The sequence below is a fragment of the Legionella nagasakiensis genome (assembly GCF_900639915.1).
Lineage (GTDB): Bacteria > Pseudomonadota > Gammaproteobacteria > Legionellales > Legionellaceae > Legionella_A > Legionella_A nagasakiensis.
This window is the reverse complement of the sequence record NZ_CAAAID010000003.1, coordinates 57,672-115,342: the sequence shown is the minus strand read 5'-3', so window position 1 is coordinate 115,342 and position 57,671 is coordinate 57,672. Positions and strand designations below refer to the sequence as shown.

Below are 57,671 nucleotides of genomic sequence, written 5' to 3'. Positions count from 1 at the left end.
CTAACACAAGCTTCTCAATCACTTGGGCACAAGCAAGCATATTTCCTTGCGTGTATTGATGAATTAAAGCCGGTATTTGAGGTTCATAGTGAAGTGTGTAGTTATTAAGCTGGAAAGCAATCCAGCTTTGTAACGCGGCGGCGGTCAATGGGAATACTTGTACTATCATGACGTTATCATAAGCAGTTAACCATTTTAATTGTTTCGTAGGAACTTGTGGTGCTCTCAGGATAATTAAGCAGCGAGGATTGATATTTGATACGTAATGTTTTAGTGCTTCTTTACCCGCTTTTTCAATGGTTTTTTTATCCAGATAGACATTAAGAAGCGTCTGCTTGGCAAAAAGAGAATAACTATTCGCTTCTTCCAGCAGCAAAGTCCAGTCGGACATTGTGTTGATATGAAGCGTCTTCTCATCCGTTTCAGTGTGTTTTTGCCATGCTTTTTTAATCTGTAGTGCTGCATCATTGAGTAAGTAAGAATCGTGTCCAATTAAAATATTGACAGCATGCAGATTGTTTTTTAAAGCAGTTGATAATGCTTGATATTTAATGAGCATATTAACGATGTTTTACGGTGCATTGACTGGTTTTACCATGTAGAAATTGCCATTCTGTACACAAAGACAGTGCAGTTTTGCAGGCATCCCTACCTGTTGCGTTCCATGACCGCCCATTATTGTCAGTGACTAAACAACGATTTTCAATTAATGAGAGAGGACCTTGTTCACAATACGATTGGGCTGTTTTGCAATGAGATTGAGCGGATTTGCTTTTACATTGCATTTCTGCAGCTTGCATTGCCTGTTGTAAGGTATCGCCTAAGCCTTGATAGCTGCGTTCTTTAGAATCAAAAGCAAAACATTGCCATTGTCCAGGAGGGATGGCGGCAGAAATGGACGTGGTAGCCAGACACATGAGCAAGCTTATATATTTCATTTCTATGTTTCCTTAATAAGAATGATACTTTTACTTTTAGATGACTGAGAGAGCATAGCCACCAGCTAAGCTTTATACGTGTTGTAAGCTCACTCGACTTTGGTCATGCACTTTCATTCTTGATAGCGGCTTAATCGATATAGCATTTGCAAAGTTGCATCACGGCGCATTTCCTTTTTAATAATAGCTTCTTCTTCATCCGAGCCTAATATTCTGTCACTATTCACCGTTAGTTGTCGAGTAATAACGAGCTGATTTGATGGGATAATTACTTTGCCTTTTGCTCTTTGCAGTTTAAATTGTACTGTGTAGATTAGCTGATATTGACGAGGAGTCGTACTGGAGCTAACACTGGTAATTTGCTGCTGAAAGGACTCATTCTGCAGGAATAACCAATAGTTTGCCAAAGAAGGATCGGAACTCACATACACATGATAAGCCTGTAATTGTTCTTCTAAAACGTGTTCTAATTCCTGGTGACCGCTTTGATTAATAATCGCAACGCGATCGAGCCAACTTGGCATATCAACTGCGCCACGCAGGTGAAATCCACAGCCTGTTAATAAAAGCATACAAGATAGATAGCCCCATTTCACAAATAACTTCATCAGTTGACCACAAGATTGATGAGCTGGCGATGGGGAACAACAATTGTCTTATTAATGGATTTTCCATCAAGAAAAGAAGAAACATTAGCTTTTGCCAATTCAATTAATGACTCTTCTGAAGCATCAATGGGCGCTGTAAATTGCCCCCTGAGTTTGCCATTAATTTGTACAATAAATTCAACTTCATCTGTTTTTAATGCACTTTTATCAACTTTAGGCCATGGGGCGTCAATAATGATTTTTTCAAACCCTAATTGTTGCCAGAGATGATGACAGATATGAGGGGTAACAGGTGCTAGAAGTCGAAGAAGAATGCTCATACCAGAGTGCAGAAAATATTTATCTTCTTCTGTTTCAACTTTATAAGAAGACAGTTCATTGAATAACTTCATACAACCTGAAACGACGGTATTGAACTGATGTCGCTCATAGTCCTGATTAATTTGAGCTAAAATTTGATGAACCATTAAACGTGATTTTCGCAGGCGGTTGTCACAATTCAGCCAATTGATAGTATTATTTCCGTCTAAAATTAATTCGTTAATTTCTATCATCAGTTGGTGGTATTGATACGCAAAAGCCCAAAGACGCTTTAAAAATCGATGTGACCCTTCTACGCCAGAATCGGACCATTCTAAAGATTGCTCAGGGGGAGCAGCGAACATCACAAATAAACGTGCAGTGTCTGCTCCATAAGTTTCAATCAAACGATTGGGATCAACAATATTTCCTAGAGATTTTGACATTTTATGCCCGTCTCGCAGAACCATTCCCTGACTTAATAACGCTTTAAAAGGTTCATCCGAATTAACCAAACCTTCATCACGCATTAACTTGTGAAAAAAGCGCGCATAAAGCAAATGCATGACCGCGTGTTCAATGCCGCCAATGTATTGATCAACTGGTGTCCAGTATTTCGCTCGGTCATCCAGCATTGCATTTTCTTGTCCTTTGCAGGCAAAACGGGCGTAATACCATGAAGATTCAACAAATGTATCAAATGTATCCGTTTCTCGCAAAGCATCTTGTCCGCATTTTGGGCAGCTGGTATGAATGAATTCGCTGCATTGCGCTAAGGGTGATCCATTTCCAGTAAATTCAATATTTTCAGGCAAGACAACTGGCAATTGGTCTTCTGGCACAGGTACGACACCACATATATCGCAATTGATCATGGGAATAGGAGTACCCCAATAACGTTGTCGTGATACACCCCAGTCACGAAGACGATAATTTACTTTTTCTCTGCCTGCTTCATACTTTTCCAACCATGCAGTGATGATTGTTTTAGCTTCTGACGAAGATAATCCGTTGAATTCACCAGAGTTGATTAAAATGCCTTCTTCGGTGAATGCTGAATTTTTTAAATTATGTGCCCGCACGCCTTCCGGCTGAATCACTTCCTGCATAGGCAGTTTGTATTTAGCTGCAAATTCCCAATCACGCTGATCATGAGCAGGTACAGCCATAACAGCACCAGAACCATATTGCATAAGAACAAAATTAGCTATCCATATGGGAATTTCTTTTCCGCTTATTGGATGAATTGCTATCATGCCACTATTTATACCGCGTTTTTCCATGGTGGCAATTTCTGCCTCGGCCATGCGGACTCCTTGGCAGCTATCAAGAAATTCTTGCACTTCTTTGTTCTGTAAGGCGGCTTGTTTAGCAAGAGGGTGATCAGGTGCTACGGCCAAATAGGTGGCACCCATGATGGTGTCTGGACGCGTAGTATAAATTTTAAGTCGTTTTGGGTAGTCAGGAACTTTAAAATAAATTTCAGTGCCTTCAGAACGTCCAATCCAGTTTCGCTGCATTTGCCTGACTTGCGCAGGCCATTGTTCCAAAGTATCAAGATCATTTAATAATTCATCGGCGTAAGCGGTAATTTTTATGAACCATTGTGAAATTTCTTTGTGTTCTACCAAGGCGCCGGAACGCCATCCGCGGCCTTCAACAACTTGCTCATTAGCCAAAACCGTTTGATCAACAGGATCCCAGTTTACAATGGCATTTTTTTTATAAACCAGTCCTTTTTCGTAGAGTTTAATGAAAAACCATTGTTCCCAGCGGTAATAATCGGGATCACACGTGGCGATTTCCCGTTTCCAGTCATAAGCATTTCCTAATTTCAAAAATTGCTCTTTCATTGCGGCAATGTTTTGTTTTGTCCAAACAGCTGGATGAATCCCATGCTTGATTGCCGCATTTTCAGCAGGTAAACCAAATGCATCCCATCCTATGGGTTGCAAAACATTTTTACCAAGCGCTCGCTGGTAGCGAGAAATAACATCACCAATTGTATAGTTTCGTACGTGTCCCATATGGAGAGAACCACTAGGGTAAGGAAACATGGACAAGCAGTAAAATTTTTCTTTATTCAAATCTTCGGTAACATGAAACAATTGTTTTTTAAGCCAAAACTGTTGAACCTGTTCTTCAATTTCTTGGGGTTTATAACTGTTATCCATAGTTTGTAAGTCAAAATTCAAAGTAAGTTGGTAAGAATAGCGTCTCTTGTGCTTTGCAGCAATAGCAGATTCACTATGAATTATATTCATCATGGTGGATTGGAATAAAATTATTCAAAAAAATATGGTTTTACTTATATCGTCGTTGATAAACTATACTCATTAAATATCTAAGAATGCATTCAAAATGACGTAATTTGTATTTTACATTATCATTTAATAAACCATGTTTTTTCTATTTCCATTTGTTAGCTTGGGTTTTGGTATATAAGACTGGATCTGTTTAAAACTTGATAGATGTTTAAACAGGAGAAAATTCGAATGCTATCTCTCCTAAGAAAATTAGATGTATTATTCTTTTTCAGCTACTTTGTTTTTTTAAGTACAGCAACCAATGCAAAAACGCTTCGAATAGGCGTGGTTGATTTTCCTCCTTATTCTTATTACGTTCCTAATGAGCAAAAGCCTATAGGTATTGCTATTGAATTATGGGAAGAAATCGCTAGGAATTTGAAAATAAAGGATTATCAATACATCCGCTTGAATGCAAACTTTAATAAGCATATTCGCGAGTTAAAAGAAGGGAAGTACGATATTATTGCAACTCCTTTTTATATTACCAAGGGACGTGAAGAAGCAGTTGACTTTAGTAGAGCACTTTTTGTCGGCACAAGCACTGTGTTACTCAAAAAAGAAAAGCCACATTATTTGAGCTCAATAAAATATTTTTTTGCTAGCACATTTATTTTATTCGCCATACTTTACACTTTTTTGTTTTTTATCTACTCCCATTGGTTATGGTATTTAGAGCGCGGGAAAACACTACCTCATAACTATAAAGAATTTATTGATGCTGTCATGTGGAGACGTTTGATTTTTGGAATGTTGCAAAATATGCCTAAAAAATGGAGCGCCAGAATTCTGGAATTACTATGGAAAACAAGTGGGTATATTTTATTTAGCTTACTAATATCCTATGGGGGAGCATCTATTATCATATTCACAACTCATTTATACGAGGTACAGACAATAGATGAACTTCGTAATAAAAAAATTGCCGCAATTAAAGGTTCAGAATTATTACAAAATGCTAGAAAGCATAATTTAAATCCCATTCTTATTAATAGTTTTGAAGAAGGACTGAAATTAATAGAACAAGATAAAATTGATGGAGTCTTTATGGATAAAGCCCAAGCTCAATATTTTATTTATAAAAAAAATCTTAACAACCTATATATTCCCCCCATTTTAATAGGTCAAAATCTTGCCGCTTTTCCAGTACAGCCAAATTATCCACTATTAGATTTGATTGACCAAACAATTTTAAATATACAAGACTCAGGTTTTACAACATTTATCTGCCATAAATATTTGGGGTCACAAAGCAGGATTTGTATAGGAAACTAAAGTGAATATAAACTGATCATATTATTTTAATTTTAATCTATAAAAAAAGAGTTTTTTCAAATGTAAATTAAATGTAATAGGTACAGATATAATTTACGATTTAATTTTATTACTAAATAAAGCCATACAAAAAATGAATAAACTTAAAAGTAATATAGGACTATCTCCTAAATACACCCAAAGCGATGTTCCAGATAAAGGTTGTATGGTTGCCTCAAGAGTCCCAGCCGTGAAGGCAGGCAGTGAGGCGAGAATATCACCATTTGCATGAATGATGGAAGATAAACCATCATTATTGGCAACGACTTGAAACCTTGCCGTTTGAATAGATAATGCTTGCGCCATTTGTAATTGTTGATATATTGCAAAGGAATGACCGAACCAACCGTCATCACTAATGGACACAATCCACTCAGCTTTTGGCAATTGCTTACGTAATAGTTGAGGGTAAGCCAATTCATAACATATTAATGTGGCAATCGGATGGTTCTGTATTTCAATAAGCGGTTGATTTTTTTTCCCATGATTCATATTGGCTGTTGGCAAGGACAACCACTCCATTAATTGTTGAAATGGACGAGGGATAAATTCGCCGAAAGGGACAAGATGCTGTTTTAAATAATTACCCTTGGCTTGACCAAGAGAAATCATGGCATTGTAGAATTGAGTTTCATCTGTGTCGGTTGGCTGGAGAGCCCCCAGTAATAAGGCACTGCCGTTTTTTTGTGCTTTATCATCAAGCTCATCAAGAAAATCACTAATATAGCTGGCTGGAACAGGAATGGCCGATTCAGGCATGACGATGAGTTGATTTTTCCCAATTAATTGTTCAGCAGCTGTTTGATATTGTTGCAGCAATTGCCAGAATAATGATTCATCCCACTTATCTCGCATCGATAAATTGGCTTGAATGATTCCAACAGAGATTGGTGAACTGCTGATTTTTCCCCATTCTTTACCGTTCAGGAGAGAGGGACATAAAAGTAAAAGAGCAAAAGCAATAAACCATGCATATTGTTTATTTCGTGGAGAAAGTGTTCCAGCAGTCAGAAAAGTGGCCGATAGGCAGGCAAAAAAACTGGCGCCGTAAATGCCAATAACGGGTAATAAATATTTAAGTGGCGTGTCTATTTGTCCGAAGCCCAGTAATAACCAGGGAAATCCTCCCATAAATGTGGCGCGTAAAAATTCCCCAAGGCACCAAAGTGCGCTGAACAGAAGACAAGAGAAAATAAGTGAATGTCCCCCTGCAAGTTTTTTATATAAGAATGCCACCAATGCTGGATACAGAGATAAATAAGCAATAAAAAACAACGTGATCGCTGCGGAACCTAAAGAATGAACATGACCATATTCATGGATGCTGATGTAAACCCATGAAACACCCAAGCCGGTCGCGCCTAAACCAAATACAAAGCCGACATAGAAGGACTGTTTTAAGGATGAACGATGAAGCAAACCAAAGAAAGCAGCAATGCCTAAAATTGCAAGTCCGGGAAGATGAAAAGGGGCAAAACCTAAGGGAATGAGTAATCCGGCCAAAAAGGCAGGGAGTAGATGGACACGCCAATTAGAAGTGATGCGGATCTGCGTCAACCAATGGGTCGCGGTCATCTGATTCATTCTTAATGGATAAAAATACAAATGCTGCTGACAATAGATGAGTTACTGACGAAGGTCAAGTGTGTTAACAAGCTCTAAGAACCTATGAAACAATATTGTTTCATAGTATTGTGGAGAGCGGGAAAAATGATAGAAGACATGCTCTTTAAATTGACTTTAAAATTATAGTTTAGGGCATGTACGATGACAACTTACTATGGAAGGAGGCATCTTGTATGTATAACGTAATGATTACAGGAGCAGGGAAAATTGGCACTTTGATCGCTTGCATGCTGGCTGACAGTAATGATTATCAAGTTCATCTGGCTGATCTTGAGTTTAACGGCACGGATGTTACTCGTTTATTACAAGTTATGCCGCAAATTAAAACGGTCGCGCTCGATGTTCGAGAAGAAACATCCATAAAATCCTACATCCAAAAACACGAGATAATTGCTGTTATTTCCAGCCTGCCTTATTTTTTAAATACGCATGTGGCTAACGTTGCTAAAGAAACTAAAACGCACTATTTTGATTTAACGGAAGATACTTCAGTGACCCATACGGTTAAAGCCATTGCGGCAGATGCAAGTACTGCTTTTGTGCCTCAATGTGGTTTGGCCCCCGGATTTATCAGCATTGCCGCGAACAGTTTGATGCAAGAGTTTGAACATTGTCATCATGCTAAGCTTCGTGTTGGTGCATTGCCTCAACGCGCAAGTAATGCACTTCATTATTCTTTAACCTGGTCTACAGACGGTGTGATTAATGAATACGGTAACCCGTGTTATGGTATTGAAGCAAGTAAGCCGGCCGTATTAGCTCCATTGGAAGGTTTGGAATCGATACAGATTGATGGTTGTGAATACGAAGCATTTAATACGTCAGGTGGGGTGGGCAGTCTTGGCGAACTGTATGCTGGTAAAATTCAAAGTCTTAATTATAAAACCATGCGCTATCCTGGTCATTGCACGAAAATGCGATTTTTAATGAATGACCTGAAATTAAATGAAGATCGAGACACATTAAAACGCATTTTGGAAAAGGCAATACCTAAAACCTATCAGGATATTGTGATTGTGTATGTCACCGTGGAAGGCATTAAAGAAGGTGAATTAACTGAAAAAAGTTATGTAAAAAAAGTATATCCAAAAACAATACGTGGCTTGGAATGGTCGGCCATTCAAATTAGCACTGCTTCAGGCGTTTGTGCTGTCGTCGATTTGGTATTAGGCCAAGCCAACGAGCATCATGGAATTATTTTACAGGAAAATTTTCGCTTGGCGGATATATTGGCAAATCGGTTTGGCCAGCACTATGCCTAGGCCGATTCGTATGGTTTTATGACGTAATTCCTTGATAGATTTTAAGAGCAATGCACATCAGGAGCACATCACGATGGATTTTTTATCACATCTTAATATTCAAGCAATTAATGCTGGAGCATATTGCAGCCATGCATGGGAAAGTAAAATCGGTCAGACTCGTTTTCAATCTATTAATCCAAGTAACGGCGAAATCATTGCCGAAGTGGCCAGCTGTACTATGGAAGACTATCAGCATGTTGTAGAGGGTGCTCAACAAGCATTTCTTGCCTGGCGCAACGTTCCTGCTCCTAAACGTGGTGAAATCATACGACAAATAGGTCAAGCGTTACGGGAGCATAAAGATTGGTTAGGAAGCTTGGTTTCCTTGGAAATGGGAAAATCGAAACAAGAAGGAGATGGTGAAGTACAGGAAATGATTGATATAGCCGATTTTGCGGTTGGCCAGTCCCGCATGTTGTATGGGAAAACCATGCATTCAGAACGGGAAAATCATCGTATGTATGAACAATGGCATCCTTATGGTATTGTTGGCGTGATTTCCGCATTTAATTTTCCTGTGGCTGTATGGTCATGGAATGCTTTTATCGCCGCTGTTTGTGGTAATGTAACCATTTGGAAACCTTCTGCAAAAACGCCACTGTGTGCCATCGCGACTCATTACATTTGCTGTCAGGTACTGAAAAAAAATGATTGCCCTGATATTTTTTCACTGATTATCCCGGAATCCCATGAGGTGGCCGAGACACTGGTGAATGATGGTCGAATCCCTTTGATTTCATTTACAGGATCAACGTCTGTAGGTCGGAAAGTGGCGATCAATGTTGCAGAACGCTTAGGTAGAACCATACTTGAGTTGGGCGGAAATAATGCCATTATTTTAGATGAATCGGCTGATCTTGAACGAGCAATCCCGTCGATTGTATTTGGTGCTGTGGGAACTGCGGGACAACGTTGTACGTCAACACGTCGTTTGTTTGTACAAGATGCAATTTATCAAAATGTTGTCAAGCGATTGCAACATGCTTATCAGCAAATTACGATAGGTGATCCACTTGATAGCAAAAATCTAATGGGACCTTTGATTGACAGGCAGGCCGTTAAGCAGTTCAAGTGTGCCATTGAGCGTATCGTTGCTGAAGGTGGACAGGTATTGTTTGGAGGTCAAGCATTGACGCGCGCAGGCTATTTTGTGCAACCAACGTTGGTCACTGACTTAAATAACAGCAGTAAAATCGTCCAGGAAGAAACGTTTGCCCCAATTCTTTATATCATGCCATTTAAGTCAATCGATGAGGCTATTTGTATGCAAAATGATGTTCCCCAAGGGTTGTCCTCCGCCTTTTTTACACAAAATCTGAAACATGCAGAACAGTTTTTAAGTGCGTGCGGTAGTGATTGTGGCATTGCCAATATTAATATCGGTACCTCAGGTGCCGAAATTGGCGGTGCTTTCGGTGGGGAAAAAGAAACCGGTGGTGGTCGTGAATCTGGTTCGGATGCGTGGAAGGGTTATATGCGTCGGCAAACGAATACGATCAATTGGGGAGACTCGTTGCCATTGGCGCAGGGAATAAAATTTGAGATCTAATAAAAAGTAAAAAGGAAGTCATTATGCAAGAACCATTTATTATAAAAAAAGTTGCGGTTCTCGGCGCTGGAGTTATGGGCGCACAAATAGCTGCTCATTGTGTGAATGCGGGGTTTTCGACCCTCTTGTTTGATTTGTCTGCAAAAGAAGAAGGGCGTCACAATAACATTGTAGAGAAGGCCATCGCTCATTTAGCAAAATTAAGACCGTCTCCTTTAGCGACCTCCCACACAGCCTCTTTACTACAAGCAAGAAACTATGAAGATCATTTAGCGGATTTAAGCGAGTGTGATTTGATTATTGAAGCGATTGCCGAGCGCTTAGATTGGAAAGAAGCATTATATCAACGCATATCTCCAGTTTTAAATGACCAATCAATTCTTGTGAGTAATACTTCGGGGTTGAGTGTTAATGCATTAAGTCAATCTCTCACAGAGCATCAGAAGAAACGTTTTTGTGGCGTGCATTTTTTTAATCCGCCTCGTTACATGCATTTGGCTGAATTGATTGCAACGGAAACAACGGATGAGAATTTATTAAATCATCTTGAAACCTGGTTAACTCGTTATTTAGGGAAAGGCGTAGTACGTGCTAAAGACACCCCTAATTTTATTGCAAACCGCATTGGTGTTTTTTCACTGCTTTCAGCCATGCATCATGCCGTAGAAATGGGGTTAGGATTGGATGAAGTCGATGCATTGACGGGTGTTTTATTGGGACGTCCAAAATCAGCAACGTTTCGTACTATGGATGTGGTGGGACTTGATACTATGGCGCATGTTGTTCATACCATGCAGCAACAATTGACTGATGATCCTTGGTATCCTCTTTTTAAGTTACCTGATTGGTTGAGCAATTTAATTAATAAGGGGTATTTAGGGCAAAAATCAGGACAAGGTATTTATCGTAAAAATGGTAAATCCATTGAAGTGTATGATGTCAAACAAGATCAATATCAGGCTATTAGCGGAGCAGTACATCATGACATTAAAGAAATGATGCATTTGCCCGCGCAAGAGCGTTTGCAGAAACTGTTTCATTCCAATAACAAGCAGGCGCGCTTTTTAACGGCTTGTTTTCGTGATCTGTTTCATTATTGTGCTTATCACATAGAAACAATTGCCAACACAGTACGTGATGTTGATTTGGCGATTCGTTGGGGATTTGGCTGGAAGCGTGGACCTTTTGAAACTTGGCAAGAAGCAGGTGTGGTTGATATGAAACAATATATTGAACAGGCCATAGAGTCTGGTCATGCGTTGAGTGATGCTCGATTACCATCCTGGTTAGGACAATTAAAAGATTTTTATACGAAAGAAGGTGCGTTTTCTCCAGCGAATAAATTTTTTACAGGCGGTAGTCAGTTGCCTGTTTATAAGCGTCAATTTTTCCCCGACCATGTCATCAACGAACCTCGCTTTCATACAGAAACTGTGTATGAAAATGACGGAGTACGCTTATGGCATCTTCAGGACAATGTTGCAGTGGTCAGTTTTAAGAGCAAGGCTAATACCATTGGACAAGCTGTACTGGATGGTTTAAGTGAAGCCTTGACGATTGCTGAAAGACAATATGAAGGATTAATCCTGTACCAACATGATGAAACTAATTTTAGTTCAGGTGCAGATTTGCGTGGGGTTGCCGAATTAATTCATATAAATCGAATGGATGCACTGGAGAAGATGATCGAGCAATTTCAACAACTTGCCATGCGATTGAAGTATACATCCATTCCTACAGTTGCCGCATTGAGAGGAAGGGCATTGGGTGGTGGCTGTGAATTGATGATGCACTGTGACCGAGTGATAGCTGGGTTTGAATCTTATCCAGGATTGGTAGAAGCTGGAGTCGGCCTTATTCCTGCCGGGGGAGGTTGCAAAGAAATGGCAATGGCTGCTGCCATGAAAGCAGCGGATGCGGATTTAATGATTTTTATAAAACCCTATTTTGAACAAATTGCAACTGGCTACGTTGCAAGCAGTGCTCCTGACGCCTTACAACGTGGATATCTGCAAAATAAAGATGCTTGGGTGATGCATAAAAATGAAGTGTTGTACGCGGCTTTGGCTGAAATTAAAGCAATGCAAGCTCAAAATTATACAGCTCCTTTATCCGCTCGTTTTAAGGTGGCTGGCCGAGAAGGGCATGCACGTTTACAGGTTGGGTTGGTCAATTGGCTTGAAGGTGGATTTATATCGCAACACGATTATTTCCTGGCAGATCAGCTGGCAGCTGTATTATGTGGAGGAGACATCAATCAAGGCGAATGGGTGGATGAGGCTTGGGTATTAAATCTGGAAAAGCAGGTGTTTATGACTCTGGCTGGCATGGAAAAAACGCAAGCCAGAATCAGCCATGTATTGGAAACTGGCAAGCCACTACGTAATTGAGAGGGAGATTTATTTATGACAAATGTATATGTGGTTGATGTGTTACGTACACCCGTTGGGAAAGCGCCACGCGGCGTATTTAAGGATACGCTACCGGATGATTTATTGACGCATACAATAAAAAGCCTCATGCAGCGTCATGACGATGTGGACTGGCAAAAAATAGGAGATGTGGTAATCGGTTGTGCAATGCCGGAAGCTGAGCAGGGCATGAATGTAGCGCGTATTGCGGCATTGCTTGCTGATTTACCACAATCCATTCCAGCAATGACTATTAATCGTTTTTGTTCGTCTGGGGTACAAAGCATTGCAACAGCGGCAGCTTCCATTGCCCAAGGTGATATGGCGCTCGCTTTAGCCGGCGGGGTTGAAAGCATGTCTAAAGTACCTATGGGCGGTAATAAATACACAGCAAATCCTGCTATTTTTAATAATGAACATGTCGCCATTGCTTATGGTATGGGCATTACCGCTGAAATTGTGGCAACGCGGTGGAATATTTCGCGTGAGCAACAAGATGAGTTTGCGGCTGAAAGTCATAAGCGTGCCATTGCAGCCCAGCAGCGGGGGGATTTTAAAAAAGAGATTAGTCCGATTGAAATTACAGTGCGCCAGGCTGATTTAGCTCATTTAGAAATTAAAAATAAAAAACGCCTGGTTTGTGATGATGAAGGACCAAGGGCAGATACATCTTACGAAGTTATTTCACGGTTAAAACCGGTTTTTGCAGCAAAAGGAAGTATTACGGCTGGTAATAGTTCTCAAATGAGTGATGGAGCAGGCATTGCTTTACTTGCCAATGAAAGTGCTTTAAAAGAATATCATTTAACGCCAATGGGACGTTTGTTGAGCTTTGCTGTAGCTGGTGTACCTCCTGAAATCATGGGGATAGGGCCAGTGCATGCGATACCTCTTGCTTTGAAAAAAGCCGGATTGACGTTGGATAAGCTGGATTGGATCGAATTGAATGAAGCGTTTGCTGCCCAGGCTTTGGCAGTGATTAAAGAATTAGATTTACCTCGTGATAAAGTGAACCCGTTAGGGGGGGCTATTGCACTTGGTCATCCATTGGGAGCAACAGGAGCGATACGTACGTCAACATTATTACATGGTTTACATCGCATAAAAGGCCGTTATGGTATGGTAACCATGTGTATTGGTACGGGTATGGGGGCTGCAGCGATTTTTGAAGCTTTATAGCGCTGATAGAATGATGCAGACGCTGTATTGACAATGAATTATACAAGGCTAAAATCTGAATCGTTCAGTGAGACTTAATACAAAAACAGGAGGCGCTATGACTCGAGAAGAAATGATTTGTCGCATTGTTCGTGGGATAACAAAGAATAAACCATGGCGAAAAGCCTGTTGCGGCTAATGCAACTGCCTAAACTCTCAGAATTACTTGCCTATAAAAATCAGCAGGTTATTCAATATTATTGCCATCATCACTCTGATGTAACGCCAGAACAAGCAAATCAATTGTTTACTGATTTGCTTGCTTGGTTATGGCTTAATGTGCATCGGCAACTTAGTGAGCGTCGTACTTATCTATTCGGACCATTATTGTTATTAGATGATATGTGGCATGTGTTTATTTTGCATACCAGAGATTATTATTCTTTCAGCACCCGTTTTTTTGGGGCATATGTTCATCACGATATTGAGACACCTGGTGCTGAGCATGAGTTATCGGCAGATGAACTTGCTGATTTTTTGCATGATTGTTTTGAGCATTTAAGTGAAGAATGGGTGTTGCGATATTTCTCCAATTTCCTGGCGCATTCATAGCCTGATTGGCAACTTAGGGATAAGTGACTCATGAAAAATGAACATTGTACTCACCATCACGAGCATCGTGGAAAAACAAATTCAGTGGCTTCAAAAAACGAGGATGCTATCTTCTACGTTTGTCCAATGCATCCGAACGTTAGACAACCCAGTCCAGGAAATTGTCCAATTTGCGGGATGGGCTTAGAACCGGAAACGGTTTCATCGGATCAAACTACAAGTTCGGAATACAAAGACATGCGTTTCAGGTTTTGGCTTTCCCTTCTCTTAAGTTTACCTGTTTGGATTTTAGACATGGGCGCGCCTTTTTTTGTCGATAGGATGCCGACAAGCGTTTCAATGTGGCTGCAAATGATTTTAGCAACGCCGGTGGTCTTATGGTGCGGCTGGCCATTTTTTCAGCGTGCATGGGTATCCTTTGTCTCCAGACATTTAAATATGTTTACTTTGATTTCTATCGGTGTTGGTGTCGCATGGGGTTACAGTGTATTTGCCTTATTATTTCCTGCTTTATTTCCCAATGCATTTCGTGATGAACAGGGGATGGTGGCAACTTATTTTGAAGCGGCTGCAATGATTACAACGCTGGTCTTATTGGGCCAGGTTTTGGAATTAAAAGCACGCGAACAAACTGGAAGCGCTATTCGCTCTTTATTAAAGCTGGTGCCTACCATTGCTCATCGCATCGATGAAAAAGGAGATGAAGAAGAAATACCGCTCAATGAAGTGCAAGAAGGCAATCGGTTGCGTGTGCGTCCCGGGGAAAAAATTCCTGTGGATGGGGAGATCATCGATGGCAAAAGCTATATCGATGAATCGATGGTGACAGGGGAGCCGATGCCGGTAGAGAAAAACAAAGGGTCGACCGTGATTGGCGGCACAATCAATCAAACGGGCAGCTTTGTCATGAAAGCACTTCATGTTGGTCAAGACACGATGCTTGCTCGTATTGTACAAATGGTCAGTGAAGCTCAGCGCAGTCGAGCTCCAATTCAACGTCTGGCTGATCAGGTTTCTGGATGGTTTGTGCCGCTCGTCCTGCTGATTGCGATCATTGCTTTTATTATTTGGGCAATATTAGGACCTGAACCTTCATTCACTTATGGTCTTATTGCTGGAGTATCTGTGTTGATTATTGCCTGTCCTTGTGCATTGGGATTGGCTACGCCTATGTCTGTGATGGTTGGCGTAGGAGAAGGCGCAAAAAATGGTGTGTTAATCAAAAACGCAGAAGCTTTGGAGCGCATGGAAAAAGTAGATACGATAGTCATCGATAAGACTGGAACATTAACAGAAGGAAAGCCAAAACTTACTCAGATTGTTACAACGTCAGATTTTAATGAAGATGACGTATTGGCTCTAGCTGCTGCCTTAGAATGTAACAGCGAGCATCCTTTAGCCAAGGCTATTGTTATGGCAGCTAAAGAAAAAAACTTATCTTATTCTAAAGCGATTGATTTTAATGCCCCGACAGGAAAAGGCGTTACAGGATTGGTGGATTCACATGCTGTGGCAGTTGGTAATGCCAAACTGATGGAAGAAAAATTAGCAAACGACAATACGTTTCTAAGTCGTGCCGATGAGTTGCGCTCCGAAGGGGCCTCGGTCATGTTTGTGGCCATAGATGATAAATTAGCAGCGCTCCTGGTTATTGAAGATCCAATTAAATCCACCACAAAAACAGCAATTCATGAGCTGCAGAAGCAAGGCATCGACATTGTCATGTTGACAGGAGATAGTCAGAAAACCGCAGAAGCGGTAGCCAATAAACTCGGGATCCGACAAGTAAAAGCTGAGGTTATGCCTGAAGATAAGCATCATGTGATAGAAACACTAAAAGAAAAAAAACAGGTTGTGGCCATGGCTGGAGATGGTGTAAACGATGCTCCAGCACTTGCGCGTGCTGATATTGGCATTGCCATGGGCACTGGTACGGATGTGGCAATAGAAAGCGCTGGAATCACTTTACTGCATGGTGATTTAAATGGCATTGTTAGAGCGTGGCATTTATCGCATGCAACATTGCGAAATATTCGACAAAATCTATTTTTTGCGTTTATTTATAATGCATTGGGCGTTCCAATTGCGGCAGGGGTGTTATACCCATTCTTTGGATTACTTTTAAGTCCCATCATTGCTGCCGCGGCCATGTCTCTGAGTTCTGTCTCGGTCATTATTAATTCATTACGGTTGCGTTGGGTCAAATTATGAATGTATCCACCACTTAGGATTTTTATCTCACTTTCCGCAGCAAATGGATAAGCCTGTCGCAGAATATGGAATTCATGGCTTAGTATAAAGTCCCATCAAAATGTCTTCTGTAAGAATATGACCTCGCATGGCATTGATAACGTCTTGCTTATTTGCATCAGAATTTAAAGTCAATATTGTATCTAACGCATACAGCTTAAAATAATAACGATGAGTTCCGCTTGGAGGACAAGGACCTTGATACTTGGTATTTCCCCAGCTGTTTATACCAGCGGTAGCTCCATCAGGAACTTCAGCATTGGCAGGTAATTCAAGTTTACCTGCAGGGATATTGAACAACACCCAATGATCCCAAGTGCCCCCTGGTGCATCTGGGTCGTCCATAATTAAGGCAAAGGATTTTGTTCCCTTGGGCTGATTGCCCCAGGTCAGTGGTGGTGAAACATCCGCACCGTCGCAAGTATATTGCGAGGGAATTCTGGCATTTGGTGCAAAAACTGAACTAGAAAAAGATAAGCTCATGGCAAAACTCCTTATGCTCAAAATGCTTAAAATAATTGATAAGATAATAAAAAAATTATACTTTTTCATCGCGTAAATCCTTTATTGCATCTGATAAAGTAAACATTTAGCAGAAAATGTGTGATATTAGATTGTGCATCGTTAAATTATAGATCAAGTTTCACCTGGAATGCGGATACAATACTGTTGCATTAAATTTCATTTGGTGTAAACTTTATTCAGTTATGAAAGCAAAATTATTTCTTATTCTGATTTTTATCATTCTGATAGTTCTTGCGGCTCTATTTTTTTTATGGAAAAAACCTCCGCCTGCGCAAGCGCTTCATCTAAAACAATTGGCTTTTACCGATTTGCCTGGATGGGGAAGAGATGACCCAAGCGCTTCATTTCTTACTTTTCAAAAGTCCTGTAAGATCTTTTTAAAACAAAAACCTGAGAAAAGCGTTGGCAGTAAATACATCGAGGTAAAAGCAAAAGACTGGCATCCTATTTGTCAAGCCTCATTAAAAATGGATGGTGGTTCAGAAAAAGAAGTCAGAGCATTTTTTGAAACATGGTTTACTCCCGTTGCTTTTTATGAAGAACAACCTGTTCAAGGGTTGTTTACCGGTTACTATATGCCTATGGTGCGGGGAAGTTTGACGAAAACAAAAGAATATAATACGCCTGTTTATGGTCTTCCCAAGAATCTAATTACGGTTGATTTAGGGCGGTTTTATCCTGAACTAAAACATCATCGAAAGATTATTGGACGACTGCAAGGAAACGAATTAGTTCCTTATTATACCAGCAAACAAATCGCAGAAGGCGCCATTGAGAAAGAGGCGCCGGTACTCGCGTGGATTGCTAACCGGGTCGATCATCAATTTCTGGAAATCGAGGGTTCCGGTGGTATTGAACTGCTTGATGGAACAAAATTATTTTTAGGGTATGCTGGTGAGAATGGCAGACCCTATACGTCGATTGCCCGTGTATTAATCGATAAAGGAGTCATGACGAAAGATACGGCATCGATGCAACGCATTCGCAAGTATTTTAAAACGCATCCCAAACAAGTTGATTTTGTATTAAACCAAAATCAATCTTTTGTATTTTTTCATACATTACCGCGTGAAGAAGCATTAGGATCACAAGGCGTAGCTTTAACGTCAGGTTATTCATTGGCGGTGGATCGCCAATGGGTTCCAATGGGGACTCCGATCTGGTTAAGTACCACGCGGCCAGATAAGGAAAAAAAACACCTACCTCTACAAAGGCTTATGATTGCACAAGACACTGGTGGCGCAATTCGTGGCCCAGTGCGCGGGGATGTTTATTGGGGAATGGGAGAAGAAGCGATTTACATTGCCGGTCATATGAAAAACAAAGGGTATTATTGGTTGCTATTACCCAAATCGGTTCTGCCCCAATTACAGGATAAAATGGCTTAAATTTCACAGAGAACAAGATGTTTAAAAGTTTGATTTATTGATTGGATATTCTACTCTAAAGAATAAGGGATTATTTTCGGAGTGGACATGCGTCCTATTCTGCTCGCGCTCTGTCTTGTTATAAACACTGCTTTTGCAGATGATTTCATTGGATTTTCTGCTTATGAAAACGGTGATTATCCTACAGCATACCAACAGTTAATTATTTCAGCCAAACAAGGTAATGAAGAGGCGATGTATTTAATTGGTCGCATGTATCAATATGGGTTGGGTGTTAATAAAGACATAAAAAATGCATTAGATTGGTATCGAAAATCAGCCGAGAAAAAGAATGCATTGGCACAATTGAGTCTAGGTTTTTTGTATGATGCGGGGCATGGTGTGCCCAAGGATTATAAACAGGCATTTTCCTGGTATTTAAAAGCAGCAAAACAGGGCAATGAAATTGCGCAACGCAATGTCGGCTTGATGTATGCAATAGGAGAAGGCACAGATAAAGATGAAAAACGCGCTTTTATATGGTTTAAAAAATCGGCGATGCAAGGATACAGCAAAGCGCAAGTGAATCTTGGATACCAGTATATGATGGGCTATGGAACAGAAAAAGACGTAAATGAAGCCTTATTTTGGTATGAAAAAGCAGCGATACAAGGGGATGAAAAAGGTCAATACAGTCTTGCATTATTATATAGTGGCAAGTATGGAATTCCTCCAAATCAAGAGGCCACGACCTACTGGCTACAGCAGGCAGCTAATCAAGGGCATATTAATGCCCAAGCTTATCTAGCTTATCAATACTTAAATGGTTTGGGTGTTAAACGGGATGCTCACAAAGCTGCCTTTTGGTATTATGAGTCTGCCCAAAAAGGCAATCCGTTTGCCCAGGCGCAACTTGGCCAATTATTATTAACCGGAACAGGACTAGATAAAGATTATCAAAAAGCAGCTTTTTGGTTTCATAAATCGGCTGAACACGGCAATGCCATGGCTCAGGGAAAACTTGGCTATTTATACGCCGCGGGTCTTGGGGTTCCTAAAGATACTATTAAAGCCTATGGCTGGTTAAAATTGGCCGCTCAAAATCATAACGAACAAGCTAAAAAAGATTTAAAGCGTTTGGAATCAAAATTATCGGTTAGCGACAAAGAACAAGGTGAACATTTCTTAAAACAAATCACAATTCAGAACAATCAAGACGTTGATAAGATCCCTTAGGGGTTGTGCTCGTAGGATTATTATTTTCACCATCATGAGATCAATGTTCTGCATTTAAAGGGTATTCATGCCTTCATACACAAGACTCACGGTTATCTTGCCTTTTTTATCCTTGTTGCGTTTTAGAATGGTAAAATTTATCAGATTTAAGTCTTCAGAAGTAGTATATGCGACGCTTAGAAAATATTGGCTTTCTAGTGTTATCTGATCAGTAGGGATATCAAATTTTTTTAAGAGTAACTGAAGCGCATTTAGGTTCGTGATTCCTTCACCTCCCCGTATTTGTATAATTTCATTGGCCTGGGATCGATTTAAACCATTCCCTAATGTCATCAATACCGTTAAAGAAGCTGTGTTGATATTGATGGGGGTTGTTTCAGGCAATGCGATGACATGAGGTAAGAGAGCTTGATACATAGAAGCATTAATGCCGTGGACTAGGCGTAATTCTGAAACACTCTTCATCAGTTGATGGCTTGGCAAGTAAGCTGGGTTTTGTTGTAAATAAAAACTCTCAAATTCATCATGGCCACGATCCGGGCGGTAAGGAGCTATCCAGTTTTGTGTGGCTTTGACTAGGATTTTGCGTTGGGTATCTGGTATTTTAGTTAAAATTATTTCTAATAATCGATAAAATGGTGTTTGATATTTTGGATCTTGTAAATTATTTAGATTAAATCGTGCTTGTAAATCATAGAGATGTCCTTTGGTAAGAATTTGCGGATAAATGGTTGCAAATTCTTTAGGAAATTCTAGTCCTTCAGCATGAGGCAGGATGGCCTTTTTTTTTGCAAGCATCTCCATCGCCCAGAAAGTCACTGCTTGGGATGCAAGATACAGCTTATCGCTGGTTATGGTAAGACGTGTACGATATATATCTAATTGTAATCGGGTAGTCATGGCCGTAGCTGCGATGGCTACGAGGGTCATGATAAATAAAGCAGAAAGCAACGCGCTGCCACGTTGTTGAGATGATTTATCCTGCATAAAGTCCCTCGGGTATAATAAAGAGCAAACTCATCTCTCCCCAATTGTTTAATTTAAGGGTCAATTGTATGCCAATAGGCATGGGATCTTTAATTTGATTTTGCATGACGACATGTTCATGCCATTCCGACAAGATTTGTCGATTGTGAGTTAAATAGGCAAAAGAACAAGCCTCCAAATGATTAAGTAAGATTTTATCCTGATATTGTTTTCGTTTTGGTTCATCAAGAGTTGACCAGCTTCTTCGTATTAATTGTTGATTATGGCAAATAAATGCAATTCGTTTAAGAGTGCTGCGATCTTCTAAGCCGTTAGGGTTGACTAGGCCTGCGCGAGTAAATTCAAAATAATACGGTTGGCCAACAAAAGAGGGAATTAGATGCATTTCTTTTTCACGAACGGGACGATTTACCGCTTGCTCTGCATCGCGAGTCATCATGATAACAGCTAACTGTAATTCATTTAATCGATCAGCATGGAAACTAACTCTGGCACGAGTATTGAATGCATGATACATGGCAACAGACGTTAAAACAGCTAGAATTGCAAAAACAGCCAGGGCGACCATGATTTCAATCAATGTATAACCATGAATTTTCATGGGATATACCTAAAGGCAATTAAGGGATCATGAAAAGGACCAGCCTGACTTTTGCTGGTGACAATCTGAATCTGTTCCATTTTCTTTATTGACGTTGGGAGGAGTTTTGCCCGCCAATACCATCGTTCGCCAAACATGGTTGTGACTTGTGTCACTTCCTGCCCTGAATAAATAGGTAACAGGCCTAATTGGATCATTGTAATACCCTGCATAGCAACCCAATGACGGATTGTTTTCTCTTTAATTCTATCGGTAAAAACAACGTCTTGCGAGGTGGCTTTTAACAGGGCCGTTAGAGCAATCGCAATGACAGCGAGTGCAAGAAGCACTTCAATCAAAGTAAATCCTTTAGATTTGCTCATGGCGAATTCACCGTTTGCAATATAATACTGCCATCATGCTTTCCAATCACGGCAGCCAGTTTTGAGGTCTTATTTGAGCCAAAATAAAGCGTAAACGGTGTTGTATCTCCTGATGCGTTGATAATAATTTCAGGAAATTCCCCCTTTTTTTTCTCAGTCTCCCAATCGAACGTCGTGTTACTGGGAATTTTCTGGGTATGAAAAATGCCTTTTTGCGGCAAAGGCTGCCAATGTCCTGAGGAAGTAAAGCGAAGTATCTGGTAAGTCTGTTTATTAAAATGAATGCCTAAAGTACTTGCTTCTAAGATTGCTTGTTGTTGAGCTAATTTTACGTAATGAGTAAATTGTTCGGCAGCGACTATAATGCGCCGTTTTTCGCCAAAATCCCCAAATGCAAGCAGGGCAAACCCAAGCGTAATACCAATGATGATCAACACGACCAAAATTTCAAGTAAAGTAAATCCTTTTACCTTATAGAAGGGCGCGGAATTATGAATTTGCATCCCAATTACCAACTTCTGCATTGACTCCTGTGCCGCCTGGTTGACCATCTGCACCTAAGGTAAAAACGTCAATTTCTCCATGTTGGCCAGGATTTAAGTACAAATATTCACGACCCCAAGGATCTTTTGGTAGCGATTTAAGATAAGGCTTCCAGTCACGAGGAATGGGATTGGAGTTTGGTTTTTCGACCAAAGCAAGCAAACCTTGATCGGTGCTTGGGTAAAATCCATTATCTAATTTATAAAGATCCAATGCATTTTGAATCGCCAGCACGTCTTGTTTCGCTTTAACAATTCGTGCCTCATCAGGTCTGCTGATGATTCTCGGGACAACAATGGATGCTAAAATTCCAAGAATAACAACAACAACCATGATTTCAATCAGAGAAAAGCCACGCTGCTTGTTCATATTACAAGTTGCTCCATAGAAAAAATTGGCAACAATGTTGCCAAAACAATGAAAAGAACGACTCCACCCATTAAAAGTATGATTAAAGGTTCTAAAAGGGTCAATGCGGTATCAATGAGCCGTTTGACCTCATTATCGAGATGCAGGGCAGCACGCTCCATCATGGAAGCAAGCTGACCGCTTTTTTCTCCACTGGCGATTAAATGAACCGCCATGGGGTTTAAAAATCTGGTTTCCTTAAGGGCCATATGAATGGCTGTCCCTTCTTTTACGCGAACAGCAGCTATATCAAACGCATGGTGCATAACAAGATTACTAATTAGGCTCGCGGATACGCGCATGGTTTCCAAGACGCTGACACCAGCAGCAAATAAAATACTAAAAGTATGGATATATCGTGCTACATTAATTGATTTTACAAGATAAGATACGATTGGCAATTTTAATAGGATTCGATGCCACGCGATTTTTACCCGCAGATTAGCCAGGCTTTTTTTAAAACCTAATACCAGAAGAATCAAAAATAATAGAGTATATAGTCCGTAACGTTTAATAAACGTACTGATAATAATAAGGACGTGCGTCATTTGTGGCAGTGATTGACCACTGCTGCTGAATACATCAATAATCTTAGGAACGACAAATGCCAATAAAAAACTGATGATGGCAGCTGAGACGACGATCATGAGGCTAGGGTAAATCAGAGCTTGCTGGATTTTTTGTCGAGTTTGTTGTTGATTTTCAGTATAGTCAGCCAGTTTTTCCAAGACTAAATCCAGGCGACCTGTTTGCTCTCCTGCAGCTACCGTTGCTTGATACAGTTCTGGGAAAGCATAGGGATACTCTGCCATGGCCTGAGCTAATGAGTAACCTTCCATCACTTTAGAACGGACGCCAATAATTAATTGTCGTGTTTTGTCTTTCTCAGTTTGTTCACTCACTCCATGTAATGATTCATCGACGGGAATTCCTGCAGCAAGTAATGTAGCCAGTTGACGAGTAAATAAGGATAATTCCTGGGCAGATAACTTATTTTTATGTTTTGCCTGGTGTATTTTTTTAAAGGTATGAATTTGTGTCGGGATTAAGCCTTGTTCCCGTAATAATTGGCGGGCATGCCGCTCTGAGTCTGCTTCAATAATACCTTTACAGGCTGTTCCTGATTTTTTCAGCGCTTGATATTGATAGGCGCCCATACATTTTTGCAACCAATTAATGGATTAATAAAACAAGAACACTAATAGCCTCTAGCATTAGTCCCGAATTTATTGTATATGGGGTAGTTTAATCTATTGGGTTTCATAAGTCACTTAAGGTAAACTAGCCAAGGCCAATCACGGAGACAACCATGAGTAAAAACGCGCTGTTGAATGCGATTAAAGAACACGATGCTAAATTTATTGATTTACGTTTCACCGACACCCGCGGGAAAGAACAACATATTACTATACCAGTGTCTGCTGTCAGTGATGATTTCATAGAATCTGGAAAAATGATTGATGGATCTTCCTTCAAGGGATGGCAAAAAATACACCAGTCAGATTTGGCATTAGTCCCTGATTTAAGCAGTATTCTTCCTGACCCGTTTTATCAAGAAAATACACTATTTATTCGCTGTAATGTGGTTGATCCGCAGACGATGTTGGGCTATGAACGCGATCCCCGTTCTCTGGCACAACGAGCCGAGGCTTATATGCAATCCACTGGTATTGCCGATCAGGCTTTATTTGGTCCGGAGCCCGAATTTTTCCTGTTTGATGATGTACGTTGGGAGACAAATATCAGTGGTTCATTTTATAAAATCGATTCGGAAGAAGCTCAGTGGAATTCAGGTAAAGTGGTGGAAGGAGGCAACATTGGTCATCGGCCTAGCATTAAAGGCGGTTATTTTCCGGTACCACCCGTTGATTCATCTCAGGATATTCGTTCAGCCATCTGTCAAATTCTTGAAACATTAGGGATTGAAGTTGAAGCACACCATCATGAAGTAGCAACAGCAAATCAATGTGAAGTGGCTACTCGATTCAACAGCCTTACCAAAAAAGCCGATGAGCTGCAGATTTTAAAATATGTGGTTCATAACGTCGCTCATAATTATGGTAAAACAGCAACGTTTATGCCAAAACCATTGGTGGGAGATAATGGCAGTGGCATGCATTGTCATCAGTCTTTGGTAAAAGAGGGCGTGAACTTATTCTCTGGTGATCAATATGCAGGTTTGTCTGAAACAGCCCTGTATTATATTGGTGGTATTATTCGCCATGCCCGTGCAATCAACGCATTCACTAATCCGGCAACAAACAGTTACAAACGATTAGTACCTGGTTTTGAAGCCCCTGTATTATTGGCTTATTCCGCACGTAATCGCTCGGCTGCAATTCGTATCCCTCATATCAACAATCCGAAAGCACGTCGTATCGAAGTACGTTTTCCAGACCCCACCGCAAATCCATATCTTGCTTTTGCGGCAATGATGATGGCTGGCCTTGATGGCATCCAGAAAAAAATTCATCCCGGAGAGCCAATGGATAAAGATTTGTATGACTTGCCTCCAGAGGAATTAGTGGATGTTCCAACGGTTTCCAGCTCTTTGGAAGAAGCAGTTAACCATTTGCGGCAAGATCATGATTTTCTTCTGGCTGGAGATGTGTTTAGCAAGGATTTCATTAATAGTTATATTGCTTTGCGAGAAATGGACATTGCGCAAGTACGCAGCCTGGTTCATCCAATCGAGTTTGAACTTTATTACAGCATCTAAAACAAGTCGCCTTGTAAGAAGAGGTCTATCTCAGACCTCTTCTTACAAGAATAACTGAAGGCCGAAAGGAATATTTAGTATGAAAATACTGCTTCTTTGTTTTCTTATTATGATAAGTCCATTGCAGGCGCAAATTTATAAATGGACAGACAGCAGTGGTAATGTACACTTCAGCGACAAGCCGCATCCGGGTGCGGAAAAAGTAGAATTGCCTGAAGTACAGACGTTTTCTTCTCCTCTTCCTTCTCCGGACAGCCCATCTCTTGCGGATGAGGCTACTGAGTCTTTAACGGATTACACAATCACTATTCTTGCGCCTAAAGATCAGGAAACCATACGCAACAATCAAGGATATGTTGCTGTAAATATTCAATTAGAACCAGAATTAAAAACTGGTGATAAGTTGCAAATGATTTTTGATGGCATGCCGTTGGGTGAACCCCAGGCAACCACTGTTTTTGCATTACGGGATATGAATCGTGGTTCCCATACGCTTGCTGTTCAAGTTGTTAATGAAAAAAGCAAAGTCCTTAAGACCAGTGATACCATTACAATTTTTATGCACCGCCCCCGAGTTGGGATGGTGCCACAAACTCGCCCAGCTCGTGCCCCTTGAAATTTTGATTTTTTACCCTCATATACCTTGTTTATTCACAGCATCAGGATTTACGCAGAGATTGGAATTTTTCATAAATCCTGAGTACATATTGAGGAGATTGATTAATGGTGGCTAAGCAACAAACAATGGGTTTTCAGACTGAAGTAAAGCAAATGCTTCATTTGGTTGTTCACTCGTTATATAGCAATAAAGAAATCTTTTTACGTGAGTTGATCTCAAATGCGTCTGACGCTCTGGATAAATTGCGATTTTTAGCTCTCGCCAACAGCGAACTTTATGAAGGCGATTCAGATCTTAAAATTGCCATTGAATTCAATGAAAAACTTAAAACAATCGCCATCACCGATAACGGAATTGGTTTAAGTAGAGATGAGGCAATAGAGAATTTAGGAACCATTGCTAAATCTGGCACGAAAGAATTTTTAAGTCATTTGTCCGGTGAAAAAGCAAAAGATTCCCAGCTGATTGGTCAATTCGGTGTGGGTTTTTATTCCGCATTTATTGTCGCCGATAAGGTAACGGTTAAAAGTCGTCGGGCGGGTCTATCGGTTGAAGAAGGGATTGTGTGGGAGTCGAATGGAGAAGGAGAGTTTACCATCGGTCAGGAAACCAGAGAAGCGCGTGGTACGCAAATCATCTTGCATTTGAAGGACGATGAAGAGGAATTTTTAAGCGATTGGCGGTTACGAAGTATTATAAGTAAATATTCTGATCATATCTGTTGGCCGATTGTCATGAAAAAATTAACCGAAGAAGATAAAGCCGACAAAGATAAAAAGGAAAAAAAAGAGGAATATGAAACTGTAAATAAAGCAACCGCCCTTTGGACATTACAAAAATCCGAAATTTCTGACGATGAATATAAGGAGCTTTATAAGCATATTTCGCATGATTATCAGGAGCCACTCGCCTGGTCGCATAATCACGTCGAAGGGAAACAGGACTATATTAGCCTTTTATACATTCCAAGTCATGCTCCTTTTGACTTATGGCAACAAGAGGTGAAGCATGGTTTAAAATTATACATCAAACGTGTGTTTATTATGGATGATGCTACCCAATTTTTACCACGCTATCTACGTTTTGTGAAAGGGATCGTGGATGCCAGTGATTTGCCTTTAAATATTTCACGTGAAATTCTGCAAGACAATAAACAAGTGGATAGTATTCGTGCAGCGTGCACTAAACGTATTCTGTCCATGCTTGAAAAAATGAGTCAGGATGACGTTGAAAAATATCAACGATTTTGGGATGAGTTTGGCCTGGTATTAAAAGAAGGTCCAATTGAAGATTTTGTTAATCGTGAAGCGGTGGCCAAATTACTAAGATTTGCAACAACAGCGAATGATTCGGAAAAACAAACCATATCGCTTAAAGAATACGTTGATCGTATGCAAGAAGGTCAGGATAAAATCTATTATGTCACAGCCTCAAGTTATAATGCAGCCAAACACAGCCCACACCTGGAAATCTTCAAAAAGAAAGGCATCGAAGTTTTATTGCTGAGTGACCGGGTTGATGAATGGCTGGTTGGTTATTTAAGCGAGTTTGATGGTAAAAAATTACAATCCATCAGCAAAGGTAAAGTTGATTTGGAAGATACAAAAGAAGTTGAGAAGCAAGAAAAGACACTTGAGCCGATGCTAAAACAAATCAAAGAGATTCTAGGCGAGCGTGTAAAAGACGTTCATATCACAACTCGTCTGACGGATTCTCCGGCCTGTGTTGTGGCAGATGAACAAGATATGGGGTTTGAAATGCAACGAATCTTACAGGCCGCAGGTCAGAAAATGCCTGAAGCAAAACCCATTTTTGAAATTAATCCTGAACACGCTTTGATAAAACGTTTGCATGCCATGGAAGATGATGATCGTTTTGCGCAATGGGTGGTGGTTCTTTTTGAGCAGGCTGTTTTGGCAGAAGGCGGCCAACTCGATAATCCTGCCGATTTTGTTCGCCGTATTAATCAATTGCTTGTTGCCTCTTAATAATGGTCTTATTCTCGTGGGCTGCATCGTATTGCAGCCTATTTTTTTAAGCTTTAAAGCCGCTCTTAAGCTCTGCGAAATATGATGTATAATGGTATGACTGTACTTGGATGGAAATTAGCATGCCAATAAAAAAATTAACTGAGCCCGTTACTTACTCTTTGTCAGGTACATTTTTCCAGAAAAGAGGAGACTCTAGAAAACGAAAAACCGCTTTCTAGTCCTTTTTGTTGCATTGTTATGTAGATTGTAAAGATGCAGTTTCTTATGGATAGAATTCTCTGTAAAGACAAAAACTTTGAATAGAGATGGATTATGACAATAATAAAAGCTAATAATATTAACATTTATTATGAGACTACTGGTACGGGACCTGATTTAATTTTGATAGGAGGATTGACCACAAACCATAACATTTGGTCATTAATGGTTAATAATTTATCTAAATTTTTCCGTGTTACTACTCTTGATAATCGTGGGGCAGGGCAAAGTAGCCAACCAAAAAAAGAGTACTCTATTGATGCTATGGCAAAAGATATTGCTGAATTAATGACATTTTGTCAAATTTCTTCTGCTTTTGTGGTCGGTCATTCAATGGGTGGAGCCATAACACAAAAACTTTGTATTAATTATCCTGAGAAAGTAAAGGCGGCAGTTATTGCAAGTTCAATTGCTAAACTGCCTAAAACAGCCCAAATACATATAGAATCAATAATAAAATTGATTGATTCTGGTATTAACCAAGACTTAATTCTAGAGACAGTTTTCCCCTGGATTTATGGTAACTCTTTTTTAGAAAGCGAATCAAATATTCAATCAGAACTAACTCGAATCAAGCAGGATCCGTATCCACAATCGTATGATGGTTATGTTGGCCAAGTACATTCGCTATTAAAGCATAATACTTTAGATGAAATTGCCAATATTGAATGCCCAACTCTTGTGATAGTTGGCCAAGATGATTTAATAACTCCTATTAAACACTCAAAGCTACTTGTAGACCGTATACCTAATGCTCAATTTGAGATTATTCCTGATTGTGGTCATATGCTTCATCGGGAACAGCCAAAAATATTTACAGAACATATCGTTTCATTTTTTCATAATAGAAAAGATGTTTTTTGAGAAAGAAATCCACTCGTAATAAACATTTCCAACAGTTGTAACATCCGGAGGAGGTATTTCATTACCACAATTTGCGTTCGATGCTACTTTTAATCACATTATTAAAGAAGAAAGGTCCATAATATGGACCTTTCTTCTAGGATATAAGTATTATTCCTCGGTCAGGCGGAAATATTTGGTTCCAAAATAACGTTGTAATTTTTTTCTGATGGTTCCGCGGCTAATCCCTAACATTTTTGCGGCTTGCAGTTGGTTTCCTCGGCGTTTTTCCATAACCGCCTGTAAAAGAGGGGGTTCTACTTCAGATAGAATCATGTCATATAGGCCGTCAATGGATTTGTTCTTATTTTCAGCCAGAAAGCGGCTAACAAGCGTATAAACTAAATCCTGAAGTCCTTGCTCTTGTTTGACGTTGCTATTGGTTTGTATTTCAGTGACATTCATCGTAACTTCCTTATCTTAGTTTAAATCAAACTCTCCAAGCGCTTTCAATTGTAATGAAAGCATTGATTTATTGTACATGAAGGATAAATGATAAGCTAGATTCTATTAGGTTTTGTCATCTATAAATTGGCCTTAAAAATTTGGTTCTTTTTCTATGATATTTATTTGGTGAAGAAGTTGAATATCTCTTTAACGTCCTAAATATTCATTTCGCGTTCAATCAATGTACTTATCTTACAGTCAGCCTGTTGAATTGAAAGCAAAGCTTTAAGATGTTGTAAACGTTTGGTCATGCGATGGGCTGCATTTTGATTATCCAATAACTCAGAGATAATGCGAGTTAACTCTAAGGAATTGCAATCATATTGCAATAACTCCGGGACAATCATTTTATTTTGTAATAAATTACATAAGCCTAAATAGTTTACTTTAATCAACTTAGAGGCTGCCAGATAAGTTAATAAAGAGGCTTTGTAAATGATGCACATTGGCTTTTCTAACAAGGCGCACTCCAGTGAAGCAGTTCCTGATGCTACGATGGCGCAATCACTGCTAGCAACTGCGATCATGGCGTTGCCCTGGATTAGGGTATAATTAATTGAATGATTTGAAAAATAGTTCTTAATCCGCCCATGACTAATTGTGCTGGCAACAGGGATTATAAAATGCAAATCGTTGAATTCTGAAGTTAGGTTTTGCGCAGTACTCACCAATATTGGCATGTGGCGTTCTATTTCATGAGTTCTGCTGCCAGGAAGCATAGCGATTAAGCGTTTATTCTCCGGTAAGCTAAGGGAACGTCGTGCTGTGTGCCTATCAGGGCAATTGTTAATTTTTTCTACCAAAGGGTGACCCACGTAATTCACCGGGACGCCAGCGCGTTCATACAATTTTTTCTCAAAAGGAAATATAACAGCCATGCGATCGATACAGTCTCGAATGGCTTTGATACGGCCTGCTTTCCAAGCCCAGATTTGAGGACTGATATAGTATAGGGTACGAATACCTAAAGCGTGTTTGGCAAATTTGGCTAGGCGAAGGTTAAAGCCTGGATAATCAACCAGAATCAGTAAATCTGGTTTGTTTTCTTGTAAATGAAATTTAATGTCTTCAAATGCCTTTTTTATAACCCGAAGATGGCGTACTACTTCTGAAATACCAGTGACACCAAAGCGAGCCAGATCACTAACAAGATGAGCTCCTGCTTCTTTCATATGCTGTCCACCAATCCCACTAATCTGCAGAGCAGGGTGATTGGTTTTTAATTCCCGAATCAGGGATGCTGCATGCATATCACCGGACTCTTCGCCGGCAACAATGACTAGTCTCTTAACCAATTGCATGTCTTGCAATCAAATTGTTATTAATCAATGAGGTTATTTTTTCCGCAGTCGATAAAGCAGCACATCCTTCTTCGCCAGTGACGAGTGGATTACCATCTTGTTGGATGCATTGAATGAAAGCCTTAATTTCTTCCATTAGAGCGTCACCTTTTTCAAACGCAGATTGATGACGCGTAATTTCGGGAATACCAGGAAACATTTCACCTTCCCCTTTTTGAAAAACGGCGAATTGCTTGTTTTGATAATCAATGGAAATATAGGAATTTTTTTGAAAGATGCGGGTTTTTCTTTCGGTTTTAAAACTGATACGGCTGGCAGTAACATTTGCAACGCAGTGATTTTCAAATGTAATGCGTGCATTGGCGATATCAATGGATTTGGTTAAGACAGGTGCACCCTGAGCCTCAATGTTTTTTATAGGGCTTCGAACAATGGTTTGAATGATATCAATGTCATGGATCATTAGATCCAGGATCACATTTACATCTGTTCCTCGTGGATTAAAGGGGGCCAGTCTCTGAGATTCAATGAATAACGGTTGATCAAGATGAGCATCAAGTGCAAGTCGTGCTGCATTAAATCGCTCCAAGTGTCCAATTTGAAGTTTTACCTTTTGCCTGGATGCTAATGCTATTAGTTCTTTTGCTTGAGCGACGGTTTCGGTCATTGGTTTTTCCAATAAAACATGGATGCCGTGTTCGAGGCAGTCTTTAGCAATGTCATAATGAGTATTTGTTGTGGCTGCAATACTAACTGCCTCCACTTGACCAAACAAATCACGGTAATTCAGATAAGCGGGCACATTAAGTTCTTTTGAAACGGCTTCACAAGCGTCTGGATTAACATCACAAACGGCGAGAAGTTCCGCATCATCCTTTAAAGAATGATATTTCTGGGCATGAAACCGTCCAAGATAGCCTACGCCAATAACCGCACATTTAATTTTGCTCATAGTAAAACGACTGGTAATAATTTGCGCGTATTATCGCACTATCTAACCGGCTTATCAATTTTAATGCTTATTGATACGTTTTGCAGAAATGGCGTCCCAGGCAGGATTCGAACCTGCGACCTGCCCCTTAGGAGGGGGCTGCGCTATCCAGCTGTGCCACTGGGACGGTGAAAAAGAGAGTCTACAATCATCATTCATAAATAACAAACACATTCTAATCAATGCAGGTTAAAAAAACCGTGACAATTTTCCTTGATGTTATTTTGGTTAAATATTATTACATGAGATTAAAAAACAGATGACTTACTTTATCACATACTAACATAATTTGGGCCTCCGCCTCCTTCAGGCGCATACCAGACAATATTTTGTCGTGGGTCTTTAATATCACAAGTTTTACAATGAATGCAGTTTTGCGCATTAATTTGTAATCGCGGCCCAGAAGATTCCTGTACAATTTCATAGACTGCGGCAGGGCAGTAACGGGTCTCTGGAGAGGCATATAATTTGTAGTTGACCGTTATTGCTAATGATTTATCGCGTAGTTTTAGATGAGATGGCTGATTTTCTTCATGAAATGTGTTGGATAAATAGACGGACGACAAGCGGTCAAAGGTTAATATGCCGTCAGGTTTTGGGTAATTGATTTTTTTTGACTTGCTTGCCAGCTGTAAGGTTAAATGATCGGCGTGATTTGCAAGTGTCCAAGGCGATTTTCCACACAGGATGTATGTTTCAAAAGCGGCATTAACCAATCCGGCAAATAATCCGTAGCGAAAACCTGGCCGAATATTACGTACTTTGTAAAGCTCCTTTGCGACCCAAGACTGTTTAATTTTTTCGGAATAACTAATCAGTTCAATTGGTTCTTGTGTATTTTTTGATAAAGCATCAAAGCACGCTTCTGCAGCAAACATGCCTGATTGCATAGCAGTATGAATGCCTTTTATTTTTGCCACATTCAAGAAACCGGCGGCGTCACCTATTAACGCACCACCTGGGAAGGTTAGTTTTGGTATGGATTGCCAGCCGCCTTCATTCAAAGCTCGTGCTCCATAGGCAATGCGTTCTCCACCAGTCAATGTGTTCCTAATAAAAGGATGGGTTTTGAAGCGCTGCATTTCTGCAAACGGATTTAGCCAGGTATTTCGATAATCAAGCCCGACAACAAACCCAATAGCAACACGATGGTTGGAAAGATGATAGATAAAAGATCCACCATAGGTTTTATGATCAAGGGGCCATCCCACCGTATGAATGACAAGTCCTTGGCGATGTTTTTCGGGCAGAATTTGCCATATTTCTTTTATTCCCAAGCCGTAGGTTTGCGGCTGAACATTTTGACATAATTGAAAGCGATTCATTAAATTGAGACTTAATTGGCCTCGACAGCCTTCCGCAAAAAGTGTTTGTTTTGCATGTAGATGCATGCCAGGTTGATAATTTGCTGTTTTATTGCCTGCTTTATCAATACCAACATTTCCTGTTGCAACGCCAATAACTTCACCATTGCCATTATATAGAATATCGGTTGCGGCAAATCCAGGATAGATTTCACAACCTAATGTTTCAGCCTGGGCAGCAAGGAACTTGCATAAATCACCAAGACTGATAATAAAATTTCCCTGGTTATGCATTGGTTTGGGCGTAGGCAGGCGGACAATACGTTTTTGGGTCATATAATAAAATTGATCCTGCATGACTGGAGAATCCAAAGGGGCTTTCTGCCAGGTATCAGGAAGCAAGGATTGTAAGCTGCGAGGCTCTAATATTGCCCCAGATAGAATATGCGCGCCCACTTGCGCCCCTTTTTCAAGGATGCAAACGCTGATGTCTTTATTCTGAGCTGCTGCTAATTGCTTGAGTTTGATTGCGGCGGCTAGTCCAGAAGGACCAGCTCCGACAACGAGTACATCATATTCCATTGTTTCGTGTTCCACATCAACTCCACTTGCAAAAACCAAAATAATCGCTTTTATACGACTTAAGATCAAGAATCAATTTCGACTTCATTTAAGTGAGCTATACTTCACCACATTATGTGGACAAGATGTTTAGCCATAATTAAAAGACCGAGGAAGGGTTTCATGGACGCACTACAATGGCTTACAAGCTTGATAAGCTTTGATACGACTTCACGCAATACCAATTTACCATTGATTGAAGTCATTGAAGCCTGGTGTGCGCGTTATCATATTGCTTCTCAGATTATTTTGGGAAGCACCAAGAATAAAGCCAACTTATTTGCAACGTTACCGACAATAAATGGGGAAAGACAGGGTGGGATTATCTTATCTGGTCACACGGACGTCGTGCCGGTAGATGGTCAAGTATGGAATACTGATCCATTTGTTGCAACGGAACGCCATGGGAAAATCTATGGCCGCGGAACTTGTGATATGAAAGGATTTCTTGCGGTTATCTTAGCGTTGTTACCAGAATTTAAAACATTAAAATTAAAAAAGCCTGTTCATGTTGCCTTTACTTGTGATGAAGAAGTCGGCTGTTTAGGCGTCCCTTATTTATTAGAGCACATAAAGAATACTGAAATTCATCCAGAGGCATGTATTGTAGGGGAGCCATCTGGAATGCGCCCCATTGTTGGTTATAAGGGCAGGCAAGTATATCACTGCCAAATTAAAGGGTTGGCAGCGCATTCGTCATTAACGCTCCAAGGCTGTAATGCAATTGAATATGCCTCTCGCTTGATTTGTTATATTAAGAACATAGCGGAGCATTTAAAAAAGAAGGGACCTTTTGATAATGATTTTGACGTAGAGTTTACAACCATTACAACGAACATCATCAGTGGAGGGGAAGCAAACAATATTATTCCCGGCAATTGTGAGTTTATTTTTGAGATACGCTATATTCCGGAAACATCACTTGAAAATTTACGCAGCCAAATTGAAAACCACATAAATGATACATTGCTTCCTGAAATGCAACGTGTGTATCCAGAGGCAGCAATTTATCTGGATTTAATTTCAGATGCTCCCGGTTTTACTGCACTTGAAGATGAGCCAATTACACGTTTAGTTCGTATTATCACCGGAGAGAGAGCGCGCTTTAAAGTGTCGTATTCCACTGAAGCCGGATTATTTCAACGCGCTCATATTCCAACGCTTATTTGCGGTCCTGGTGAAATTGAACAAGCTCATCGCCCGAATGAATACGTCACTAAGGAGCAACTTAAGATCTGCGAGCATGTGCTGCGAAATGTCATTTACTTTTTTTGCCTGAAGTAGGTGTGTTAACAATGATTATTTATTTTTTATTCGATAAAATTTACTGTCCATGCCTTTATATATGCCAGTTTTATAATAGGTCATACCGCACTTTTCCATCACACGAAAAGAGGCGTCATTATCCTTATCGGCGTAGGCAAGAATGTATTCGGCATCAATATGATCTTTAGCCCAGTCTAATAAGGCACATAATACTTCACTTGCATATCCTTTATCCCAATAAGCCTTATGAAACAGATACCCGATTTTTATTTCACCTGTTTCATAGTTATCAAAATAAGCTCTTCCTACAAACTGATCAGTATCTTGTTTAAAAATCACAAAAGCAGGTAGATTGCGACGTTCACAGTTGGACAGATAATCTTCTATAAGTTGTTGTAATTCCTCACGGTCTAATGTTCCCGAAGGAAAATATTCTTTCACTTTCGGATCATTATCCAGCTCTTCAAGATAATGAATATCTTCTTTTGTTATAAAGCGTAAACCAAGGTGTTTTGTTTTAATCAAGTATTTTTGCATGATTTTTCAAAATCGACTCATGTGATCATCAACTATACTTTATATAAGCAAGATTGTCAGAAATCCATTAATAATAATCAAGGAATGATATGAAGGTTTTACCGTTTAAAGCATCCAAGATGGTTTCTATCGGTGTTGAATTAGAATTTCAAATTATTGATGTTCATGATTTTTCTCTAATTTCTCGTGCAAAAGAATTATTTAGACATTTAAATGAAAAAGACTATAAAAAAAGAATAAAACCTGAAATAACTCAAAGCATGATAGAAATAAATTCATCCATTCATCATTCACCAATGACGCTATTGAGAGAATTATTGGAGTTACAATCTTTTTTAAAGCTCAAAACCATGAATACCGATATTTGCTTTTGTGGAGGCGGAACACATCCTTTCCAACCATGGTCAATGCAAAAAATATACCCATCTAAACGGTATAGAAGAATTGCTCGCCGATTTCGTTATTTAAGTAAACGAGCAACGGTGTTTGGTCAGCACATTCATATTGGTTGTAAAAGCGGTGATGATGCAATTTATTTAACTCATGCTTTTGCAAGATATGTGCCGCAATTTATCGCTTTGAGTGCTTCCTCCCCCTTTTATCAGGGAATTGATACGGGTTATTTTTCTTCACGTACTTCTATTTTTAGTTCATTTCCATCAAGTGGTGTGATGCCTTATTTTAAAAATTGGCAAGAGTTTTCTAACTATTTTTATAAAATGAGGGATTGGGAAATCATAAAAACCATGAAGGATATTTATTGGGATATCAGGCCAAAGCCAGAATTTGGAACCGTAGAAATACGGGTATTTGATACACCGCTTACTATAAAAAAATCAGTTGCTATTGCTGCTTACGTCCAGGCATTAGCTCTTTATCTTTTGGTAGAAAAGCCTGAACTTATCTCGCATGATTTGTATTATTTATATAATTACAACCGTTTTCAGGCCAGTCGATTTGGCCTTCATGGTATGTTTATTGACCCTTATGTGAATCAGCATTATTCGATTTTAGAGGATGTACTCGATACCATAGAAAAAATAGATCAATACACGCAGCAGCTTGGAAGTAGCAATTACATTGCAAGACTTAGAGATGGGGTGATTCATAATAAAAGTGATGTAATTTTTTTAAAAAAAATATTTAAAAAATTCCAAGAATTCCCGAAAGTGGTGGCTGAACAATGCAGGCAATGGGAATATCAATATGAATAGGAAATCTAGCTTCATCAATGAGACTGAATTAGAAGCGCAAATTAAACCGTTGGAAAACAGTGTCTTAAGACACTGTTTAACGCATGATGAATTAGAAAATATGGTCAGACATTGCGATTTGATTATATTTGAACCAAATGAGATTATCATACAGCAAGGTAAGCTTATAGAAGGGTTCTATCTTATTGTTGAAGGGCAAGTAAATTTAATAGCAAGGATTTTAGGGGAAAGCATTAAAAAAATAGAAACACTGGGTTCTGGCGATTTTATTGGAGAAACCTGCTTTATTGAAAAGAGTCCATGTACAACTTCGGCTGTAGCTCAAGAACGTGTTGAATGTTTGCATATCACATCCATTTATTTCGAACTTTTAGCCACTTATTTCCCAGAGACAAAATATAAAATTCTTAAAGCCATTAGCATTCAGATTTGTCGTCGATTGAAACGGATTCATGATAAGGCAAGTGCATTTATATCTCACTCTGATATGGTTACTTTATCGCTTTTTGGTCGAGTGATTCATACGTTGACACAACCAAAATCATTAGGATCATTGCATTGTGAGTCAAATCAGGAATTATTAAAAGAAAAACTATTATTCCATGAGCTTACGGAAGATGATTTTAATGTTTTATTTACACATACTATTTTTTTAGAAGCGCCAAAAGATTGTATTTTGATTCATGAAGAAGAAAAAAATCCATCCTGCTTTGTTGTTCTTCATGGTGCGGTGCAATCTAGTATTATGCAAGATAAGAAACTTGCTAAATTATCGGTTATTGGGCCAGGGTCATTATTTGCAAGCATTGCCTGCATTGATCATGATTCTGACTTTACCATTACCTTCATGACTTGTGAGGCAGCAGTATTATTAAAGATTCCAGAAAAAGCACTTGATTTTTTTGCATTACATTATCCCGCTTTGTGGTACAAATTATTTAATCTGATTTGTGAATCCATCGTAGCGCTTAGCAAATCAATTAACAAACTGGATATCAGACTGCATATTGAAGCGTATAACAGGTGAAAGCGCATGTGTAGAATATTGTCCTATCTTGGCCGCCCCGCAATGGTGGAAGACTTGCTGTATAAGCCTGATAATTCATTTATTAAACAAAGCTATCATCCAAAATATATGTCTTATTTGCTTAATTTGGCGGGTTTTGGGATGGCCGCTTGGGAACGTACTTCATGTAACGCATCAAAACCGTATTTGTATAAAACACCTCAATTGCCATTTTATGATGAAAACTTGCGGAATTTGGCAGAAAAAATTTCTCCACATTGCCTGCTCGCGCATTTACGTGGTGTTTCCTATCAAGAGTCTCAAGTGGTAGCAAACCAAAATGTTCATCCGTTCGTGTTTCCAGATTCGAATATCGCCTTAGCCCATAATGGGTCACTCTATAATTTTAACCAAATGCGTTATGATCTATTAGAATACATCAAAGATGATTATAAAAAATTCATAAAAGGCACGACCGACAGTGAATGGATTTATGCTATTTTTTTGTCTCAACTCAATCCCCAAGGCACTTATGCAGTAGAAGACATTATTAATGCAATCATTTCAACATTAAAAATACTCAAACTTGTTCGTCATCAACATGATATAGCAATTAATTCGCCAGTTAATCTTTTTATTACCAATGGTGAATTCATAGCGGCTACCCGATTTGTGCTCGATTATGGTTGGATGCCGGAAAATGCACCCATGTCTAGCCATTTTACCTACCATTCACTATGGTACACTTATGGCGAACGTTATGGTTATTATGATGGTGAATACAAAATGAAAGGGGGTAAAAGCAATTCAAGCATTATTATTGCCTCGGAACCTCTTACAGAAGATACAACAACATGGCTTGAGGTACCGGAATATACTTTAATTTTTGCTCATCTTCAGGAGGAGGAAATTAAAATTATTTCACAAGATATTTCCCTATAATTTTGCCAAAATCCATCCTCCCCCAAAAGAGCGGAAATTTTCTCTAAGCTAAAGCAGAACCTCGTTTATAGGCTTGTGAGTGTCTATAAGTTTATAGATACGCAAGATTGAATAAATGCATTATAATGCCACATTCTTAGGCGTCTGGATTCACTATGACCATTCATGCTTGGTATTTGCCAGCTTTTATTTCGTTATTTTTATATGGTGTTTGGGGATATTGGGGCGCAAAAGCATCAAGTTTAATTCAACCGCTTTCTACTGTTTTTTATTCAAGCCTTGGTGTGTTAGTGGCTGGAATCATTGCCTTATTTCTTTTAGGGTTTAAACCGGAATTCTCCACGAAAGGAAGTGCTTACGGTTTATTGAACGGTCTGGCGAATGGTATTGGCTGTGTTTTTTTTATTATGGCTTTACGAAAAGGGCCAGCGATGCCTGTTATTTTAATTACCTCCATGTACCCTTTTATTACCTTGTTATTTTGCGTCCTTTTTTTAAAACAAGGTATTACCTGGAAACAAGGTATGGGGATGATCTTTGCCATTATGGCTTTGATTTTTTTATCCTTGGAATAGAGGGCTGTTAGCTAATGATTGATTGAGAGATCAAGTCTCTTTCTGCTTCCAGGATTTTCTGCTGTAAAATAGGATTTAGGATATTTAATTCGCGCTCTTCTGCTCTTATGAGTTTTGCAAGTGCGACGAAATGAATTCTAGTGTCGTTAGCTTGCTCATTTAACTGGCGGATACTTGCAGAAATACGTTGTATCTCATTCTGATAGGCAACCATGGGAGAATAGCTCAGTAAGGCGCTTCGGATGAGATAATTATCAACGGATCGATCGTCAAGGCTATCAGCCAGTGCTTGTCTTCTTTCTTCTTCTTGATGAATAATTTCCTGTTCTCTGGATTGAAGTTTTGCCAATTGTGATTTTTGCTCAACCAGTTGGGTGGTGCATTGATGCAATGACGTTTCCTTCAATTGTTGACGTCCATATAGTTTTGCCAAGGTGGCATTATATTGTTTTTTTAATGATTCTAATTGTTCCAGTGAAGATTCATTAAAAGCATGTTTTATTTTCCGGGAAGATTTGCCTATAAAAAATGCCATATTGTTGTCCAAGAATCAAAATGATTTTATTAATCTATCTTATTGTGTGTTCAATCGCCAGAATAAAATATCAGGCCATACTATGAATACTGCACAGAATTGACTGATATTTCTAAATAAATATGGCTAATCAATCGTCCAAGTCAACGTTGCTGTAGCATAATAATTTGTTTTACTTTGATTCCCATACCAATGTTGAACCAGCGGAAAGGCAACTCCACATTGGATAATCAATGTCTGGGTAGAATACCATACGGAGGGCGTGATATTGATGATGTTGCCACCCGAATTTGGATCTGTTCTTCCAGATAATTTATTTTTTTCAGAATAGACGCCGTCCAATTCCAATAAACCTGACCAGATAAATTGATTGCGTTGACTTTGAAAGTTTTTTCCTATTCCGAATTGATATAAATATTGCGTTCCCATAAGGTTATGATTCTTGACTGCAAACCAGTTAATTCCCGGGGAAATAAACCATAACCAATCAACAAAAGTACGGTTATAAGTGCTGCCTATAAAAAAATCATATGTGCCATTTCCGGTTGGAGGATTTTTAGTGGGTGACCCTGTTGGGAAGGTGATGGCTGCAACAATCGTTGCTTGTTCTGTTGCTCTCTTATTTGAATGATCATAAAAAGCATATTCTCCCTGCAAGTTTACATCGGATAACCCTGAAGAATGGTTAGAACCATCAGTATACTTAGCAGCTACAGGAAGCGTAAAAAAAATTGAAGCGGTATCGCTTAAACCGTAAAGAAATGATGTACTTAGCGTTAAAAAGGAGCTGGGATTCTGGCGTAAATAACCAGGGTCGAAGTCTATTTGAAGTTGATTTTTTCCGATAATGTTTTGTCCAAATGAAAGAAAAGGGCCAGGTTGTTGGGAGCCAGGAAGAGCAAAGTTTCCTTCAATAGGGGGCTGGTCACTATTAGCTATCGATGAGACATTATTACAAACGCCTCTTTCTAAATAAAATGAAAAAATAGAGAGAAAAAATAAAAGCGTTTTTTTCATATACTCCTACTACCAAACACGTATGAGCATAATTCATTGAATGATAAATATAATTTAATGATAAAGTAAAGCATTAAATGGGCTCATCAAAACCTTTCATGATGCTTTTCATTAAGGACTGAATGGACATCATCTTGGTAAAATAATTTCTCATCCATGCTGACCAGGATGAGCTGACAAACATCATTTTTGCTAATTTACGTGAGTCATTCTGGGCGCCTTCCACCCTTGCTTTACGGCGTTTCTCAAATAAGTTTAATGCATGCGGGATAAATTCGATACTGGTTCGAGATAAAATGTCATTTAAAACGGCAGCTGATTCTAATGCCATAGAGGCTCCAACACCGGCAGTCGGTAAAAAAGCAGCAGCAGAGTCACCAACCAGTACCACCCGCCCCTTATGCCAGGTTGTAGCACGCTGATCATTTAAAGCCCAAAAGAATACAGGTTCTTGATCTGGAGCCAAATCATTTAAAAAATCTGGGTGTTGCTGAAAAACTCTGGCAAATTTTTGTGAAATAAATGCTTTCCGGCTTTTACCACCTTCGAGTGCTTTTTCTGCTGAGGGAGAATCGATTGCTGCAATAAGACCCACTTTTCCTTTTACTGGATAAGCGCCTAAAAAAGTACCTTGACCCCAGAATTCCTGAATAGTGTGCTCTGGTAATGTTTTTTCTTGAGACCACCATACCCAGCCACCCCAGCCAGTATTGAAATATTGATATTCATTGCTGCTTAAAATAAGACTTCTGATTTGAGAATGCAGTCCATCAGCACCAACGACAAAATCAAAGCTGGATCTGGTTTGATCGTTGAACTGGATTTCAACTTCTTGTTCTTTCTGAATCAAGGAAGATACTTCGGTATTAAAATGAATATTCAAATCACCGCAGGCTTGATGCAAAATATCCAATAATTCATAGCGGGTAATTAATTGATAAGGACCATATTGCTCTACCATTGGCGCAAAAGAAAATTGCTTAAGTAGCTTATTTTCACTTGTATAAGCTTCATACACCTTACCAGGCACCGAGGTTTCAAGATATTGATCATAGCAATTCATAGCTCGCAATACATTTGCACCGGTTGGGTATAATCCAAGCATATAACCTACGGCGCCAAATGATGCTGACTTTTCTATTACGGTAGGTTCCAAACCACGCTGCTTTAGCAGTGCTGCCAAACTTAAACCGGCAATGCCCGCACCAACAATTAATACCCTCATGACCCATCTCCTGTGCAATGATTTCTTTTATATCATCATATTTTTTAGGTTATGTCAGTTATTAATAAAATGTTAATTGCCATTATATATGATTAAAATAGATACAAAATAAATAAGTAGGGTTTTTTATGACACTTCAAGTTATTTCTTCAACGCTGCAGTGACTCTTGGATAGATAGATCATTTCGTCTAGACTATTAAATGTCATTGGAACATGAAGCACATTACTTATGAAAATACTAGTCATTTTACTTTTCCCTTTTTTGATGTGTTCCAAATTATTCGCCGAACAACTCATTGTTGCTACTGCACCTTTTGATCCTCCTATGGAAATGCAAGCTAGTAATAATGGTGTTTTTGTTGGGTTTGAAATTGATATTGTCGATGAAGTCTGTCGTCGCATTAATGCGTCGTGTATTTATAAGGCGATGTCATTCAATGACATTATGATAGCTGTCCAGGCTGGAACAGTGGATTTAGGAATAAATGGATTCTTCATTACCCAAGCAAGACTTAAATATTTCTTATTTAGCTTACCTTATTTGCAAACTAAGGCACAATTATTCACAAATGCCGATTCTAATATAAATAGCAATAACCTCAATACAGGGCAACGCATTGGTGTTGAAAAAGGTACTATATTTCAAAATCTGTTATTGGAAAAATACAATAATGTTAATGTGATTACCTACACAGAACAACAAGACATGTTACATGATTTAGAGAATCATAAAATTGACGTTATTATGTTTGACTATATTGACGCTTCCTATTGGGTCGATAATAACCCAGAAAATTTTAAATACGTCGGTGCTCCTATATCAATTGGCATGGGTTATGGAATCTTGGCAAACATCAATAGTATTCAACTCATAAATCGAATCAATAATGCCTTGATTGATATGGAAAATGATGGAACATACTTATCTATTTATAATCGATATTTTTAAATAATGACATAATATCGATCTTTTTATCTGTTCTTTCTAAATTCAAAACTCATAACGGCTTGATTTAGCCTGCCAAAAATGCCGCTGGGAATAGATAAATCAATAGCTATATTTAAGACAGCAAAAAAGACAACCCTGCAAGCTCTCATGCACCGTATTATTTAATACACATAAAATTTATTAATAATTCAACCAATAAGATCAAAATACAAACAAACCCATGATTGGTCTATAATTATTCATAGAGATTAATCATGGAGCATGATCATGCCTGAATCTAAGGGTACTTCAGGAGCATCAACCAAAAAAATTAGTGATGGATTAACGGCGAGAAGTACTGAACACAGTGCAGCAACTTCTGCCGGAGCTGGTAGACCAGAAACACACAGTGATATATGCCGATGTGCTATGTGCATGAAAAGTAAATTAGATGATGAGGTGGTTGCCGGTCATGAGCATGGGCTAAAATCGACGATGGTGGATAGACGAAACCCTGATAACCCGGTAAGGCCTTTAATGAAATCAACCGAAGCTCATGCGATCCTGAGAGCAGGGACGCAAGTTGATTTATTAGCGGTCACGGGTTTACAAGCGGACGATTTGCCCATCAGCTACGATGCTGAGCCCACAGAGCCTGAAGAGTTAGTTGTTGAGGCAACGTGGAAACATCGCTCTGTAGAAGCAGCAAGAAGTGGCAGCGATGCTAGTGTATTTGGTGGGTTGGGTGTGTTGTTAATTCCTAAAGGCATAAAACTGGTAGATATTCCTAAAATGAATGCGCTTGCTGTACCGCCATCTTTCTTAAAGCATTATGGAGCAGAGCTGATTTCTCTAAAAGATCCTGTAACCATTGACCCCGTTGCTCATAAAGAATTGGAAGAGCTTTATTTGGTGCAATATGATTTTGATAAAGATTATATTGAGCAATACGTGATGAACGTAGCAGGGGGGGGTGGTTTGTTTGTTGAAACCCATCCATTCGCTCATGTGTTTACGCCCTTATCCCGTGATTGCGGAGGGGCACTGATTCTTGGAGTTAATTTAGGGGATGGCCGCTTTAGCTTTGCGGCATTTCAAATTCCTTTTGGATTTACCATGAAAATAGGGGCGAATGTCATTCATGGAGATTCATTTTTTGTGGGGCCTTACGCCATTGCCTTAACTGAGACGGATTTGGCCGATTCTGTTTTGTTTAAACAAGAAACACCAGAACGCGGTATCCAACGAGTGAGCCAAAGAGCGGTTGCTCCGGCGCAATTACCCATTTTAGCCGAGTATCGGTTAGCAAGAACCATTAATAATCTAATGATGATTGACAAAATACGTCATGAGGGCGCTGCTGGCAAAGGCCTTGGTTTTTTCCAGCAATTGCCAACAGAAGTTTTAACACGCGTGAGCGACCTCTCTGAGGAAGCAGAAGAAGCCTACGAACAGCGGTTAAAAATGTTAGGGCAATAAACATAATGGTTACCAACAAACAGGTTGTTTATCTGTTACTTCACACTGAAAATTACCTAAGCACCTCTTGAATACTCTTATTTTATAAGATGTTCCGCCATTTAAACACAGTCTTATCCACAGATTTTGTGGATAAAATGTCGGTGTCGCGCTCTGCCGATTTGAAATTGGCACCCAAATTTAACCCCCTCGTGATGCTTGTTTTTACTGAGCTGCAATCAAAGGCTCATACTATGCGATAATGCCGGTGGTTTTAAACGTTCACGCAACTGCGTGAGATCGACAGTTCTCACGTCATCTAGGTGGCTAACAGCCGCCAAATCAGCCTGTGCATGCCTGCTCGCAATCCACCCCGCGCCGGTGCTCGCCCGCTCGCTGCCCACGAGCGCACGTATTAATGTAAAATCGAAACCAAGACCAGAATTAGAAGTCGCTAGAGGAAACCAAGAATCATCACGTCCAGTTGCCCAGTTATAAAAAGTTAACAGCCGCGGTAATGTCGCTTCGTTGAACTCGGGCCTCGGGTCAAACGAGCGGTCTGGTCGGCAATATTCTTGAGCTACATGAGCAGGAACATCGCGCTGCGCTTTACCTACATCGCACCAGGCAGTATCTATCGCCGCCCAATTTTGGGCGGCAAACCACCCATCATAGCCATCAAGGTAGCGCTGATAGGCTTCTTTGAGGGGGGTGAAATCAAAATGGGGGCTGCGATGTTCTGCACCGTTTTGCTGATAAGTGAGTCCTGTCGCTTCCATTGCATAGATGCGAGCTAACAAATAAGCTTTGGTTTCTTCATCCATATGCTCTGCTAGCATTAGACACATGTGGGTGTCTTTAGCCCAATAAGCATATTCATAAGCCGTACAATTGAACGTTCTTCCCGAATAGTCGGTAAAAACACCTGGTGTTCGCAATAAGGTTTGGATATTGGCATGTGTTGGGGTTAATAAGGCGTTTGCTTCATCTTGTCTCCCCTCCGCCACATGCTGTAGAAAATCTCTGAGCTCTGCCAGCACACTAACAGCCCCCGCGCCTGCGCCTACACCTCCTCTTACCCCAAAAAAACCATGAACTGCGGTCAGCGCTTCCGCCATTGCCTCAACCATCTCAAAAGGCTCTGCTGGAGATGGTTCTGGGACATTTAATGCTTCATATATTTCTAATGGCGGAAACCCCATATTTGCCTGTTGAAATGAGTCTTCAAGAAGTTTGATGAGAGACGCTTGTGAAGCTGTTTCTATCGATGCCCCGCTCCCCATTCGGATCCCACCGCTTGTTTCAAAAAGACCAATGATTCGTTCATCTGAGGTATTAATTGTTAACGACGTGCGTGCAGTCGTTCCTTCACCCACCATTCTAAAACTCAGTTGCTTGATAACAGCATCAGAAAATGAATTATTAAAAATAAGCTGTCCATCTCTTGTTTCTATTGAAAAGCTCAAATTAATCCCGCGAAGTAGCGTTATATATTAAAATTGTATCACAATGAACGAATAGTGTGCTAATTTTAAAATTTATTTGCTTTAACAAAACGAATACCACAGGCAAAATGCATTGAATCTTATAAAGATATTTAGCCATGAGTTTTATAACAAATCTTTAAAAATTTCAACGTGATACGGAAATCGCCTATTTTGCGACAGCGACTAAGGTCATTGAATTTTCATAAAACTATCAATTTTGTGTATAATATACAAACAATTATGCTGAGTATAGTGATGTTTTCTCATAGCATCTTAGGTAAGATGGCCGAAATGTTTTCAATGTCTGATCCCCATGGGCTTTGTTACGGTGGAGTGGGGATGTGGATGAATGCCATGTTTGCTCGTGATTTGCCTTCTTTTGAAGCGCGACTCATTACCTTAGGCACCTATCTTGATTCACCTAAGGCGCTGGTTGAAAGCATTGCTGCGGTACGTGCCAAAGTAAAAAATGGTCTGCCAATCACCAAGGAAGAATATCAACTGACTGAGATAGAAGCATTTTTTCAAATGCAGAAGATACTTCTAACGTCTCATTCCGACGTTAGTCTGGTTGGGGAAGCTGCAATAAGGCAAATGGACATAGCCGCCAAGCTGAAACTTTTTTCTGATTTTAGCGGCGAACGAAATCCGGCTGTGACTAGAATTCATGGTTTAACTCGAGCGTTTTCTCCAGCAGAGCTATGCAGTTATTTAATTCGGTTAACATCGATTTTGGCAAGCACTCAAAAGTCAGATAAACCATATCCGCTTATGTTAAATGCGAATGGCCATGGCGTTGGCTTTCGTTATGATCAAGACCGTGGTACTTGGACTCTCTTTGATTTGAATTTATTGAGTGCGGATAACCCTACGGGGCAATTATCTGGACTTTCCGTGGATGAATTAACTGACAAGTTATTCGAAGTCGCAGATTTTTATAAATCTCAAGGATTTTTAATAGCAGGCATTCAGGTGATTGGTGAAGAACATGCCGAATTAAGTGAGTCATTGGCTGAGTTAGACACAACGATGCCTGTGCAATCACTGCATTTTTTAATTAAGGATGGGGAAGGAAACTCATTATTAGAGTGCGCCAGAATAAATGCAGATAAGATCCCACCGCCAGAAGAGTTTGGGGACGAGCGTATGGAGCGCCTCATTCAGGCCATCCAAACGAATGACGAGGATGTGATTATTTCACAGTTAAGCAGGTTTACCCCAGAGGAGCTAAGAGCGCTCATTAACAATCCGCTTTTTGAATATTTATTATATCAAAATGCTAATCTCACTTGTTTGCAATATTTTCTTCCTGTGAGTTTAAGTGATGATACGAACACTGATGAACTACGCCAAAGCCAACTGCTCAAAGCCTTAGAAAAAGCAGTGAATGCCGATAGAGATGATCTTGTTTATGAAATAGTCAGCCATCTGGATAAAAATGCCGTTAGACGTTATGAATTTCTAGTTGCTTTAGACGCTGCCATGGATGCAAAAGGGAATGCGGCACTTATATTATTGGAAAAGCTGGAGCAAGAGTCATTTAATTATAGTGCAAAAATCTGGCTGACTTTATTAAAAAATGCATTCTACAGTGGCCACAAACACAATGTGCAAGCGGTGGCTAAAGAACCAGAACGATTGTTTTTCAAAGATAGCGCTGGATTTAATGCATTGCATTTGGCGATTCGTCATGGTAAAGAGGAGATGGTTGAATGGGTGTTATCGCAATTGGCCAAACGCCCAAAAGAACTGGTGACAAAAGCATTTGAGAAAACAGCGTATGGTTTAAATGCATTTGACTATGCCAGGCTTTATAGTAAAAAGTCTTTGCAGGGGAAAATACGTGCTTTTGTAACCAACGCATATCAGACGCTTACTCCAACTGAACGTGCAACTATCCCGGATTTCGAATCTCAAGTCATTTTCCCACCGAGCGACACTCAACGAATTTGGTCCAATCTTATTAATAAATTAAGTCAATGGTTTTGGACATGTGCACATTACATAGCGGATGGATTTAATAGAATTAAAAATGCTATAGCATCCATCATGAAATGCTCATCTTCACCTGAAGAGTTACGTGATAAGCATGGGGCAACCACCGCAAAAATATCACTAACCCTGGTAGAGGGGGATAGGCATAAAGCAACCAGTGCTTTAAAAACGCTACGCCAAGCTCAGCAAGAAACCGAAATACCAGTACCGAATTTCGAGGTATTATCCAGAACAAGGCGTTCTGAAACAAAAAGAAAAGAGCCAGAATCTCTTAATCATGATAATAGACCAACTTTTTGATGCAGACAGAGAATGAGGTATGATAGGAGCATTTGTTTATTGGCTTATGATATATGCAACCTATCCAAGAGATATACCAACTTATTTTAGAGTTAAACAAGCTTAAACTTGTTTTTCGGAATACAACGACTCATCCCGATAGAAAAGAAAGCACCGCTGAGCATTCGTGGTCGGTCAGTATGATCACGATGCTTCTGATGGATGAACTTAAAAAAGAGTTTACCAACATACATGAATTAAAGGCCATTAAACTGTCACTGATTCATGATGTTGTGGAAATTTACGCCGGCGATGTCATTGCTTTTGATACGAAAGCACGGCAAGAAAAAGAAAAAATTGAAGCGGAAGCATTGCAAAAGCTTGCCGATATATATCCGCCATTTGGGCAACAATTGCGTGAGTTATGGCATGAATTTGAGCAAGGTGAAAGTCTTGAAGCAAAAATTGCGAAAGCTGCTGATGCAATTTGCCCTATCTTTCAGCGCCTTCGATCACAGCAGTCTTATATTCCGTTTGATATTACGATGACCGATCTGGAAAAAGTAAAATACCCACGTTTTGTCTTCAGTAAAACTTTCTTGGCATTATATCAGCAATTAAAAGCTGATTTACTGAACAAAACATTGATAGTAAATTCTTAGTTCTTGCCCGTCATGTAACTGCATATTCCTTATGGGCTGACACTGTTTGCAAACTTTAATATATACAGGTAATTTATGAATCATACTGAAAAATTATTTTCTTATGGCACACTGCAGTATGAGGCCGTCCAGTTCGCTAATTTTGGACGTAAATTGGCAGGCCAAGTGGACCATTTACCAGGATTTAAGTTGTCCACCGTTGAAATTACTGATACGAATGTGATTGCTGCAAGCAGAGAAAAAGTGCATCCCATTATTTTTTATACAGGGTTATTGTCTGATGAAGTCTGTGGCATGGTATTTGACATAAGTTTAAATGAATTAGATCAAGCAGATTCTTATGAGGTCAAAGATTATAAGCGCATTCAAGTGCAGTTGGCATCAGGAATTAAGGCTTGGGTTTACGTGGATGCGAGGCAAGAAGAGAGTATAAATGCATAAATTACTCGCCCTTGTTTTATCTATTACTATAAGTATCAATACCCCTGCTCATACGATCACATCACAAGATTATTCGCGGTTATTTAAAAATTATGATGCCTGTTTCATTCTTTATAGTATGAACGATCATAAGATCGTTAGTCAGTATAATCCAAATCATCGCTGTAGCGAGCGCATTGCCCCAGATTCTACGTTTAAAATTCCTTTATCGCTGATGGCGTTTAATCAGGGCATCATCAAGCAAAATACTCTGTTTAAATGGCAAGGAGAAGAGGGGGTTTTACCAGAACATGAGCAGGATCAAACGCCCGAAAGCTGGCTTAAATATTCCGTTGTTTGGGTGTCACAACAAATCACTCCACAATTAGGTTATGCATGCATTAAGCATTATTTGGCCGGTTTTGATTATGGCAACCAGGATTTTAGTGGGGATCCTGGTAAACATAATGGACTAAGGTATGCCTGGTTATCGAGTAGCTTAAAAATATCGGCCCTAGAGCAGCTTAATTTCTTAAAAGCCATGTTAAGTTATGAGTTACCAGTGAGGAATGCAGCCATAGAATATACCAAAACAAACTTATATCTTGGAAAACTTGATAATGGCGCTGATTATTATGGCAAAACTGGCTCCGGGCGCCATGGACATAATGAAAGGGAAGTAAATCCAAGTGTATTACGCGATGGCTGGTTTATAGGTTTCATAGAACAGGGGGCTCAACAATATATTTTTGTAAGTAATCTGACCGATAAATCTGCGCCAAAGTCCAGTGCTCAATCTTTTGGTAGTCAACTATTAAAACCAATCACTATGAAATTATTGAATGATTATTTTGCTAGATAGTTTCGAGTATAAACTAGAACTATGCCTCCTTTTAACAAGGGTTATTGTGATCTGCAACAATATAAGGATATATCGTGTTGACTAATCTTGTATTAATTACCTTGGCTTTTCTTTTAGTTTTATTGAATGCTTTTTTTGTGGCTGCTGAATTTGGTATGGTAAAGATTCGAGCGACTCGCGTAGAAACCATTAAAGACATTTATGGTTTACGCGGAAAAATTTTATTTCATGTGCATCATCATCTTGATGCGTATTTATCGGCATGTCAACTTGGTATAACTTTTGCTTCTCTTGGGTTAGGGTGGATAGGTGAGCCCGCTTTTGCTCATCTTATGGAACCACTTTTAATTTTTGTTGGAATTACTTCACCACAATTAACAACCATCATTGCTTTTTTTGTTGCGTTTTCTTTTATTTCTTTCCTTCATATTGTAGTCGGAGAATTAATGCCAAAATCTCTCGCTATTCGTCAATCTGAAAAGGTATCCATATGGACTGCCTTACCACTCTATGGTTTTTATTGGCTTATGTATCCTGCAATTTGGATGTTAAATAATTGCTCAAATTTTTTGTTGAAAATGTTTGGTTTAAATGTAATCGAGAAAGGAGAACATTTTTACTCAACAGAAGAAATTAAATTACTCTTAGGCGCAAGCCATTTGCATGGCGAACTTACCAAAGAGGAAGTCGAAATCATTGAACATACGCTGGATTTAGCCGAACTTAAAGTTACCGAGGTTATGCGATTTAGTGAGGAAATGATCATGCTCAATATAAATGAGCCTATTGGTCAAATCATGGATATCATTATAGGGCATCGCTATAGTCGTTATCCAGTTTATGATCCTGATAAAAAAGATATTATTGGTATTATTCATGTAAAAGATATTCTTCCCACCCTTTATCAACAAGGTGAAATAAAAGAATTGCGATCACTACTTAGACCGGTACTGAAAGTTTCATATCGTGTACCTGCATTGGATTTATTACGTAAATTTCGTGAGGGGATGCCTCATTTTGCCCTTGTTTACAGCAGACAAGAAACCATTTTAGGATTTATTACTTTAGATAATTTACTTCAGGTGCTCATTGGTCGAATTAAAGATGAATTTCATCGTACCAAAGTTGATTGGATATTAGAGGATGATGGAAGTCTATCTGCATCAGGGAATTGTTCTATATATTCTTTAGAGCAAGCCCTTGATTACGATATTGATGTTGAAGATGATATCGACACTTTAAATGGATTGTTTTTTCACAGATTAAACTATGTGCCAAAAGAAGGAGAGCATATTGAGTTCCCAGAATTTAATGCAACGATAGAGAAAGCTATCCCTTCAAAAATTTTAAGAATAAGAATTTACCCTAGAAAAACAGACTGAATTTTCATAGATTCTAATGGATGTTACCCAAATAATGGATTAAATTTTTGAAACTTCAGTTAAAGTATCAATGGCTTCATCAATGGTCAAGACAAAACTTACAAGATTTGCGTGGCCTGGTGCCGCAAATTTTTCTTCAATGACATTGTGCACAAGGGCTTTAAGTGGATCCCAATATCCTATTGTATTGATGATAATGATGGGTTTGTCGTGCAACCGTAATTGGCGCCAAGTCAGAATTTCAAATAGCTCATCTAACGTTCCAAATCCACCTGGTAAAATAATGAAAGCGTCTGCAAGCGCGGACATTTTAAGTTTGCGCGTATGCATCGAATCAACAATTTGAATATCTGACAAAGCAGGATGGGCCCCTTCAAGTTCTGTGAGCAATGCTGGAATAATCCCTGTGACGTAGCCTCCATTGGCTAAGGCATGATCTGCGAGAATGCCCATAAGACCCAAACGCACCCCACCATAGACAATATTAAAACCAGATTTGGCTAGCAGCTCGCCCGTTCGTGCCGCAACTTCCTGATAAGGGGCATCTGCATAATTTGAGGCCCCACAATAAACACCAATTGTTTTTATTGCTGGCATGACGCTTTTCCTTTTTGTTGTACTTTCCTATAAGTATAATATCTATCTTACAAATATTGCTTAATTTGATAAATTTTAATTTATTAAGAAAAATATTGTACATAAATACATTTAAGTTATTTATGAAGCAAATGAATAATCTCTAGTCACGAAATAAAAGCAGTTATTTTTCAGGTTTTTAGTGGTCTGCTCACAGATTTATCCACAGATTTTGTGGATAAATCTAAAAATGAGCGATGATTTAATCTGGTGATAAGCCTTGTATTTACTGGGCTTTTAGTGGGTGGAGAGTTTGGCTGTGGAGCAATTTGCAGATTGAGTAAAAAAGATATCCACATCTTTATACAAAGCTATTTTACATTGCTTGGCATTAAATCTTACCAGAGAAAATTTAAAAAAACAGTCTTGACGATTAACTATTTTTTTATAGCTGAAGTAACTGAGCATAGAAGTGATACCAAATATCAAGGTTACCCAGCCGATCCATTTTGCGATAACTTCAGCATGCAAAGAAATAATGGCAATGCAAATCGCCGTTACACCAAACATCTCCTGTGAAAACAAAACAGAAATCAATAAGTCTGATTATCAAAATAATCAGACTTTAATCTTAATGTTGCCCATATTTATGCCAGGTGTTTTAACACAAGAATTGTCAGGGTTGTAGGTTGTATATTTTGTTAAAAAACCTCTAATAACAAAACATTGTTGAAGAATAAAAGTTTTTTATCATCTGAATGACTCGATCAATATCTTCATGCGTCACATCAAGATGTGTGACCAGTCTGATTAAATCCATTTTATTAGGTTGCTTGGGGAAAAGGATTCCTTGTTGATACAAATACGTTTGTAAATCCGTGTAATGATTGGGTGTTTTGATAAAAAGAATATTTGTTTGCAGTGAATCTTTATCGACTTCAATGGCATGAATCGTAGCCAATCCTTCAGCAAGATACATGGCATTATCGTGATCCTGTTTTAAACGTGCAATATTGTTTTCCAAAGCATAAATACCTGCTGCAGCAATGATACCTGCTTGACGCATACCTCCGCCAAGAACTTTTCGCCAACGCCGCGCTTTTTTAATGAAGTCTTTTGTTCCACATAATACAGACCCAATAGGTGCACCTAATCCTTTTGATAAACAGATGGAAATAGAGTCAAAATATTGGCTAATAGCCTGCAATTCAACGTTGAGCTTAATTGCAGCGTTAAAAACCCTTGCGCCATCTAAATGAATAACTAGTCCATGAGATTGACAAAACTGAGCCACACTTTTTAGATAACCAAGCGGAAGTACCTTGCCAGCCGTTGTATTCTCAAGGCAAAGCAATTTGCTACGTGCATGATGATCATCGATGGGTTTAATGGCGAGCTTTATTTTATCCAAGGCAAGGCTGCCATCTTTTTCAAAATCAAGTGGTTGTGGTTGTACACTGCCTAGTACAGCAGCTCCGCCCCCCTCCCATAAATAAGTATGGGCGGTTTGTCCAACAATGTATTCATCTCCCCGTTCGCAATGTGCCATGATCCCGAGTAAATTAGATTGAGTACCGCTGGGCGCAAAAATAGCTGCTTCCATTCCGGCACGTTCGGCCAGCATCGCTTCAAGCTTTCGAACACTAGGATCTTCACCAAAGACATCGTCACCTACCTTAGCATTCATCATGGCATCCAGCATATGTTGGCTGGGCCTGGTCACTGTATCACTACGTAAGTCTATGATTTTCATTTAAAATACCTTTGATGAATATTTTAAGATGTTTCCAAATTGATCCTAATAGACGATATATTAAAGCAACGGAGTAACTAATTAAATCAGGGAATGTCTGACTAGATTAGGCCATGCAAGGTACTGACGAATTATCAGGGTCTAAATCACGATTGAATAAATTTGGTTTTTCGATGGGTTTACAACGTTTCCGTTGGTTGAAAAATATAGTTACGCCAGGTATTTTGGGTAGATTTTCAGGTTTTTCCTGGCTTGCTGGTGCTGCACGAAGTCTTAATAGTTTTTCGCGAGAATAGGCAATTCGTGTCATATTATTTTACAGATAATTTAGAGAAATGGGATAATAACACAAATAAGATAAAAAAATATAACCCACATGAGGTTATATTAGATCAAGAAGAAAACCAAATCGAGTATGACTCTACCCGTCTAGTTTTTTAAATAGCCACTCAAAAGCAATCTCCATGTTTTCTTTAACCTCTTTGTCTCTACGCGGAAAAGATTTGAGCAGCAATACTACTTCTTGATTGACAGAATCAAGTTTTTCAGCACTTTTTTCAACTTGTGCTATTAATCGCAGCTGTTCTTCGTCAGGACTTTGATTGCGCCAGTGTTTGCATTGCGCAAATAACACCCAACTATCACCATGTTGTGGGCGATGACTTTTGACGAGACGAATGAGTGTTTCTTTATCTAAAATATCCGAATTTTTTTGCATCTGCTGGAGTTTTTTCAGTTGCAAACAAGATTCTTCTAACCAATTTTCCACCATTTCAACATAAATCGGCAATAGATTTAGCCCATACCAGGTGATGTTCTTAGACATGATGACCTACTCGTGAGAGTGATTGGTCTTTATTAGTTAAGTACAAGAGTTATCATTTGTACAGGAAAATTGGTAAAAATATCTATCATCATTTAATGCTTGGTGATTGCATCTTATAAGTTTATGATTTGCTATGATATTCTAGGTATTGCCCCATCTCCCATTAAACCGTGTTGAAAATCGATACCTTCTTCTTCACAAATATTTTCAATCATCTCAGCAAGCCTGGCTCTAAATGCTTCAATGTCCAAGTGTCGACGATCATCGCGATTAAAATCTGCAACGGAGCTTCTTAATCTTTCGAAAGCAGCACGTTGATCGCCATCAGCTTGTCCGACCTCATCTTGAATTCGTTCAACGGTTGTTTGAATCATTGCATTTCTTTCGTCAACGACTTGATCATGCTCTGGAACGCCTATAACTGATTGTGCTCTAAATAAGACAGGTGCTCGACCCAGTAAAGGTGGTAGGGCGGCATCATCATTATTTGGCATAGTAAGCTCCTAAATCACTTAATTTAATGATAGAAATTTTTAATACTAGTTTTACTATATGGTTAAGATTTAATTTTATACAAAAAGGATATAACAAGATTTTAGAATGTGCAACTGCTGCTTACTTTAAACGGAAGTAAGTTACTTATGATTTAGATTTAACCCCATAAAAAACCAGGATGGATAGTAATGCCATGCTTATGAATGCTATCGCCAGAGGTAATTGAGTTTGGTCATGCAGCAATGCCATTATACTGCTAGATAAAGCTCCTCCAAAAATTTGCATAAAACCAAATAAAGCCCCTGCTGTCCCAGCAATTTTTGGAAAAGGCATTAATGCCCCGGCGGAAGAGTTTGGGAAAATTAGACTTGAGCCCATCATAAACAAGAGAATAGGCGCGACAATAACCCAGGTATTCATATATCCAAATAAATAAAACAGTAGCATAATTAGGCCTGCGCCTAATTGGCACAAAAAACCAAGTACCATCATTTTATCTATGCCAAATTTCATAACAAATCTCATGTTTAAAAATCCACCTACGGCAAATCCAATTCCAGAGAAAATATATAGCCAACCAAATTGTACAGGACTCAGACCTAATTGTTCCTGTAATAAAATTGGTACAACCGTAAGCCACGCGACAATTCCTGCATACGTCAATAGAGGACATAATGAAAATCTTAAAAAGATTGGATGTTTGAGTAAGGTATTCGCATTGGTTAGTATAACGTTGAACCTGAAGTTATCTTTGTGATGATACTGACTTGTTTCCGAAACTTTACGATAAAAAAAGTAGAGGATAAGCAAGCCATACAGGCTCAGAAATAAGAAATTATATCGCCATCCGGCATACTGTTGGATGTATCCTCCAAGGATAGGTGCTGTTGATAAAATAAATACGGTAGAGACTGCTAAATACGAATTATAAACAGCCAACGCTTCTTTTTCAAAAAGGTCTCTTAATATAGGGCGTGCTAATGTATAGCCAGCGCCTACTCCTAGCCCTTGTAGGAATCTTCCAAGAAATAATAAGTAGATACTCGGAGATAACCAACAAATTAAACTTCCAATGAAATTAATGAATAAACCAACTAACAACGGTACGCGCCTGCCAACTGCATCTGACCACGGTCCATAAATCAGCTGGGAAATGCTAAACCCTGCCATGTAGATGGCTATCGTGAATTGGATCCAGCTTGCATTTACCGAAAGACTTTTTGCCATACTGGGTAAAGATGGCAAATATAAATCAGAAGTAACCTGCCCTAAAGAAGAAACCAGCAGAATGATAGCCAATAAACTTATACGGTAAGTTACTGAATCTTTCTTTAATCCCTTATTCATTCTTTAATATGACTTTAAAGCAGATCAAATCTATTATTGACTTAAAATTAACTTAAGTTCAAATAAAATCAACCAGTAAAAAAAGTGTGATGCATTTATTGTTCAATGTCGAGATTATGCTCTTTCCAGGTTTTGAAGCCACCTTCAAGTTCCATGACGGGATAACCTTGTTTTGCAAATTTTAATGCCGCATTGGCAGCCAAGTGGCATACCTGCGTGTAGCAGTAGAGAACATTAACCTGGTCTTTACGAAGAATACTGGCACTGGTGTCGTCCCATTGATGCTTCGGTAAATTAACTGCGCCTGGAATATGACCTTTTTTATAATCTTCGCTCAGGCGAACATCAATGATATTCACTTTGTCTTTATTTTTCTTAAGTGTATGGTCAAGCTCTACAGGCCCTGTGGTAAATTCCATTTTCGCGGCAAAATATTCTTCAGCTTTTTTGATATCCATTTCAATTCTCCTTGCTTAATAATCATGGATTTATTTAAATAGGTAATAACGTGCTGATTGTCAAATCCATGAATGCTTGACAAGATCGCCGCGAGTACTGGTGGCCAATTTAGGGGTCACTTAGATGAAGCGTTAGATTTTATAGAAAATTTGATGAGTTTATAAAATGCCCCATGCAGGTGCTTCAAATCCTTCAAGATAGCCATGTTTGTCAAGACTATCTTAGCGAATTTCAGAGTTGCTGATCTTCATAATCAACCACTAAAACCGACTCCAAACCATTTTCCAAAATAGGGATAATGAGATCGGCAGCTATTCTTTTATGTTCCGGATGATTTAAATAAATGTCTCTTCCATTTGCATCATCAAACTTCATGATGAAAACATGAGTGTATCCTTGATTCAGTTTTTCAGGACTGCAATTCTTTCCAAATGAAAAATCTTTCATGGAAGGAATGACTTTCATTAAATGACCTAACTGATTTAAGACTGAATTAATTTCAGGTTCTGTGATGTAAGATTTAAATGCTAAGAATACAATATGATTGATCATAAAATTTGAATCGCTTATAAAAAAATTTTATTGTTTTTTAAGACATCCTCGTATGAGGATATCTCAATGCTTTAATTTTTCAACAGTAATTGTCCAATCTGGCCCGCTATTTATATGATATGTTTTAGCAAAATTACCTTGATTGGTGGCAATGGCCAGATTAAGCAAGCTGTTTAAGTAAAGTAAACTAGAGCCTTTTTTTATTTCACCAAAGGTATTGTGAAAAGAAAGAATACCAGCATATTTTTGAGTTTGGTTATGATAAATGTTTACCTGATAATGATCATTCATTTTTATGCCATATTTTTCTATC

General features: G+C 39.2%; 56 protein-coding genes and 1 tRNA gene (2 of these 57 cut by a window edge). 27 read left to right on the top strand and 30 right to left on the bottom strand.

The genetic code is table 11. The features are described from left to right. From holA to leuS, 4 genes are all read right to left on the bottom strand, one after another. Window positions 1-559: the 5' portion of a DNA polymerase III subunit delta gene (gene holA, locus E1O52_RS03490; protein WP_133127319.1), read on the bottom strand. Its footprint begins 440 nt before the window's first position; the window shows 559 of its 999 coding nt (coding positions 1-559); its start codon is at window positions 557-559; the stop codon falls past the left edge of the window. Window position 560: 1 nt separating this feature from the next. Further along, entirely contained in the window at window positions 561-938 is a 378-nt protein-coding gene (locus E1O52_RS03485) for a hypothetical protein (RefSeq protein ID WP_133127318.1), read from the bottom strand. Window positions 939-1,051: 113 nt separating this feature from the next. Then, window positions 1,052-1,546 carry an LPS-assembly lipoprotein LptE gene (locus E1O52_RS03480; protein WP_133127317.1) on the bottom strand — a complete coding sequence of 165 codons (495 nt, stop codon included), beginning with the start codon at window positions 1,544-1,546 and terminating at the stop codon, window positions 1,052-1,054. After that, a complete protein-coding gene (gene leuS, locus E1O52_RS03475) occupies window positions 1,546-4,020 on the bottom strand; it encodes a leucine--tRNA ligase (protein ID WP_133127486.1) in 2,475 nt (824 codons plus the stop codon). The genes E1O52_RS03480 and leuS overlap by 1 nt, the downstream gene beginning before the upstream one ends. Before the next feature lie 321 nt (window positions 4,021-4,341). On the opposite strand from leuS, the gene E1O52_RS03470 reads away from it, so the two are divergent. After that, window positions 4,342-5,427 carry a transporter substrate-binding domain-containing protein gene (locus E1O52_RS03470; protein WP_165474691.1) on the top strand — a complete coding sequence of 362 codons (1,086 nt, stop codon included), beginning with the start codon at window positions 4,342-4,344 and terminating at the stop codon, window positions 5,425-5,427. 93 nt (window positions 5,428-5,520) lie between these two features. On the opposite strand, the gene lnt is transcribed toward E1O52_RS03470, so the two are convergent. After that, entirely contained in the window at window positions 5,521-7,041 is a 1,521-nt protein-coding gene (gene lnt / locus E1O52_RS03465) for an apolipoprotein N-acyltransferase (RefSeq protein ID WP_133127315.1), read from the bottom strand. A 224-nt stretch (window positions 7,042-7,265) separates the two neighbouring features. On the opposite strand from lnt, the gene E1O52_RS03460 reads away from it, so the two are divergent. From E1O52_RS03460 to E1O52_RS03435, 6 genes are all read left to right on the top strand, one after another. Further along, entirely contained in the window at window positions 7,266-8,354 is a 1,089-nt protein-coding gene (locus tag E1O52_RS03460; RefSeq protein WP_133127314.1) for a saccharopine dehydrogenase family protein, read from the top strand. Between the two features lie 73 nt (window positions 8,355-8,427). Then, entirely contained in the window at window positions 8,428-9,945 is a 1,518-nt protein-coding gene (amaB, locus tag E1O52_RS03455; RefSeq protein WP_133127313.1) for an L-piperidine-6-carboxylate dehydrogenase, read from the top strand. A 23-nt stretch (window positions 9,946-9,968) separates the two neighbouring features. Continuing rightward, on the top strand, window positions 9,969-12,335 hold the full coding sequence (locus tag E1O52_RS03450; RefSeq protein ID WP_133127312.1) for a 3-hydroxyacyl-CoA dehydrogenase/enoyl-CoA hydratase family protein: 2,367 nt from the start codon (window positions 9,969-9,971) through the stop codon (window positions 12,333-12,335). Between the two features lie 15 nt (window positions 12,336-12,350). Next, the gene (locus tag E1O52_RS03445; protein ID WP_133127311.1) at window positions 12,351-13,535 is read left to right on the top strand and encodes an acetyl-CoA C-acyltransferase; all 1,185 of its coding nucleotides are present in this window, start codon (window positions 12,351-12,353) and stop codon (window positions 13,533-13,535) included. A 153-nt stretch (window positions 13,536-13,688) separates the two neighbouring features. After that, on the top strand, window positions 13,689-14,126 hold the full coding sequence (locus E1O52_RS03440) for a glycine-rich domain-containing protein (protein WP_242602142.1): 438 nt from the start codon (window positions 13,689-13,691) through the stop codon (window positions 14,124-14,126). 30 nt (window positions 14,127-14,156) lie between these two features. Continuing rightward, complete coding sequence (locus tag E1O52_RS03435) at window positions 14,157-16,337, top strand: copper-transporting P-type ATPase (RefSeq protein WP_133127310.1); 2,181 nt, start codon at window positions 14,157-14,159, stop codon at window positions 16,335-16,337. A gap of 72 nt (window positions 16,338-16,409) precedes the next feature. Here the strand turns inward: E1O52_RS03435 and E1O52_RS03430 are convergent, their stop codons facing one another. Further along, window positions 16,410-16,859 carry a YbhB/YbcL family Raf kinase inhibitor-like protein gene (locus E1O52_RS03430; protein ID WP_207384170.1) on the bottom strand — a complete coding sequence of 150 codons (450 nt, stop codon included), beginning with the start codon at window positions 16,857-16,859 and terminating at the stop codon, window positions 16,410-16,412. 224 nt (window positions 16,860-17,083) lie between these two features. On the opposite strand from E1O52_RS03430, the gene mltA reads away from it, so the two are divergent. Together mltA and E1O52_RS03420 are read left to right on the top strand one after the other, a co-directional pair. Continuing rightward, the gene (mltA, locus tag E1O52_RS03425) at window positions 17,084-18,289 is read left to right on the top strand and encodes a murein transglycosylase A (RefSeq protein WP_133127308.1); all 1,206 of its coding nucleotides are present in this window, start codon (window positions 17,084-17,086) and stop codon (window positions 18,287-18,289) included. 87 nt (window positions 18,290-18,376) lie between these two features. Then, complete coding sequence (locus tag E1O52_RS03420) at window positions 18,377-19,504, top strand: tetratricopeptide repeat protein (RefSeq protein ID WP_133127307.1); 1,128 nt, start codon at window positions 18,377-18,379, stop codon at window positions 19,502-19,504. A 54-nt stretch (window positions 19,505-19,558) separates the two neighbouring features. Here the strand turns inward: E1O52_RS03420 and gspK are convergent, their stop codons facing one another. The 6 genes from gspK to lspF are packed head-to-tail and all read right to left on the bottom strand — an operon-like array spanning window position 19,559 to window position 23,562. After that, window positions 19,559-20,491: a type II secretion system minor pseudopilin GspK gene (gene gspK, locus E1O52_RS03415; protein WP_133127306.1), complete on the bottom strand. Its 933-nt coding sequence runs from the start codon at window positions 20,489-20,491 to the stop codon at window positions 19,559-19,561. Beyond that, window positions 20,481-21,092 (bottom strand): GspJ family T2SS minor pseudopilin variant LspJ, encoded by a 612-nt coding sequence (lspJ, locus tag E1O52_RS03410; RefSeq protein ID WP_133127305.1) that lies wholly within the window; start codon window positions 21,090-21,092, stop codon window positions 20,481-20,483. The genes gspK and lspJ overlap by 11 nt, the downstream gene beginning before the upstream one ends. Beyond that, window positions 21,089-21,454, bottom strand: coding sequence for a GspI family T2SS minor pseudopilin variant LspI (gene lspI / locus E1O52_RS03405; RefSeq protein ID WP_133127304.1), 366 nt, complete (start codon window positions 21,452-21,454; stop codon window positions 21,089-21,091). Before lspI ends, lspJ begins: the two co-directional genes overlap by 4 nt. Next, entirely contained in the window at window positions 21,451-21,978 is a 528-nt protein-coding gene (gspH, locus tag E1O52_RS03400; RefSeq protein ID WP_133127303.1) for a type II secretion system minor pseudopilin GspH, read from the bottom strand. The genes lspI and gspH overlap by 4 nt, the downstream gene beginning before the upstream one ends. Next, on the bottom strand, window positions 21,944-22,366 hold the full coding sequence (lspG, locus tag E1O52_RS03395) for a GspG family T2SS major pseudopilin variant LspG (RefSeq protein ID WP_133127302.1): 423 nt from the start codon (window positions 22,364-22,366) through the stop codon (window positions 21,944-21,946). Before lspG ends, gspH begins: the two co-directional genes overlap by 35 nt. Next, a complete protein-coding gene (gene lspF, locus E1O52_RS03390; RefSeq protein WP_133127301.1) occupies window positions 22,363-23,562 on the bottom strand; it encodes a GspF family T2SS innner membrane protein variant LspF in 1,200 nt (399 codons plus the stop codon). The genes lspG and lspF overlap by 4 nt, the downstream gene beginning before the upstream one ends. Window positions 23,563-23,714: 152 nt before the next feature. Here lspF and glnA point away from each other — a divergent pair, with 152 nt between their 5' ends. The 4 genes from glnA (at window position 23,715) to E1O52_RS03370 (ending at window position 28,856) form a co-directional block, all read left to right on the top strand. Further along, on the top strand, window positions 23,715-25,124 hold the full coding sequence (gene glnA, locus E1O52_RS03385; protein WP_133127300.1) for a type I glutamate--ammonia ligase: 1,410 nt from the start codon (window positions 23,715-23,717) through the stop codon (window positions 25,122-25,124). Between the two features lie 79 nt (window positions 25,125-25,203). Next, window positions 25,204-25,740, top strand: a complete 537-nt coding sequence (locus tag E1O52_RS03380) for a DUF4124 domain-containing protein (protein ID WP_133127299.1) — start codon at window positions 25,204-25,206, stop codon at window positions 25,738-25,740. A 107-nt stretch (window positions 25,741-25,847) separates the two neighbouring features. Beyond that, complete coding sequence (gene htpG / locus E1O52_RS03375) at window positions 25,848-27,731, top strand: molecular chaperone HtpG (RefSeq protein ID WP_133127298.1); 1,884 nt, start codon at window positions 25,848-25,850, stop codon at window positions 27,729-27,731. A gap of 315 nt (window positions 27,732-28,046) precedes the next feature. Next, window positions 28,047-28,856 carry an alpha/beta fold hydrolase gene (locus tag E1O52_RS03370; RefSeq protein WP_133127297.1) on the top strand — a complete coding sequence of 270 codons (810 nt, stop codon included), beginning with the start codon at window positions 28,047-28,049 and terminating at the stop codon, window positions 28,854-28,856. Window positions 28,857-29,006: 150 nt separating this feature from the next. Here the strand turns inward: E1O52_RS03370 and E1O52_RS03365 are convergent, their stop codons facing one another. From E1O52_RS03365 to E1O52_RS03345, 5 genes are all read right to left on the bottom strand, one after another. Next, the gene (locus E1O52_RS03365; protein WP_133127296.1) at window positions 29,007-29,300 is read right to left on the bottom strand and encodes a helix-turn-helix domain-containing protein; all 294 of its coding nucleotides are present in this window, start codon (window positions 29,298-29,300) and stop codon (window positions 29,007-29,009) included. A gap of 197 nt (window positions 29,301-29,497) precedes the next feature. Beyond that, window positions 29,498-30,643: a lipid-A-disaccharide synthase gene (gene lpxB, locus E1O52_RS03360; protein WP_133127295.1), complete on the bottom strand. Its 1,146-nt coding sequence runs from the start codon at window positions 30,641-30,643 to the stop codon at window positions 29,498-29,500. Then, window positions 30,630-31,595 (bottom strand): Gfo/Idh/MocA family protein, encoded by a 966-nt coding sequence (locus tag E1O52_RS03355; protein WP_133127294.1) that lies wholly within the window; start codon window positions 31,593-31,595, stop codon window positions 30,630-30,632. Before E1O52_RS03355 ends, lpxB begins: the two co-directional genes overlap by 14 nt. Before the next feature lie 89 nt (window positions 31,596-31,684). Then, window positions 31,685-31,761, bottom strand: a tRNA-Arg gene (locus tag E1O52_RS03350). 145 nt (window positions 31,762-31,906) lie between these two features. Beyond that, window positions 31,907-33,535, bottom strand: coding sequence for an electron transfer flavoprotein-ubiquinone oxidoreductase (locus tag E1O52_RS03345; protein WP_133127293.1), 1,629 nt, complete (start codon window positions 33,533-33,535; stop codon window positions 31,907-31,909). Between the two features lie 147 nt (window positions 33,536-33,682). On the opposite strand from E1O52_RS03345, the gene argE reads away from it, so the two are divergent. Then, on the top strand, window positions 33,683-34,843 hold the full coding sequence (argE, locus tag E1O52_RS03340) for an acetylornithine deacetylase (RefSeq protein WP_133127292.1): 1,161 nt from the start codon (window positions 33,683-33,685) through the stop codon (window positions 34,841-34,843). 15 nt (window positions 34,844-34,858) lie between these two features. Here argE and E1O52_RS03335 read toward each other — a convergent pair whose 3' ends face one another. Continuing rightward, window positions 34,859-35,362 carry a GNAT family N-acetyltransferase gene (locus tag E1O52_RS03335; protein ID WP_133127291.1) on the bottom strand — a complete coding sequence of 168 codons (504 nt, stop codon included), beginning with the start codon at window positions 35,360-35,362 and terminating at the stop codon, window positions 34,859-34,861. An 89-nt stretch (window positions 35,363-35,451) separates the two neighbouring features. On the opposite strand from E1O52_RS03335, the gene E1O52_RS03330 reads away from it, so the two are divergent. The 4 genes from E1O52_RS03330 to E1O52_RS03315 all read left to right on the top strand — a co-directional run bounded on the left by E1O52_RS03330 (window position 35,452) and on the right by E1O52_RS03315 (window position 39,099). Next, window positions 35,452-36,576, top strand: a complete 1,125-nt coding sequence (locus E1O52_RS03330) for a YbdK family carboxylate-amine ligase (protein WP_133127290.1) — start codon at window positions 35,452-35,454, stop codon at window positions 36,574-36,576. Beyond that, complete coding sequence (locus tag E1O52_RS03325; protein WP_133127289.1) at window positions 36,569-37,603, top strand: Crp/Fnr family transcriptional regulator; 1,035 nt, start codon at window positions 36,569-36,571, stop codon at window positions 37,601-37,603. The genes E1O52_RS03330 and E1O52_RS03325 overlap by 8 nt, the downstream gene beginning before the upstream one ends. A 6-nt stretch (window positions 37,604-37,609) precedes the next feature. Then, on the top strand, window positions 37,610-38,524 hold the full coding sequence (locus E1O52_RS03320) for a class II glutamine amidotransferase (protein WP_133127288.1): 915 nt from the start codon (window positions 37,610-37,612) through the stop codon (window positions 38,522-38,524). A gap of 155 nt (window positions 38,525-38,679) precedes the next feature. Next, complete coding sequence (locus E1O52_RS03315) at window positions 38,680-39,099, top strand: EamA family transporter (protein ID WP_133127287.1); 420 nt, start codon at window positions 38,680-38,682, stop codon at window positions 39,097-39,099. A gap of 7 nt (window positions 39,100-39,106) precedes the next feature. On the opposite strand, the gene E1O52_RS03310 is transcribed toward E1O52_RS03315, so the two are convergent. The 3 genes from E1O52_RS03310 to E1O52_RS03300 form a co-directional block, all read right to left on the bottom strand. Then, window positions 39,107-39,634: a hypothetical protein gene (locus tag E1O52_RS03310; RefSeq protein ID WP_133127286.1), complete on the bottom strand. Its 528-nt coding sequence runs from the start codon at window positions 39,632-39,634 to the stop codon at window positions 39,107-39,109. A 126-nt stretch (window positions 39,635-39,760) separates the two neighbouring features. Further along, window positions 39,761-40,651, bottom strand: a complete 891-nt coding sequence (locus E1O52_RS03305) for a hypothetical protein (RefSeq protein WP_133127285.1) — start codon at window positions 40,649-40,651, stop codon at window positions 39,761-39,763. 73 nt (window positions 40,652-40,724) lie between these two features. Continuing rightward, window positions 40,725-41,876 carry an FAD-dependent oxidoreductase gene (locus E1O52_RS03300; protein ID WP_133127284.1) on the bottom strand — a complete coding sequence of 384 codons (1,152 nt, stop codon included), beginning with the start codon at window positions 41,874-41,876 and terminating at the stop codon, window positions 40,725-40,727. Window positions 41,877-42,106: 230 nt separating this feature from the next. Here E1O52_RS03300 and E1O52_RS03295 point away from each other — a divergent pair, with 230 nt between their 5' ends. Then, the gene (locus tag E1O52_RS03295) at window positions 42,107-42,826 is read left to right on the top strand and encodes a transporter substrate-binding domain-containing protein (protein WP_133127283.1); all 720 of its coding nucleotides are present in this window, start codon (window positions 42,107-42,109) and stop codon (window positions 42,824-42,826) included. A 267-nt stretch (window positions 42,827-43,093) separates the two neighbouring features. Further along, window positions 43,094-44,284 carry a hypothetical protein gene (locus E1O52_RS03290; protein ID WP_207384169.1) on the top strand — a complete coding sequence of 397 codons (1,191 nt, stop codon included), beginning with the start codon at window positions 43,094-43,096 and terminating at the stop codon, window positions 44,282-44,284. 218 nt (window positions 44,285-44,502) lie between these two features. On the opposite strand, the gene E1O52_RS13270 is transcribed toward E1O52_RS03290, so the two are convergent. Next, window positions 44,503-45,729, bottom strand: a complete 1,227-nt coding sequence (locus E1O52_RS13270; RefSeq protein ID WP_207384168.1) for a hypothetical protein — start codon at window positions 45,727-45,729, stop codon at window positions 44,503-44,505. 261 nt (window positions 45,730-45,990) lie between these two features. Here E1O52_RS13270 and E1O52_RS03280 point away from each other — a divergent pair, with 261 nt between their 5' ends. The 5 genes from E1O52_RS03280 (at window position 45,991) to E1O52_RS03260 (ending at window position 51,350) form a co-directional block, all read left to right on the top strand. Continuing rightward, window positions 45,991-48,045, top strand: a complete 2,055-nt coding sequence (locus E1O52_RS03280) for an ankyrin repeat domain-containing protein (RefSeq protein ID WP_133127282.1) — start codon at window positions 45,991-45,993, stop codon at window positions 48,043-48,045. A gap of 53 nt (window positions 48,046-48,098) precedes the next feature. After that, the gene (locus E1O52_RS03275; RefSeq protein ID WP_133127281.1) at window positions 48,099-48,686 is read left to right on the top strand and encodes an HD domain-containing protein; all 588 of its coding nucleotides are present in this window, start codon (window positions 48,099-48,101) and stop codon (window positions 48,684-48,686) included. 75 nt (window positions 48,687-48,761) lie between these two features. After that, on the top strand, window positions 48,762-49,127 hold the full coding sequence (locus tag E1O52_RS03270) for a gamma-glutamylcyclotransferase family protein (protein WP_133127280.1): 366 nt from the start codon (window positions 48,762-48,764) through the stop codon (window positions 49,125-49,127). Beyond that, the gene (locus E1O52_RS03265) at window positions 49,120-49,968 is read left to right on the top strand and encodes a class D beta-lactamase (RefSeq protein ID WP_133127279.1); all 849 of its coding nucleotides are present in this window, start codon (window positions 49,120-49,122) and stop codon (window positions 49,966-49,968) included. The genes E1O52_RS03270 and E1O52_RS03265 overlap by 8 nt, the downstream gene beginning before the upstream one ends. A 77-nt stretch (window positions 49,969-50,045) precedes the next feature. Continuing rightward, window positions 50,046-51,350 carry a hemolysin family protein gene (locus E1O52_RS03260; RefSeq protein WP_133127484.1) on the top strand — a complete coding sequence of 435 codons (1,305 nt, stop codon included), beginning with the start codon at window positions 50,046-50,048 and terminating at the stop codon, window positions 51,348-51,350. Window positions 51,351-51,389: 39 nt separating this feature from the next. On the opposite strand, the gene E1O52_RS03255 is transcribed toward E1O52_RS03260, so the two are convergent. Further along, a complete protein-coding gene (locus E1O52_RS03255) occupies window positions 51,390-51,947 on the bottom strand; it encodes an LOG family protein (RefSeq protein ID WP_133127278.1) in 558 nt (185 codons plus the stop codon). Between the two features lie 249 nt (window positions 51,948-52,196). Between E1O52_RS03255 and E1O52_RS03250 the strand changes: the two genes are divergently transcribed. Continuing rightward, entirely contained in the window at window positions 52,197-52,505 is a 309-nt protein-coding gene (locus E1O52_RS03250; RefSeq protein ID WP_133127277.1) for a hypothetical protein, read from the top strand. A 133-nt stretch (window positions 52,506-52,638) separates the two neighbouring features. On the opposite strand, the gene ltaE is transcribed toward E1O52_RS03250, so the two are convergent. After that, a complete protein-coding gene (gene ltaE / locus E1O52_RS03245; RefSeq protein WP_133127276.1) occupies window positions 52,639-53,679 on the bottom strand; it encodes a low-specificity L-threonine aldolase in 1,041 nt (346 codons plus the stop codon). Window positions 53,680-53,792: 113 nt separating this feature from the next. Between ltaE and E1O52_RS13325 the strand changes: the two genes are divergently transcribed. Next, window positions 53,793-53,975 (top strand): hypothetical protein, encoded by a 183-nt coding sequence (locus E1O52_RS13325; RefSeq protein WP_242602141.1) that lies wholly within the window; start codon window positions 53,793-53,795, stop codon window positions 53,973-53,975. Window positions 53,976-54,100: 125 nt separating this feature from the next. Here the strand turns inward: E1O52_RS13325 and E1O52_RS03235 are convergent, their stop codons facing one another. From E1O52_RS03235 to E1O52_RS03210, 6 genes are all read right to left on the bottom strand, one after another. Continuing rightward, entirely contained in the window at window positions 54,101-54,505 is a 405-nt protein-coding gene (locus E1O52_RS03235) for a hypothetical protein (protein WP_133127274.1), read from the bottom strand. A 131-nt stretch (window positions 54,506-54,636) separates the two neighbouring features. Continuing rightward, a complete protein-coding gene (locus E1O52_RS03230; RefSeq protein WP_133127273.1) occupies window positions 54,637-54,999 on the bottom strand; it encodes a hypothetical protein in 363 nt (120 codons plus the stop codon). Window positions 55,000-55,144: 145 nt separating this feature from the next. Next, complete coding sequence (locus tag E1O52_RS03225; protein ID WP_133127272.1) at window positions 55,145-56,347, bottom strand: multidrug effflux MFS transporter; 1,203 nt, start codon at window positions 56,345-56,347, stop codon at window positions 55,145-55,147. Window positions 56,348-56,442: 95 nt separating this feature from the next. After that, window positions 56,443-56,805, bottom strand: a complete 363-nt coding sequence (locus E1O52_RS03220; protein ID WP_133127271.1) for a rhodanese-like domain-containing protein — start codon at window positions 56,803-56,805, stop codon at window positions 56,443-56,445. Between the two features lie 232 nt (window positions 56,806-57,037). After that, a complete protein-coding gene (locus tag E1O52_RS03215; RefSeq protein ID WP_133127270.1) occupies window positions 57,038-57,358 on the bottom strand; it encodes a Dabb family protein in 321 nt (106 codons plus the stop codon). A 63-nt stretch (window positions 57,359-57,421) separates the two neighbouring features. Continuing rightward, window positions 57,422-57,671: the 3' portion of an SAM hydrolase/SAM-dependent halogenase family protein gene (locus tag E1O52_RS03210; RefSeq protein ID WP_133127269.1), read on the bottom strand. Its footprint extends 656 nt past the window's final position; the window shows 250 of its 906 coding nt (coding positions 657-906); the start codon falls outside the window, past its right edge; it ends in the stop codon at window positions 57,422-57,424.

Coding starts and splice junctions, on each gene's coding strand:
- E1O52_RS03485 (WP_133127318.1), bottom strand. CDS start 938: ATGAAATATATAAGCTTGCTCATGTGTCTGGCTACCACGTCCATTTCT.
- E1O52_RS03480 (WP_133127317.1), bottom strand. CDS start 1,546: ATGAAGTTATTTGTGAAATGGGGCTATCTATCTTGTATGCTTTTATTA.
- leuS (WP_133127486.1), bottom strand. CDS start 4,020: ATGGATAACAGTTATAAACCCCAAGAAATTGAAGAACAGGTTCAACAG.
- E1O52_RS03470 (WP_165474691.1), top strand. CDS start 4,342: ATGCTATCTCTCCTAAGAAAATTAGATGTATTATTCTTTTTCAGCTAC.
- lnt (WP_133127315.1), bottom strand. CDS start 7,041: ATGACCGCGACCCATTGGTTGACGCAGATCCGCATCACTTCTAATTGG.
- E1O52_RS03460 (WP_133127314.1), top strand. CDS start 7,266: ATGTATAACGTAATGATTACAGGAGCAGGGAAAATTGGCACTTTGATC.
- amaB (WP_133127313.1), top strand. CDS start 8,428: ATGGATTTTTTATCACATCTTAATATTCAAGCAATTAATGCTGGAGCA.
- E1O52_RS03450 (WP_133127312.1), top strand. CDS start 9,969: ATGCAAGAACCATTTATTATAAAAAAAGTTGCGGTTCTCGGCGCTGGA.
- E1O52_RS03445 (WP_133127311.1), top strand. CDS start 12,351: ATGACAAATGTATATGTGGTTGATGTGTTACGTACACCCGTTGGGAAA.
- E1O52_RS03440 (WP_242602142.1), top strand. CDS start 13,689: ATGGCGAAAAGCCTGTTGCGGCTAATGCAACTGCCTAAACTCTCAGAA.
- E1O52_RS03435 (WP_133127310.1), top strand. CDS start 14,157: ATGAAAAATGAACATTGTACTCACCATCACGAGCATCGTGGAAAAACA.
- E1O52_RS03430 (WP_207384170.1), bottom strand. CDS start 16,859: ATGAGCTTATCTTTTTCTAGTTCAGTTTTTGCACCAAATGCCAGAATT.
- mltA (WP_133127308.1), top strand. CDS start 17,084: ATGAAAGCAAAATTATTTCTTATTCTGATTTTTATCATTCTGATAGTT.
- E1O52_RS03420 (WP_133127307.1), top strand. CDS start 18,377: ATGCGTCCTATTCTGCTCGCGCTCTGTCTTGTTATAAACACTGCTTTT.
- gspK (WP_133127306.1), bottom strand. CDS start 20,491: ATGCAGGATAAATCATCTCAACAACGTGGCAGCGCGTTGCTTTCTGCT.
- lspJ (WP_133127305.1), bottom strand. CDS start 21,092: ATGAAAATTCATGGTTATACATTGATTGAAATCATGGTCGCCCTGGCT.
- lspI (WP_133127304.1), bottom strand. CDS start 21,454: ATGAGCAAATCTAAAGGATTTACTTTGATTGAAGTGCTTCTTGCACTC.
- gspH (WP_133127303.1), bottom strand. CDS start 21,978: ATGCAGAAGTTGGTAATTGGGATGCAAATTCATAATTCCGCGCCCTTC.
- lspG (WP_133127302.1), bottom strand. CDS start 22,366: ATGAACAAGCAGCGTGGCTTTTCTCTGATTGAAATCATGGTTGTTGTT.
- lspF (WP_133127301.1), bottom strand. CDS start 23,562: ATGGGCGCCTATCAATATCAAGCGCTGAAAAAATCAGGAACAGCCTGT.
- glnA (WP_133127300.1), top strand. CDS start 23,715: ATGAGTAAAAACGCGCTGTTGAATGCGATTAAAGAACACGATGCTAAA.
- E1O52_RS03380 (WP_133127299.1), top strand. CDS start 25,204: ATGAAAATACTGCTTCTTTGTTTTCTTATTATGATAAGTCCATTGCAG.
- htpG (WP_133127298.1), top strand. CDS start 25,848: ATGGTGGCTAAGCAACAAACAATGGGTTTTCAGACTGAAGTAAAGCAA.
- E1O52_RS03370 (WP_133127297.1), top strand. CDS start 28,047: ATGACAATAATAAAAGCTAATAATATTAACATTTATTATGAGACTACT.
- E1O52_RS03365 (WP_133127296.1), bottom strand. CDS start 29,300: ATGAATGTCACTGAAATACAAACCAATAGCAACGTCAAACAAGAGCAA.
- lpxB (WP_133127295.1), bottom strand. CDS start 30,643: ATGCAATTGGTTAAGAGACTAGTCATTGTTGCCGGCGAAGAGTCCGGT.
- E1O52_RS03355 (WP_133127294.1), bottom strand. CDS start 31,595: ATGAGCAAAATTAAATGTGCGGTTATTGGCGTAGGCTATCTTGGACGG.
- argE (WP_133127292.1), top strand. CDS start 33,683: ATGGACGCACTACAATGGCTTACAAGCTTGATAAGCTTTGATACGACT.
- E1O52_RS03335 (WP_133127291.1), bottom strand. CDS start 35,362: ATGCAAAAATACTTGATTAAAACAAAACACCTTGGTTTACGCTTTATA.
- E1O52_RS03330 (WP_133127290.1), top strand. CDS start 35,452: ATGAAGGTTTTACCGTTTAAAGCATCCAAGATGGTTTCTATCGGTGTT.
- E1O52_RS03325 (WP_133127289.1), top strand. CDS start 36,569: ATGAATAGGAAATCTAGCTTCATCAATGAGACTGAATTAGAAGCGCAA.
- E1O52_RS03320 (WP_133127288.1), top strand. CDS start 37,610: ATGTGTAGAATATTGTCCTATCTTGGCCGCCCCGCAATGGTGGAAGAC.
- E1O52_RS03315 (WP_133127287.1), top strand. CDS start 38,680: ATGACCATTCATGCTTGGTATTTGCCAGCTTTTATTTCGTTATTTTTA.
- E1O52_RS03310 (WP_133127286.1), bottom strand. CDS start 39,634: ATGGCATTTTTTATAGGCAAATCTTCCCGGAAAATAAAACATGCTTTT.
- E1O52_RS03305 (WP_133127285.1), bottom strand. CDS start 40,651: ATGAAAAAAACGCTTTTATTTTTTCTCTCTATTTTTTCATTTTATTTA.
- E1O52_RS03300 (WP_133127284.1), bottom strand. CDS start 41,876: ATGAGGGTATTAATTGTTGGTGCGGGCATTGCCGGTTTAAGTTTGGCA.
- E1O52_RS03295 (WP_133127283.1), top strand. CDS start 42,107: ATGAAAATACTAGTCATTTTACTTTTCCCTTTTTTGATGTGTTCCAAA.
- E1O52_RS03290 (WP_207384169.1), top strand. CDS start 43,094: ATGCCTGAATCTAAGGGTACTTCAGGAGCATCAACCAAAAAAATTAGT.
- E1O52_RS03280 (WP_133127282.1), top strand. CDS start 45,991: ATGCTGAGTATAGTGATGTTTTCTCATAGCATCTTAGGTAAGATGGCC.
- E1O52_RS03275 (WP_133127281.1), top strand. CDS start 48,099: ATGCAACCTATCCAAGAGATATACCAACTTATTTTAGAGTTAAACAAG.
- E1O52_RS03270 (WP_133127280.1), top strand. CDS start 48,762: ATGAATCATACTGAAAAATTATTTTCTTATGGCACACTGCAGTATGAG.
- E1O52_RS03265 (WP_133127279.1), top strand. CDS start 49,120: ATGCATAAATTACTCGCCCTTGTTTTATCTATTACTATAAGTATCAAT.
- E1O52_RS03255 (WP_133127278.1), bottom strand. CDS start 51,947: ATGCCAGCAATAAAAACAATTGGTGTTTATTGTGGGGCCTCAAATTAT.
- ltaE (WP_133127276.1), bottom strand. CDS start 53,679: ATGAAAATCATAGACTTACGTAGTGATACAGTGACCAGGCCCAGCCAA.
- E1O52_RS13325 (WP_242602141.1), top strand. CDS start 53,793: ATGCAAGGTACTGACGAATTATCAGGGTCTAAATCACGATTGAATAAA.
- E1O52_RS03235 (WP_133127274.1), bottom strand. CDS start 54,505: ATGTCTAAGAACATCACCTGGTATGGGCTAAATCTATTGCCGATTTAT.
- E1O52_RS03230 (WP_133127273.1), bottom strand. CDS start 54,999: ATGCCAAATAATGATGATGCCGCCCTACCACCTTTACTGGGTCGAGCA.
- E1O52_RS03225 (WP_133127272.1), bottom strand. CDS start 56,347: ATGAATAAGGGATTAAAGAAAGATTCAGTAACTTACCGTATAAGTTTA.
- E1O52_RS03220 (WP_133127271.1), bottom strand. CDS start 56,805: ATGGATATCAAAAAAGCTGAAGAATATTTTGCCGCGAAAATGGAATTT.
- E1O52_RS03215 (WP_133127270.1), bottom strand. CDS start 57,358: ATGATCAATCATATTGTATTCTTAGCATTTAAATCTTACATCACAGAA.